Raw genomic sequence first — 43,614 nt, 5'->3', positions numbered from 1 at the left:
GCCTTGCCCGCGGTCTTCGCCTTCAATAAAGCGCTTCATTTGGCACCCCAGTGATGAGATACTGGCTCAACGTTTACCGAACCCGGTTCGTTTACAAGGTCACAAGGTTTTTACACAGCCTGGGCCCAAAGCGGACATTGCCTCTGCCGGAGTCAGTTCTTTAGGAATCGGGTTTCGGGCTGTCTGGCCTAACCGATCCGTCATCGAAATCCATTGTGTCTGGATCAGGGTCGGATGCCAGCGGTGTTCCCATAAACTTCAGCCACGCGAAACCTACTAGCCCGGCCGTGAGGGACGCTAGCAGGATTGCCATCTTTGAGGAAGTGATCACGCCGGCTTCTCCGGTATAAGCCAGGTTGGTGATAAAAATCGACATCGTGAAGCCGATGCCGCCAAGCAGGCCTGCGCCCAGCACATGACGCCACGCGAGGTCGAGCGGCAGGCGGCAGATGCCGAGCGAGACGGCGGCGAAGCTGAAGAGCAGGATGCCGATTGGCTTGCCGACGATCAGTCCAAGCAGGATGCCGAGGCTGTTGGCCGACAAGAGTTCTTCAGCCCAGCCTGCGCCGACGACAATCCCCGTATTTGCCAAGGCGAACACGGGCAGAATAAGGAAGGCGACTGGCGTGTGCAACGCATTCTCCAGGCGATGCGAGGGAGACTCGGCATCATCTTGCTTAGCCGAGTAAGGAATGGCAAAGGCTAGCAGCACCCCAGCGACAGTCGCGTGTACGCCGGACTTGAGCATCAAGAACCACATCAGCGCGCCACCCAGCAGGTATGGCACGAGCGCCATGATGCGTAGCACGCGGTTCATCAGGATCAGGATCGCAAAGACACCAAGTGCGGCCAGCAGGTAGAGGAAGGAAAACTCTGCCGTGTAGAACACGGCGATAACGATAATCGCGCCAAGATCGTCCATAACGGCGAGCGCGGTCAGAAAAATCTTGAGGGAAGCCGGTACCCCGCTGCCGAGCAGGCTCAGCACTCCTAGTGCGAATGCAATGTCGGTCGCCATCGGGATGCCGATGCCTGCCTGGGTAATTGTCCCACCATTGAACATGAAGTGGATGAGCGCCGGAATGGTGAGGCCACCTACAGCGGCCATGATCGGCAGCATGGCATTCCTGATGTCGGACAGTTCGCCGTTATACAGTTCGCGTTCAAGCTCCAGGCCGATGAGCAGAAAGAAAATCGCCATCAGCGCATCGTTCACCCAGTGCTCGATGCTCAGGCCCCCAACATACTGGTGCCAGAATCCAAGATAGCCCTTCCCCCACGGGGAATTGGCGATGATCAGCGAAGCCAGTGTGCAGAGGATCAGGAGGACTGCCCCCGCCTTGCCGGAATGGGCAAACTGCTTGAACGTGGCCGATAGTCGCTTTTCAACACGCATTTTTCTTCTCCGCCTTTGTTTGTGTGGTTTTACGGCTTGGCTGGCGATATTAGCCTACTGGAAGTAGTCAACGCACACTCTTGGATGTCTGCTTTTGGCCGACTCCTGCCTGTCGCAGACAAAGGACAGCATTGGCGAAGCCGTCAGCGGGTTTCACCTGGTTTCTGGAACAAGTCTTTAACCATGCCATTGAACTGAGAATTCCCACGTCGCCGGCGACGAAATACTCTGCTGCTTCCACCAACATTCGTAGCTGGATTAGCCCTCCAACTCGCCGTTCGAGGTCAGCTCTGAGTCTCTGGTCATGCCCTGGCAGAAAGACGCCCTTAACAGGCCTATCCCCGCAACCGCATGCACAATCCATACAATCTCCAATCCTCAGCTTTTGTTTCGAGGCCCTGACGCGACCGGGTCTGGCCGAAGGGCACCCCGAGCAGTAAAGCTCAGTGTACGGCTTCCATTGCTTTGCGGGCAAGAAAAAGCTGTGATACTGGATAAGTGCCATTGGGTGACCAGAATAGGGCTCCTCAACCACGGAGGTTCCATGAATTCGATCACTAGCAAACCGACGACTGATGCGCCTTGGAACAAAGGGCGCCTTGTAGGCCAGAAGCTTCCTTTGAAGTTGCGCGAAATTTGGGCAATTCGGATACGTTTGCAGCTATCCGCACAGGTGCGAGACCTCGCCCTGTTTAACCTCGCGATCGACAGTAAGCTCCGCGGCTGCGACCTTGTGAGCCTTCGCGTCAAGGATATCGCGCAAGGACGAAGTATCTTCCACCGCGCGATTATCATGCAGCGTAAGACCAGCAGGCCCGTTCAGTTCGAAATTACAGAGCAGACCCGGCAGTCGGTGCTTGCCTGGATCGACCGCCGCAAACTCGCAGGAACTCAGTACTTGTTCCCGAGCCGTGTTGCCGACTCTCCGCACCTGTCGACACGTCAGTACGCTCGCATAGTCACGCGCTGGGTTCAGTCGATCGGACTCGATGCTACAGCATATGGGACTCACTCGATGCGGCGAACTAAAGCAACGCTCATCTACCGGCGAACAAAAAATCTGCGGGCTGTACAGTTGCTCCTTGGACATACGAAGCTCGAGAGCACCGTGCGGTACCTCGGAATCGAAGTGGACGACGCCCTTGAGATTGCGGAGCAAACGGAAGCCTGAATGGCTCGTTGCCGCTGCGTCTAGCGTTATGGTCGACTGTCGGGCACACCGGCCGCAGTCGACCCAAAGCAGACGCAACCTCACGTCGGCACAAGGACAGATAGCTTTGGCCAGACTAGGCCAGGTGGTTCAATATGGAGCGGGACTTGCTGGTGGAGCGTACGTAGTCACGACTGGCCCAGACTTAGGCCGAAGCCAAAAAGCGCGGCCGATTGATCGAGACTACCGCACGTGCATAGGCGCAGATCTTGAAGCTTGATGCTCTGGCCAGTCACTCACGAGAATCATGGCTCAGTTGACATCGGCAAAGTGCCCGTCCATAACATCATATAGGCCGCCACGAGTGAGGGAACAGGCTCTGAAGCTCTACTAGCATGCAGAGCCTGGGCAAGACTTATACCTTGCGACGGCGGCTTGCTGCGATACCGGCCACGCCAATACCCAGTAAGGCAACCGAAAGCGGTTCCGGAACTTCAGAACTCGAACCTTCACCCACGTTGACATTGGCTTTTAAGTTCGCGCTGACAAACTGGAAAGAACCGCTAGTGGTCGAAATCCGCAGCGACAAAAGGCCGGTATCGCTGAAGTTAGTCAAAGACGTCGTATTTGTAATCGAGAATGGATAGTTTTCGCCGTCGTTGGGGATATTGATGATGCCGCCGCTGCTGCCGAGCAAATCACTTCCGATCTTGATCGTGAAATTCTCGTTGTTGGGGTTGTTCTTGTTGTCTGCACCGGTATCCTTGAACCGGCTTTGTTGCGCAAATCAGGCTCGACCAGCGTAGCACCCGCAGGTCTGGTAGCCTGAGCGGATGAAACCAGCTCCACAGAAGTACCGCACGACCAATTGGAAGACGTACAACGAAGCCCTCAAGTCACGCGGTTCGCTGCTGATCTGGCTTGATCCGAAGATGAACTGGCACGGCCAGCCGAGCGGCAAGCGCGGGCGCAGCCAGACGTTCAGCGACGAGGCGATCCAGTTCTGCCTGAGCATCAAGTGCCTCTTCAATTTACCACTACGGCAGGCCATGGGCATGGCGCAAAGCCTGCTGCGCTTGGCTGGACTTCATTGGCCGGTGCCGGACTACAGCACGGTAAGTCGACGGCAAAAAACACTACAGGTGGCCATTGGCGCCACGCCGACTACGACAGGCTTGCATTTGCTGGTGGACAGCACGGGCATCAAGATGTTGGGCGAAGGCGAATGGAAGACGAAAAAGCATGGCGCGGACTATCGCCGCCAGTGGCGCAAGGTGCACCTCGGGATCGACGCGTCCACGCTCGAGATCCGGGCGATGGAAGTAACCGACAACAGTATCGGCGACGCGCCTGTCCTGCCAGCGCTGCTGGATCAAATTCCAGCCGACGAGTCCATCGCCAGCGTTAGTGGCGATGGGGCTTACGACACGAAGGACTGTCACGAGGCGATCGCCTTGCGCGCCGCCCATGCCATCATCCCAACCCGCAAGAACGCCAAGCCCTGGAAGGCGAACCGCTGCGGTGCCGATGCACGCAACGAGATCTTGCACACGACGCGCAGACTGGGTCGGGCGATCTGGAAAAAGTGGAGCGGCTACCACCGGCGCAGTCTTGTCGAAACCAAAATGCGCTGCTTCAAGCTGTTGGGCGAACGGGTCATGGCACGCGACTTCGATCGTCAGGTGGCCGAATTGCAGATACGCGCTGCCGTGCTCAACCGCTTCACTCGACTGGGTACCCCGGTCACGGTCCCAGTGTTATAAAACTGATTACAAACAGCGTCAGCTCGGCCTTCACTCGATTTGCTCAACAAAGCCGTTCGGCATGCGTACGTCGATGTCCCGCCGCGGGAACTGCTATGACAACGCGCCGATGGAGAGTTTCTGGGGCACGCTGAAGAATGAGCTTGTCCATCATCGTCGCTATGCCACCCGTGCTGAGGCAAAGGCCTCGATTCAGGAATACATTGAAATTTTCTACAACCGACAGCGGCGTCATTCCCGCATCGGCTTTGTTCCGCCAGCGTTGTTCGCCGAATCCTTCAGAAAGCAGCCGCAGGCGGCATAAGACAAGCGTGTCCGCTATTGACAGTACACCTCAAAGCTCTGCTGACGTGACGGTGTCGATTGACGGGCGATACAAGTATGGCGTGAGGGTTAGGTCAAAGTTCACATCGTAAAACGAATTTACATCGATTGTGTTTGACCCGCCTTGATGCGTGAAGGTCGTATCGATGGTCGTGGTGATGGGAGCAGCACATGCAGCGCTAGTGAATACAAACGCGGCCGTAGCGAGTACAGCTTTGACAAATTGTTTCATGTTGGATTTCCTGTTGTGGTTTGAAAATTACACTATCTATTGAGCAATTTTTATGCCAACAACAAGGTTCTATAGTGGAGAGACCGTTGACAGGTAACACCATAAGCGACTAGCATGTGTAAAGATTTCCGACATAGAAATGTTAATTCCTTCCGGATATGTCAAGAGTGATTGCTGGGGCCTCAGCGTCAGCGACGCGTTCATCGTTGGCAGTTTTGCTCCCGACACCACCAGCCGACCTACCTGACCCGTCAGATTGCGCCCGCTAGCAGGTCTATATGCAAGCTAGCTTCAAATCATGACAGACCTGTTGGGAAAAGCTTTAGGTTGGGCAAGATTGATGTCAGACTGTAATGCTATAGTTCCTGTAGCGCTCAAGCACTGCTAACCTAATATGCAAATTACATCATTAAGTGGAGAGTTCGCGAACGCTACCACCGAAACTGCGTTCCTCGAGTACAAGCTAGCCCAGACACGTTCATTGCTGGGATTTACCCTAACTTTCTGTACTCTGTTCTATCTGCTCTTCTTTGTAACCGATGTAGCAGTCCTTGGGCTAGGCCCGGATACGATGACCCTGTTCGGCACCCGCATTGCGGTCGCCGTAACCGCAGGCACCTGTGCCTGGTTCGCTTACCGACACCCGTTGACAGTTCGAGCCACCCGACGCGCCGCGACGATTGCAGAAATAGTCGCGCTCACGTGTTTCATGGTGATTGCAGTGCATCGCCCGGCGGAGTTTCACTGGCACGCGATGTCACTCGCGATTATGTTGATTGTGATTTATCTGTATATACCGAACCGGCTGACTTACGCGCTAATACTTGCAATTTGCTCGACGGCGACGTTCTTGGTTCTGTCCTGGCAAGCCGCCAATATGCTGCCGGCAGACATACTGACAATGAGCCTTTTGCTGATTCTGGCGAATACCTTTGGCGCCGTAGCGGCTCGCCGTTTCAATACCGTATCACGTGAGGAGTTCCGCGCACAGTTAGTGCTTAAGGACGCTGCCGACCGCGACCACCTCACCGGCTGCTTCAACCGACGTTACCTGCATGAACACTTAATGCCAACAGAGCTGGCAAGGGCCCAACGTCTCAGCCAGAACCTGACCGTCGTATTGTGTGATATCGATTATTTCAAACGCATTAATGACACTTATGGCCATGCCGACGGCGACGCTGTACTGCGCGCCTTTGCCGATTTGCTGAAGCAGATGACGCGCGATCAGTTCGACAGCATCGTGCGCTATGGTGGGGAGGAGTTTTTACTGATCTTGCCATCGACCGATCTCGATGGTGGTCAACATCTTTCAGAACGCTTGCGCTCGGCGTTTGCCATGATGCAGATCCGGTCGTCGGAAAATGGTAATGTAGTGCGTGCCACTGCTAGCTTCGGTATCTCCACAGCACATTTTGGCCAGATGGCCACTAGCTATACCCTGCACGATCTCATCTCGAGTGCTGACAAGATGATGTACGAAGCTAAGCGTAACGGGCGTAATCGGGTGGAGGCATTTCAGCTATGTTGAGAAGCCACGTATGCATGACTAATAGTTGCGGCAACTGTTGACAGAGGAACTCGCATTCCGAACTGTCCAGGACTTCAAAAAAGTGTCAGGCCACACCATAGACGTCCGCTTTTGGCCGAAGGCAGACTCAAGCAGCCCCCCCATCCATGCCCACGGTCGCAGTCTAGGTGCAGTTGCTTGATCTATATCATGGTCGAAACACACGAGTTCTCTACAATGTACTGATGACTAATCAGCTCGAACCCGCCCTTCATCGCAACGCTAAGTTGCTTGTTGCGGCTGTCCAGTTAAGGAAGACGCATGGGTTGCTGTACGCCATGCGGTTTCTTGAGGATTGCGGCTTTGCTAATGTGGTCATTTGGGAGGTCCTCAATCTTATCCCGCCAACCACAACCACAGAACCTTCACAGTGGTGAGGCAGGTGCGGAATCGCGTTGCTCTACCGGTGGAAGCGCGATCAATACTTGCTGTTAAATGCGGAAGTCATCCATCGATTTTCCGCTAGCGAGTCCTTCTGCAATCCACTTCGGCTGGCGCCCACGACCAGTCCAGGTCTGGCTATTGTCACCGGGGTTTTGATAGCGCGCCTGAACCTTCTGCCCCTTGCTGCTCTTCGATTTTTTGCTATTTGCAGCAAGCAGCTCCTCAACCGAGACCCCTGCCTCCTGAGCGATCGCTAGGATTTGCTCCCGTGCTTTCTGCAAGTCCTGGTGCTGACGATTCTTGATTTCCTTCTCGACGTCATGCTGCAGGCCCTTCAGTTCGCTAAGGTTGTAGCCCGACAGATCGATATTTGCCATTGATGATATCCCTTCAATTTAGTTGAACGTGTGCGCAATGCGTCGATTCTACTACGCGTCATGAGCTAGCTCGACTGCGATTGAAATGTCTTCAGCCAGCTGACGTACCAAAATTAGGCCTCTTTCACTGAGGAGGTCGACATGAACACAATTACTGATACCGGTAGCCGGCGCATTCCATGGAACAAAGGACGTCTGGTCGGTCAGAAGTTCCCCTTGAAGCTGAAAGAAATCTGGGCAATAAGGATCCGACTGCAGATCGCTGAGCGCTTGAGAGATCTAGCACTCTTCAATCTGGCGATTGATAGCAAGCTGCGTGGTTGCGACCTCGTTAGTCTGAAAGTGAAGGACATTTCTCAAGGTACCAGCATATTCCACCGTGCGATTGTCATGCAACGGAAGACTCACCGGCCTGTTCAGTTCGAAATTACGGAGCAGACTCGTCAGTCAGTTCAAGGCTGGATTGCAGCAGGTGAGCTAACATCGAACCAGTATCTCTTCCCGAGTAAGACAAAGAACTCGCGTCATCTCTCGACTCGTCAGTATGCACGCATCGTTGCCAGATGGGTACGATCCATCGGCTTGGATCCAGCGGCGTATGGAACCCATACAATGCGGCGGACGAAGGCGACATTGATCTACCGTCGTACGAAAAATCTTCGTGCTGTACAGCTGCTTCTCGGCCATACTAAGCTTGAGAGCACAGTGCGCTATCTCGGCATTGAGGTCGACGACGCACTCGAGATCGCTGAGCAGACCGAAGTCTGACGTACGAAACAGGATCTGTCGCTCACAAACGCGTGTAAGTGGCCTTGTCACCAAGGCCGCTTACTGCCAGAAGCAGACGTGATGGCATTGCCATAGCGCGAGTCGCGCGAAAGGTTTGGACGGCGACTTTGGTCCGTTGGACACACTTTAGGTGGCTATACCGTTTAAGCAGATTGCGCACTTGACACGAGCGGAGAGTAGTCATGCACTAGGCCTTCCCGTCTCTTGCCTGCTCACACATCTGTTGGCGGTACGTCGAGAAATTTTGTAAGGCGTTCTAGCTCTAAGATCTTCGGAAAGTCGTGCGAGCTATGCGCCCGGAGGTACTGGTGCATGCTGACATTCCGCACATGGACGTCATGTTCATCGGCGAGCCCTGACCCGATCTCGTCGTCGATGAAGGCCAAGGGCGCCGTCGAACTCGGCATCTGCGGAGTGGCGGCGGCGCTTGTTGACGCGGTCTACAACGCCTCCAGGGTGCGGGTACGCGATTATCCGGTAACGCTCGACAAGCTCCTGCGCCACATGCCGACGGCGGTGTGAATCGCGCCGGGGTGCCTGCCGCGGCGTCCCTTCCTATTGCAGAACATCGCCCCACGGCGCCGCAGCGCGCGTAGCCTACCCATTCCTGCGTCAATGCCAGCCCGTTCGTAAGCCATACTAGCGATCGCTGGCGGCCAAGCAGACTGATCTAGCTTCGCTCGACAAGGTCGATGAGCCGTAAATAGCGCGGGTCCGACATTAAATCAGGTTTGGTTTCAGCAATCACCGCCAATACCTTTGGCAATTCATACGGCGGACGAGTCAGAACCTGAGGAATGACTCTGTTCATTAGGTCTAATGTCACTTCAGGGAATTGAGCCGTAAGTGATTTCTCATCGCTGATCTCACGGGTGAATCTGTAGAATGGATGGTCATCTGCCTCTATCGGTACCAAGAACTTCTTAACTGCTTCATAGACAAGGGGGAAGCTGTCGCCGGTATCATCAAGAAGTGCGACCCATGCCTTTACCGAGGCAGAGGTCGTGAACTGACGTTCTCTCGGCCAGTCATCGTTGATCAATGGGATGACGTGCTTGACCCAGCCATTCTCTTTTTTCTGCCCGACCAAGCCCAACCAAAAGATGAACTGATTCCGCGTTTCGTCCGACATGGCTCGCAACGCAGAACGCATTTCAACTTGCGAAAGACCTTGCTCCTGATCATGCACCGTAATGCGCATATGACCGAGCCATTGAGCGGCTACCTTGGAAACTTCACGCTCCCAAGAAAAACGTTCGATCCAAGGATAAATACGAAGCAAAAGTGGTTTGACGGCAGCCGCCAAGGGTGTCAAAGGCGCCCTACCGCTATACAAAAAGCCGTTCCACGCCGGTTCGGACTTCGGATGATCGAACGCCAGCATTGGAAGAAGCCGCTCAGTTGTCCACGTTGGATCAACGTACATAAGCCAGTTCAACTTATTGCACGCTACTGAAACGGCATGATCCGAACCCTCGCCTGGCGCTGAGAAAAGTCGTTCGATGCGCGACTTGATAGGAGCAGGAATCAACGACCCTGCTTCCTGCCTTTCCCCAGGCACTGCGCGGAAGAGAGCATCGGCACACATGCCAATCGGTCCGTTGATCGCGTGATTATATGTACGCCGCGAGCGCTGAACGACTTTGCCACCTTGCCATACCTCGTCAAGACCACTCCTCGCTGCATCGACTCCAGCGGTCAAGAAGCCATCGACAATGTGATCAACGACTTTCCAACCAAGATCACGATCGGTAATCCCCCCATTTTTAGAGCACGCTAAAAGTAGAGGCTAAGCGGCCAGTGCCAATTTCTGTTTTGGCGTGATACCGCCGAGTGCCATGTTGGGCCGGTCGTGATTGTAGGTCCACAACCAGTTGGTAGCAAATTCCTGGATCTCTTCGAGCGTCTCGAACAGGTGATGCGCAAGCCAATCGTAACGCACGGTCCTGTTGTATCGCTCGACGTAGGCGTTCTGTTGCGGTTGTCCTGGCTGGATGAAATCGATGCGGATGCCGCGTTTTGCAGCCCACGCCAAAGTCACCGCGCTGATGTATTCAGGGCCGTTGTCGCAGCGGATGGCTTCCGGTTTGCCGCGCCATTCGATGATCCGGTCGAGCGAGCGTATCACGCGCTCGGACGGCAGCGAGAAATCGACTTCGATCCCCAAGCCCTCGCGGTTGAAATCATCGATGACGTTGAACAAACGGATGCTCCGCCCGTCGGCGAGCTGGTCGTGCATGAAGTCCATCGACCAGCTCTGATTGATCGCGAGCGGCACCGCCAGCGGCAGCGGCTTTTCACGTACCAGACGATGACGCGGCTTGATCCGCAGATTCAGCTCGAGCTCGCGGTAAATCCTGTAGACGCGCTTGTGGTTCCATCTGAAGCCCTTGACGTTGCGCAGATACAGGAAGCACAGCCCGAAGCCCCAGTTGCGCTGGTTGTTCGTCAGTCGCACCAGCCAGTCCGCGATGAGGACGTTTTCCGCATCCAGCTTGGCCTTGTAGCGGTAGCAGGTCTGGCTGATGCCAAACGCTTTGCACGCCAGCTTGACCGTGGCTGCCCGCTCCGTTACGGCCCATTGCGCCATCTCCCGCCGCTGAGATGGCGATACCATTTTTTTGTGAGCGCCTCCGCGACGATCTCTGCCTTGAGGCGCTCCTCGACGTACATCTTCTTGAGCCGCCGGTTTTCCTCTTCCAACTCCTTCATGCGTGCCATCAACGAGGCGTCCATTCCGCCGAATTTGGAGCGCCACTTGTAGAACGTGGCGTTGCTGATGCCGTGCTCGCGGCACAGCTCTGGCACCGGGCTACCGGCTTCGGCTTGCTTGAGGATGGCGATAATCTGGCTGTCGGTAAAGCGGGACGTCTTCATGTAGAGCTTTCTGTGTCTTAAGTAGAAAATTCTACTTCTGAACGCGCTCTTTTTGTGGGGGGATTACCCTGCAACAGCTCTACAACCTGGCCGACGACGCGCTGGAGTACCAGTTGCTGGATCGCCGCAGCTTCCTGCGTTTCTTGGATTTGACCGAGAGCAGCAGCATCCCCGACGCCAAGACAATCTGGCTATTCCGTGATCGTCTGGCCCAGGCTGGCGTAGGCAATCAGGTATTCGAGCAGGTCCAGCAACAGCTCCTGTCGCAGGGCTACCTGGCGCGTTGCGGACAGATCGTCGACGCATCGCTCGTGCAAGCCCCGGTCCAGCGCAACAAGCGGGAAGAAGCCGAGACGGTCAAGGAGGGCATGATGCCGCTGAGCTGGAAACCGCATAAGCGCGCTCAGAAGGATGTCGATGCGAAGTGGACCAAAAAGCATGGCAAGAACCACTTCGGCTACAAATTGCATGCTAGCGTCGACAAGCGTTGCAAGCTGATCCGCAAGATCGCCATCACACATGCTGCCGTGGCTGACACCACCGTCTTCGAGGAGTTGCTCGACCTGAGCAACACGAGTCGGGATGTCTATGCCGATCGGGGATATCCCAGCATTGAACGCGAAGTCAGCTTGAAGCATGCCGGCTGGCGGGTGCATATTCAGCCGCGCGGTCATGCGACCAAGGGCATTTCCGAGACGCAGAAACGGCGCAACCGCGCGATCGCCACACCTCGCGCCCGTGTCGAACATGTGTTTGGCGCCTTGGCCCAGATGGGCGGCAAACTGGTGCGCTGTCTGGGAATCGTGCGCACCACGTTCGTCTTGCAACTGAAGGCCGCCAGTTACAACCTCAAGCGTCTCGTCTTCTTGAAGGAACGCGGCCTGGCGCCGTTCTAAACAGCAGTTCGGCAGCCTTCGGCTGCCAAACCTGCCCGGCCCAAGGTGCTGGACACTTCGCAAATAACGCTGTTGGGGCTCTGCTGAAAGGCAGAATCACGTTTCGCGTTGCGTCGCTCACGTCGAAAGCGGGTTATTCGAGGTGGCCTTAAATTATCGTACGATTTCGGTGCCTTTCAAGTGCCAAGAGTGGATCCCGCACAAGGGATCGCAGCTGCGACGGCCCGCTGTAAGGCATGGGGCTATACCGGCGCTGAAGCTTTTGGCGGCGGTACACGTTCTTGCACCAATGCCTCAATGGGCAGCTGCAATGCCTTCCGCGTGACGGTCGAGTATCAGTGTACGGGCAATCCGCCTCCGCACAGCTGAGCGATCGTGCACTCCGAAGCCCCCGAAGTGGGGCTTTTTTCACTTTCTACGTCCAAAACATCGACCTGGCGTCCTGATCGGGCCCGGTCAGCCCGGTCCTCCGTTGACCGTTCGCTTCCCTATGTATGCGGACTTCAACTTCCATCTCTTGGCGAGACGCAGGGTATCGAATAGTGTGCTAAAACTCAGATTGTCCTTGCATCTAGATCGATACGAAACAAATGTCAGAAAAAATTTCCAAGTCACAACCGTACGAGAAGTTCTCCAACTCGTCTACAGCAGAAGTCAACCCACAAGTATTGCGAGATTTGAGACTCAGCAAAGGCGAAACGCAGGAGAAATTCTGGCGACGCTTCGGTGTGAGTCAAGCAACAGGTAGCCGTTATGAACTAGGCGTGTTTTTACCGAAATCACTGGCAATCCTGATGGGCTTATATGTCGACGGAAGGATTACTGATGAGCTGCTGGATAGCTACGCCGCCTGATGGTCGTCGACGTTGAGAACGAACGTCTGCCACCGAAGGTCGCTATCCATATGCTGCAGTAGCAACGACTGACGCACTGCTGTCTTGCAGCCATTGGATTAATTGCTCAAGTGCCATCGGGCGATGGTAAAGATAGCCTTGCATGTATGCACCGCCATGGGCCGTCAAATACTGAGCCTGCTCTATAGATTCGATGCCTTCGGCCACAACACGTAGTCCAAGGTGTCCGGCCATGGCCAGGATAGACTGGACGATTGCGGTGCCACTGACATCATGTGGCGTATCGTGCATGAAGCGCTTATCGATCTTTAACTCGTACAAAGGCATTTTCGTCAGATAGGCCAAGTTCGAATACCCAGTGCCGAAATCATCGACCGAAAAACGAATGCCCAGCGCGGCCAGTTTATGCATTCGCTTGATTGCTTGTTCAATATCTTCAATCAAGAGGCCTTCGGTAACCTCAAAGATCAGTTGCTGCGGCGGCGCTCCTGTATCGGCGAGGATTTGGCAGACTTGATCGACAAAGTCCGGCTGGCGGAACTGTAGTGGGCTAACATTAATCGACAGCGGCATGGGATTCCCTGTACGATCCAGGGCAAGCCATGCTTTACAAGCCTCCCGTAGCGCCCAGTTTCCTAACGGTACGATCAAGCCGCTTGATTCCGCTACGGGAATGAAAATGTCTGGGCGTACCATCGTGCCGTCCGCCCGAGGCCAGCGCATGAGCAGTTCGGCGCCCGCCGGAACGCCGAGGCGGTCGACCTGCAACTGCAGATGCATGGTAAGTTCACCATTATTCATTGCCTGCGCTAAATCTCGTTCCATTGTCAGCTTGTACTGGGTTTCCGAGAGCATTGCACTCTCGAATAGGACAACGCCATTACGGCCGTTTGCCTTGGCACGGTACATCGCCGTGTCCGCTTCGCGCAGAAGGTCGTGCGAACTTGCCCTGGCGTCCAGGCATAAGGCAACCCCAATGCTGACGCCGATATTGTAAGGCTGGCCAGCGAGATCAAGCGGCGCAGCTAGGGCGGTGCGGATAGTGTGAGCGACATCGAGTGCCACATACGAGGCGACTGAAGGGTTTGCGTCGAGTCCTCCGAGTAAGACGACGAATTCGTCTCCGCCGATGCGCGCTACGGTATCGCTGTTGCGCACTGTTTGGTTCAGGCGGGTTGCCACATGCCCCAGAAGCGCGTCGCCAACGGCGTGACCTCGAGCATCATTAACGTTCTTAAAATTATCGAGATCAAGGTACAAAATAGCATTGAGTCCGCGATTGGCTGGCGTTTCCTCGAGAGCCGCGGCAAGACGCTCCATGAGTAGCCGGCGATTAGGCAACCCTGTCAACACATCATAAAAAGCCAAGCGGTGGATGGCGTCGGCTGCAGTTCGGCGTTCGGTGATATCGCGTCCGACCAGCACCCAGTGAGTAGCTACTTCGCTTGATTGTGTGAACGGCATTAGCTCAAGTTCCAACCAGAATGCCGAACCGGACTTGGTATAGCTTACCAATTCAACGTTGCAAGGTTTGTTTGAACCCATCGCCTCTAAGATACATGTGATCACAGCCTGATCAGTATCCGGCCCTTGTAGCATTCGCAAGCTTTGTCCGAGAACCTCTTCTCGTGCGTAGCCGGTCCGGCGCAAAAATGCCTTGTTGACAAACGTTATTGGTTGAGCCGAATTGCGATGGGCGACCGCTTTGGCAATCACAACCATATCGTTCAGGCGCGATACAGCTGCCGAGGTAAGCTGCAATTCCGCCAGCGAAAGTGAAAGACCCTTCAAAAGATTACTGCAGATCAAGGTTAGCATTACACCAATTGTTGTGTAATTTAATGCAGCGACGAGCGCAGCTTTTACCGGATCGTGTTCCCAGCCAGGAACGCTCAAGCTGATATGGCCAGTCGCGCCGAGGCCCAAGAGAGAAACTGCGCACAGAATTAAGGCAACAATGGCTGGGCGAAGGCTCAGCAGGATCGAGGCAATGAGAGGCGGGCCAAGTAGGTAGCTAAGGCTGGCCGCGCCGATGGAGAGCATGAGCGCAACCGACAGAACATAGACCACTGCCAGGAAGTGGAATACCCTGACCGTATAAGGTAGACCTTTAAGACGCCAGATCGCGAAGATCCAGCCAAGCGCAATTGCGTCGGCGAGTGCAACTGGCCACATTCCGCGCTGAAGCAAAAATGGGACGATCGCGATTGTGGAAACTGTCCCAACTACTAAGACGATAGGCAGAAGCGACGAAAAGATGCGCTCTCGCCACCCAGCGATATCCTTAATGCTGACCATAATAAGATAGGCCGAACTACAGACGTCGCGGCCGAAGAGTGATTGAATTAAAGAATCATAGATTGGCTTGTAGCAACTGTCATGTGATTTCGATTTAATCGTCTATGAACCCCTCCAATTTCCCTCCAGTGTTTCTAACTCACGACATAGTTAGCAGTCTGTTACTAAGGAAAAATTGAACGACGAGGATGGCTGACGGATTTTAACGGCTTTGTTGAGCAAATCGAACGAAGGCCGAGCTAACGCAATTTGTAGTTCGTTTTATAATACCGGGACCGTAATTGGGGTACCCAGCCGAGTGAAGCGGTTCAGCACAGCGGCTCGTATCTGTAGCTCGGCGACTTGACGGTCGAAGTCACGTGCCATGACACGTTCACCCAGCAGCTTGAAACAACGCATCTTGGTTTCGACAAGGCTGCGCCGGTGATAGCCGCTCCACTTTTTCCAGATCGCCCGTCCCAGCCTGCGCGTCGCGTACAAGATGTCATTGCGTGCCTCTGCACCGCAGCGGTTGGTCTTCCAGGGCTTGGCGTTCTTGCGGGTCGGGATGATGGCATTGGCTGCGCGCAGGGCGATGGCTTCGTGGCAGTCCTTCGTGTCGTAAGCGCCATCGCCACTGACGCTGGTAATTCGCTCATCGTCGGGAATCTGGCCCAGTAACGCTGGCAGGACAGGTGCGTCACCGACACTGTTGTCGGTGACTTCCATGGCCCGGATCTCGAGTGTGGACGCGTCGATCCCGAGATGCACCTTGCGCCATTGGCGGCGATAGTCTGCGCCGTGCTTTTTCGTCTTCCACTCGCCTTCACCCAGCATCTTGATGCCCGTGCTGTCCACCAGCAGATGCAAGCCCGTCGTGGTCGGCACAGCGCCGATCGCTACCTGCAGCGTCTTTTGCCTACGGCTGACCGTACTGTAGTCCGGCACCGGCCAGTCGACTCCAGCCAGGTGCAGCAGGCTTTGCGTCATGCCCATGGCCTGGCGCAGCGGCAAATTGAAGAGGCACTTGATGCTCAGGCAGAACTGGATCGCCTGCTCGCTGAACATCTGGCTGCGCCCGCGCTTGCCGCTTGGCTGGCCATGCCAGGCCATGTTCGGATCGAGCCAGATGAGCAGCGAGCCGCGTGCCTTCAGTGCTTCGTTGTATGTTTTCCAGTTCGTGGTGCGGTACTTCTGGGGAGCCGGTTTCATGCGCTCAGGCTACCAGACGTCCCGGCTCTACGCTAGCCGGGGTCGATTTTTGCAACAAAGCCACATCGAGATGTTCTACAATCCGAAGCGCCGGCATGGCTTCAACGAAAAACTGTCGCCAATCGATTTTGAGAAGCGATATTTTGAACGGCTCGCGAGTGTCTAGAGAACCGTAGTCGATTCAATTCATCAAATACATCAAATACAGCTAATGTTGCTAATTAACATCATTAAGTTGTTTTACATGCTACGCTGTGGAATGAGCAAATTTTCCACCTTAGTTTTTGCAACTGATTTATGATGCAAATTCAATCTCTTCTTGGGGGCATGATGTCGATGATGCGTGAGTTCAAAGAGTTTGCAATGAAAGGGAACGTAGTTGACTTGGCCGTTGGCGTGATCATCGGCGGCGCGTTTGGACGAATTGTCGATTCGTTGGTTCAAGACATCATCATGCCGCCTTTAGGGAGACTCCTGGGCGGTTTAGATTTTGCCAACTACTACCTTCCGCTCAATGGTCAGCCTTTGGGCTTGGCGCTAAGTGAGGCAAAGAAGGGCGGCGCAGTAATTGCCTACGGAAATTTTCTGACTGTCGCCATCAACTTTCTGATCTTGGCGTTCATTATTTTTCTCATGATTCGAGCGATGAACCGCATGACGCGACGTCAGCCACCACCACCGCCTGCTACAGCTGAAGATATCGTTTTGCTGCGCGAAATCAGGGATTCCCTGCGTCGGTAGTTCAAGGGGCTCTGGTGCAAATTATGGATGAGGGCGCGCGAACTTGCCGGTTTGCTGGCTGGGTTCACGCAGCCAGAACAGCTGCCCAGATTTCGGACGGAGTTTGTCCCTGAGTCGTCAGAGCATGTACGTCAAACTGGCCTTTGCGAATGCGATGCATGAGCTCGACCCCACGGAACATGAATAATATCGACATTTTATCGTCCAGGCAACCCTCCATGTTTGTCCTCACGATAGGCTTGCCGGATCTCCATCAACAGTTGATCGGACTGAAAGCACACGCAGCCTGGCATTCCCTCGAAGTTGATGTCGCCACGAGTTGTTTTGAGGCAGATGCTTCTTGGCGTGTCCGCAAGCCCGATGCTTGTTTTGTGCGCATGCGCGGCGATGACATCCGACACATAGAACAATTCATCTGCAACCTGCGCGCATGCTGGGATGCCACTGCCATCTATGTCGTACTGGATGAGCACGACGGGGAAGTTGAACCGCTCGAACAATTGTTCATGGCCGCTGGCGCGACCGATTGCATCCGCTCCTGCGAGCTCGGGCGGCCGATGCAGGAGCATTGCCTGCGCCGGGCGGTACGCGATCGGGAGCGGATGCGAGCGCACCTCGAGCGCGACCATTTCTTCGAACTGATGGAACAGGACATGGGAGTCGGCTTGTGGCAATGGGATCCCCGTAACGATTTCTACCGCTGGTCGGACCAGGAGTACCGTCTATTCGACCTGGAAGGCGTGGCACCGGAGGATGTGAGCTATACGCGCTGGCGCGACGCGATCCACCCCGACGATCAGGAGCGGGTGGAGGCGGAAATCGGCCGCGCCATCGTCGGGGTCTCCGCATACAACAGCGTATTCCGGATGGGCACACCGGGGGCGGATGGACTGCCTCGCTGGCTTGCGGGCGTCGCACGGCTTAGGCGGGATCGTTCCGGCGCACCGTCCTGCCTGTACGGTGTGAACTGGGATGTGTCGGCGTGCCGTAATGTCCAGTCGGAGGCCATGCGAAGGCTGGGCTGTACCGATTGCCTGTCTCACCTGATGCCGAACATCTTCCAGCAGTATTTCAAGCTTGCCGCGGACTGCCTGTTTCACGTGAAGGAGGATGCCGGTGGTGTCCTGCGGTACACGGCGATTAACCCTGCCGGCTGCGCACATGCAGGGAAGACGGTGCAAGAGATTGTCGGGAAGACCCCGGTCGAGGTACTGGGCGCGGAAGTAGGTGGCATTATTGATACCGGGCTGCGCCAAGCGTTGCATTCCGGAAAACCCTTTTCCTACAAGCACTCTTTCGATATGGGCGGGGCGAGCGTCACATTCGATGCCGTCTACATTCCAATCGCCGACGAGTGGGGCCGACATTCAGGCGTACTTGGTTGCGCCCGCGACATCACGGCCTACGAGTGCTTGCAGACTACACTGTTTCAGGCGCAAAAAATGGAGGTGCTCGGCCAGTTCTCAAGCGGTGTCGCGCACGATTTCAACAATATCCTGCAGAACGTCAGCAATCTGATCGAGCTGTTCGGGTATGCCCGGGAGCCGGACCAGACGACATCGCTGCTCAAGCGGGGCCGGGCAGTCATCGCCTGCGGGCAGGCACTGACGTCAAGGCTGCTGGCGTTTGCCAGAAAGACCGAACCTTTGGCCAAGGTGCTCGACCCTAACGTCCTCATAGAGAACGTGCGCGAGATTTTACAGCTTTCGGTCGGCGGCGGTATCGAGATCCGGACCGCGCTGCAAGCCGGCGTCTGGCCAGTCAAGGCGGACCCGGGCCAGCTGGACCTCATGCTGATCAACCTTGCCGTGAACGCGCGCGATGCGATGGGCGGCACCGGTACACTGACGATCGCAACTCAAAATGTCGCCCTGTGCGACGACGCCGGCGGCATCCTGCCCGCTGGCGACTACGTGTGCATATCGGTGTCGGATACCGGTAGCGGCATGTCGGCGGACGTCCTTGCGCGAGCGGCGCAGCCCTTTTTCACGACTAAGCCCGTGGGCCAAGGAACTGGACTTGGCCTCAGCATGGTGCGCACGTATCTGCGCGACATGGCCGGGGACTGCAAGATCGTCTCCGTGCCCGGGCAGGGGACTTGCGTGTCGATGTACCTGCCACGGGCCGGATAAGGCGGTATCGAAGCTGGAAACGCGGCCGTCCTGGTTGGCTTTCAGGCTATGTGCAGGAATCAAGACATCGCCGGCAGCAGCGCTTGCATGCCTGCGCGGCTCTGGTGCAAATTATGGACAAAGGCACGCCAACCTGCCGGTGCGCCGGCTGAGTTCACGCAGCCAGAACAGCTGCCCAGATTTCGAACGAAGTTTGCCCCTGAGTTCGGCTTTGTTGCACAAATGCGGCCCCGTCAGCGTGGTACGGCAAGGTCTGGTAGCCTGACCGCATGAAACCGGCTCCTCAGAAGTACCGTACGACCAATTGGAAAACGTACAACGAAGCGCTCAAGGCTCGCGGCTCGCTGCTCATCTGGCTTGATCCGGACATGCGCTGGCACGGCCGGCCGAACGGCAAGCGCGGTCGGAACCAGGCGTTCAGCGATCAGGCGATCCAATTCTGCCTGAGCATGAAGTGCCTGTTCAACCTGCCGCTACGTCAGGCGATGGGGATGACGCAAAGCCTGCTGCGCTTGGCCGGGCTCGATTGGCCGGTTCCAGACTACAGCACGGTCAGTCGGCGGCAAAAGACGCTGCAGGTAGCCATTGGCGCCGTGCCGACCACGACGGGTTTGCACCTGCTGGTGGATAGTACGGGCATCAAGATGCTGGGCGAAGGCGAATGGAAGACGAAGAAGCATGGCGCCGAGTATCGGCGCCAGTGGCGCAAGGTGCATCTTGGGATCGACGCGTCCACGCTCGAAATTCGGGCGATGGAAGTGACCGACAACAGCATTGGCGACGCACCCGTCTTGCCAGCCCTGCTTGAACAAATTCCCGCCGACGAGAAGATTGCCAGCGTCAGTGGCGATGGCGCCTACGACACCAAAGACTGCCACGAGGCCATCGCCTTGCGCGCTGCTCACGCCGTCATCCCGACCCGCAAGAACGCTAAGCCCTGGAAAGCGAATCGCTGCGGTGCCGATGCCCGTAACGACATCCTGTACGCGACGCGCAAGCTGGGCCGGGCGATCTGGAAGAAATGGAGCGGCTACCATCGACGAAGTCTTGTCGAGACCAAGATGCGATGCTTCAAGCTGCTGGGTGAGCGCGTGATGGCACGCGACTTTGACCGTCAAGTGGCCGAGTTACAGGTGCGAGCAGCTGTCCTAAATCGCTTCACTCGGCTGGGCACTCCGATCACGGTCCCAGTGTTGTAAGACTGACTAGAAAATGCGTCAGCTCGGCCCGCGCCCGATTTATTCAACAAAGCCGATACAAACTAGGACTCTGCTCAAATCTCGCCCTAGAGTATGCCGGACCAGTCTTGTCAACACTCCCCCAGGTATTTGACGCTTATGTCTGGAGTTTTGATGTAGGCGCAATCAAACCTAACCCGGCAATCTATGCGCATGCCTGCCAGCAACTGTACTGCTCGCCCCGCAATGTTTTAATGGTTGGCGATACTGTCGCAGCCGATGTCGAGGGACCGCGCTCGTTCGGAATGCAAGCATTGTTGCTGGACCGCAAGCAACGCTCGAGTTCACAAAACTCACTCTCTTCGTTATTGGAGCTATGCGAAATGGTCGAATACCTACTGTAAGCGAATGCTCGATTGTGATCTACAAGCAACGCTCAGTGTGTACTGCCTAGATCTATCAGACGCAACCTCGGTAACATCTGCGTTCAACCATCTAGTATTCCCATGCAAGATCAAGTCATGAATGGCGTCTTGCACTTCTTGGCTAAAACGCATCGAGCATGTGACGGGCGAGATGACCCTGCATATGCTAGCTGTAACTTCAAAGGGCTGGTTAACGTTGCGTGGCGTGAAGGGAGTGCTTGTAGCAACCAGGGCAAAGTCCATTTGTGCCACAGAGCAGCTTGCTTAAAGTATTTTCCCTGTAGGTCTTGCCTCGGACTATACAACGCTTTGGCCGGGACTCCAGCATCGGAAGCGACAATCGCATTTAGAGGACTGCGGTACCTCGACCTCACTAATGATCGAGTAAATTTTTTGACCGGTGCTTTATAATTGCTAAGCCTTACCTACGGCAACAAAATCTTAGACAATGTTGCTGGCCAATACCTACAGCAACGTGCTATACAAAAGCTAGCACAGCCATATCGACTACGATCCGAATCGTAAGGTGAGATGGAGCGGGCAACGGGGATCGAACCCGTCTAACCAGCTTGGGAAGCTGGGACATTACCACTATGCTATGCCCGCCTTGACAACACAGTACTATTTTACCCTAACAATAAACAATATGTAAGAATTTTATTCATCAATACTTACATCAGCGTCAACTGAACTCTAGGTCAAGTCCAACTAGCCAGCCTGAGAATCATATAATGCGCCTTGAGTGCATACAAATGATCTGAAAATTCAGTTCGGACGGCGAAATTTTCAACTTGAATCTTTGATTGAGATAACGTTTTTTCCAATCTTAGTCGTCGGCATGGTATTTGCATGACGCTCACCGCGTGAGCGAACTCTAGCGATCTCGTCGAGCTTATCTTGAACGCCTTTCTCATGAGACTCCATTCTTCGAGCCATAGCGCCCATTTCAGATAAAGCAAGTTTCAACTTCTGCTCGAGATCCTGATTTTGTTCACGAAGCCCTTGATTGATAGTACGCAGATCTCTTCGACTCGATCGATCCTCGTCGCTTCCTGAGATCAACGCGTAGACTTTAGGATAACGGCAATTGGCATGCCCTATTTGAGTTCTTGAGAGTCCAATCCATTCTCCGTCGAGCAAGTTACCAGCTTCCAACGCAACGGCACTCACTGTAAGGCGCAGTTTCCCTAATTTTGCTTTTTTGATTAACGCCGGGCAAACTGGATTGCCATCCTTAATCCTATTAATGGCCTCAAAGAAACGCTTCTCCATGCCTTCGAAAGAGGCCGGCAAATCTTTACGCTTTCCCATGTTAATTAAATACCTCGTCTTCCAATGATATTAACGGCACATCTACACCCCATCCTCGCAAATAGCTCAAGGACTGCTCAGCTCGGTTTTTAGCGACGGTAAACTGCGATTCGACGCCAGCTATTTTTGCTTTCTGCCAAGCTGTGATATTATCGCTGTAGCGCTTCATCCAATAATCAATAGTGTCTGGTCCCGCGATAAAAAGGTAACATCCGGTGCATGTGCCAGGTCGACGGTGACCGTAATTAGGTGTTTTATTGGCCCAATGCACTGTCTGCCCCTTTTTATGGCATTCTGCCTCAGTCGGCGCAAGCCCAGGAAGACAACTGCCATAACCATGGAAAAAAATTTTCAGATTCCGATTGGCACACCATGATCTTGTTGCCTCATATGCGCTTTGCCCATTTGCATCTTCAATGATTTTTTCCATATCTGGCTTATAGCTATCCATTATCTTTGCTAAGCGCCCTATGTGTTTAGGTCCATGACCACGAAGTTGCTTCAGTAGCAGATCCGCTGTCATGTTTAGATTTTCGTTAGCGATGTCTTTCAACAGACTGATATCTGTTCCAACATAGGCCTTCTCCGTCATGGCCAAAGATAAATGTTTAAATTGTCGTGCAATCGCTGGAATCATTTTAGGGTTGACCTGGAACAAGAATCTAGCATAAGTTTTTCGCCACTGATGAGTGACAATACACTTGCCTTTAGTCGCTTTATAAACTCTAAAAGCTGGGTCATCGCCGAAATTTTCCCAGTTCACCATTCGGAAAAAAAATGTTTGCTGTCGTCTACTCAAGGCTTGAGCCGTCATTGGAACAATTTCGTCTTCCGAATTAGGAAATCCTGGGCACTTCCAATCGATAAATAGCAAGTCGGACGTATTTTCGTCCGCGAGCTTTCTCCATGGGTCAAGAAGTTCTTGTACTGCCACGATCGCTTGTACCGCAACTGGTAAGATTTTACTATCACGTGGCGTTGCACCTATAAGCCATTCGGTCTCTTCGGGATTTGCTCTCATTTTAGAGGTCATGCCGGTAATATAATAAAGATTTAACATCCCCGACCGCGAAGGCCTAACAGTGATACATTCTGGAAGACCTTTTGGACGTAAGCCCGCTTTTAAGCTTAAAAGCTCACTGACTCGCATTCCTGATTCGCCTTGAATTGTGGCAGAAGCTGCACCAATAAAATCATCGATGAGCCTTCTTACTCCAACTAGACGCCCACTTGATCTTAAGGGATTCGCATGCCACTTTTTGAGGCTGCGATACCTCGAATTAAAATCAAAATCTTGCACGAACTTGTCTGGAGTAGTTTTCGCTATCTTACAATAGCGCAAAGCTGCGACGTATTCAGAAATCTCTGTCAGGTCGTAGACCGAGCTATCCATGTAATTCTGCGCCACATTCAATATCTCGATGGCCACTTCGTCCGGCAACGGAGGTATAGCTGTATGAAGTGCCGTCGCTAAGTCTTCCGATATTTTGTTTATTGAAGTTCCGCCAAATGGTTTACCAGTTTTAATAGCCCCCAGTCCAGCATCTTTCAACGCTGAACGTTGACTCCAGATTTTTGACCATGGCATTAGTAGATGCATAACCCATGCTGAACTCACGCCTCCGGACTGCTCGCACCACATGTCGTCGACGTCGCATTCCGGAAAATCATGGATTTCCAACCTATTAGCAATTCTCTTTTGAACGGCCTCGCGATAACGCTCCGAGGCACGTTGATCTAGTTCATCCAAATGCATGTAATTGTTTTCAACCATCCACACGGCGAGCATATTAATGCCACGTCCGAATGGAGTTAACGACGCTGGAGCGAGCGCTGCAGAATTTCGCGGATCAATGAAACAACTCCACACTAAAATTCGAAGCTCTTCTAACAGCACGGCATACTCGGGGTCGCAAAGATTGGTCCCGTCAGTCATCGGTACGTCCCAAACTATCCTGCAATATTTTTTCTTTGTTCCTGGGGTCAGATTATCAAAAATCCAAAGCGAATCGCTCCACATACTGTGGCTAGACACTCGAAATTTTTCATTCTTACTCGGGTAATAGCACTGTGATTGGCTACGCTGCTGAAGAATTGTTTGCGTTGTAAAGCAGATATCTAAAGAAAGGGGCAGAGGAAGCATCTTTATTCCAAAGGAGGCAGAGGGTTTAACCTATACTCTCTAGCTTTAATATAAACATCATTTGAGAATTCCGGAAGCCATAGTTCGAGAATTGCGTTCTTAATTGGCAACCATCTTTCCAGCCATGCTTGTGGGGCTAAGTCGCCTGATGCTTCGTCGATTGCAGCAAGCAAATTATATGCTTGAGCACAAGCATAAGGACTGCTCAAGTCAAGCGAGCCATGAGGGCAAATCGGACATTGCCCATACTCATCACACAGTTTGTCTTTCTGACCAATCGGAGAATCAAAAGGGTCGACGCATTGCCACCCTGGCGTTGCCGAACCCAGGTCTGACTTCGGCGGCTTCTTCCGCGGATCGATTTTGCCCTTAGATATACGCCACCGCTCATTAAGCAAACGAACCTCACCGAGCACCTCATCTCCACGTGCCATTTGATTTCCCGTGGTATAGCTTTTGTAGGTTACATCCGGGTCAGTATGATTTCCCGCAGCCTGCTTTGCCCGGATGTCTCCCGAAAATAATACGTCTGTGATGTCCAATCCAGTCACTCTGAATTTCTTGAACGAATGATGAGTAAGGTTGTTTTCTCGAAAGAACGAGGCGTATGCGAGATCAAAACTGGTGTCACTACCGCAGGTACCTTCATATCCATCAAATCCTCTTGGAACGTCACCGCTCCTCGAACAGGCGCTAAAAAATATGGCAAGCCTGTTTCGGAATCTAGGTTCAACCAGTGGCCGGATGCCGCGCGTCCAATCAATTAGAAATTTATAGATGCTCGCCGGGTTATCGATATCGTCCGTCGCTGGCCGAACCTGCACTTGACGCCGACCTTTAGCACGTTTTTTTCGAGGTCTCGATATTATGTAACTGCCAGCGTCCTGGTCTTCTTCCTCAAAATGTTCTGCTACATCATGAGTTTGCGAAGGAACGGCTACCAGTTCTATCTGACCGACTTCGTTAGTTCGAATCAGATAGTCATCGATATTGCTAGCGAGAATTGTTTCCAAATTAGATTCGAAATGAATCGCTAGTATGTTTAAGAAAGGGATCAGGTCTCGAGCCGTTGGATAGAAACATCGAGATACTCTTCTCAGCCCTCCATGATATCGCGAGATCGCCTTAGCTAACGAAGGATCTGATCGGTCATCCGCCAGTTGTTGCAATGAGAAAAGACCACTCGGGTAACGATGACGAAGCGTCGCTAGCACTAACCCTATATTTCGATAGATATTTGGAACTTTCCCATAACTCAGGCCATGATTTTGCACTGCAAGTTCCTCACGCTCGCGCCTTGTATCGACGAATACTATTTTATTATTCGACGAAGCGCACATTTGTTCGCGCATACTCCTTACATCAGTAGAAATAGCTTCCATTTCCTTGATGCATGTTTGATAAATGCGTGCAAAGTCTTCGTGTGGAATTGGCGACGCTTTTTTACCTGCTACCGGCGCTTGTCCGGACCAAATATTAGTTCGCACCTCAAGATCTTCTGGAATATCCTTCCCCCACGGTGTGTTTCTGAGGCCGTCAATAAGCATGCGCAACGTAGTCATTGCCCCGTCTCTCGTTGACACGGCCAATGAACTCCTGCCATTGGGGGCACGTTCTAGCCAGCGAATGTATGCGTTGATCAGAATAGTACTGATATCGCTCGCGCAGGTAATCATCATTTTCTCAGCATCAAGAAATGAATAGAAATAGCGATATACATCTCCGAGTTTTTTTCTAAGTGTTGAAGTTTCCCAAAGCCTGGGCTTTCCAGCATTTAGAAGCGCATTTGCAAACGGATTTGCTAATGCTGGAAATTTGAGCAGACGAGAGGCATCAATTACGGCGACACCGTGACGCGCCGCGGTATCCGGCCAGTACAGCAGAAGTTCGCCTTTAACTACATCATGTTCGACCCGAGCTTTTTTATTTACACGCTTTTCGACGATTGACGTAATATTATCTTTTGATGCAGCCTGTAGCCGCATTCGGGCAAAGGCGCTTTGAGTAAATTTCTTAGGCATTGTGAACGCCGCCAAGCTTTCTTGTTGCCTGCATGACCTTTTTACCGATTCTCGCTTTTTCTATGGCGCAAACATGTAAATAAAGATCTGTCGTAGTACTAAGCTGCGCATGTCCTAGTAAAATCTGAATTTCTTTCCAAGGCTCTGCATCTTTTTCAGCAATTAAAGCGAAATATTTCCAAACAGCAAATGTATGCCGAAGGTCGTGGAACGAGTGAGACGAAACCATCTGGTTATAAGACTGCATCGTTTCTGGGTCTAGATTCTCGACTCGTGTGAGTAGACCAGCAGCGCGACATGCCGAGCTGAATGCATAGGACAAAGTCTGTGGACGAATCGCCTTGCCTGCATTGTGGCCAGCATTATTGTGGTTCACAAATAAAGTCTTGGGTTCCCTAAATACTAGTCCTTTTGTTTTCGCATAGGCTCTGCCTGCGTTAACTGCGGCTTTACGCTCTCCCTCAACATACGCAATAAGCTCTGGCACTAAATATGCTGGAACTAAAATTGTTCTTGGCTTTAATCGCTTTGTTTTCGTCACCACAAGAGGAATATAGCCGCTATCTCGGCCATCTTGAGACAGACGGCGCCAATGACTGTCAAGGTTAAAGACGTCATTGGGAGTAAGTTTCGAAACTTCGTCGACCCTAAGCCCAGTACTACAGCTTAACTCTGATGCCAAGCGATCGCGCGATTTAGTTAATTCCCCTGCGCGCGCTTCGCTGGGCATAGGTCCTAATTCTCGCTTCACATGTTGCCACTCAATTTCGGTAAGAGCTCGAATTACGCCACTGGGCCCGACTTCCTCGCGATAAGCAGATACATAACTATCATCTTGCTGTCCGTTATGAGTATGCCGTAGGACATCAGAATTGGCTGGCCGAGTTCGCCCTTTCCTTACTTTAGTTTTCAAAAAATCGCCGAAATAGATACCCCGGCCGATAGCGAACTTATAAAAAGCTTCAACCGTAATTTGCCTTCTTCGGATCGTACTATCTTGGAGGGGGCGGTGAGTGACATTGCTAATCAGATCATGAAGTTGATCTCGATATTCGACGTAGTCATTCTCGTTAGCTAAATCCCAAGCTTTTCCAAACGTATTTGGTCCCGTCTCGACGTTTTGTAAGAAATCAAACCAACAACGCAAGTCATAGGCTTCCGCTGCAGTTGTATTAGCTGCCTTAGCATTCCACTTACGCTTCCCTTTGTGGTCCAAATGTTTCGCTGCGAGATAGTGCAGAGCAGGTTCGATGAGCTGCTGAGATGCGGCGTCGACGAGCATAGGGAAGCCGTTAGGCAAGGCCCATGCTCGCATGGGATGGTCCGTCGGCAACTCTACAGCGGTGACAACAGTGATCATTACGTTTGCTCATCATGAAAATTCGATGAACAATCTTAAGGCAGAAGGGCGTGATGTAGCAATGATAACGTACCGTTACTGAACGATTTTTGGTCTTGCACATCACGCAAAAGCGAAATGTGAATGGGCGCGTTCGTTACATCGCGATTGAAAGTCTTGAGAGGGAGATGTTAAGGAAGAAGGTAAATCGAGCGGGGCTTCAGTGAACAGATTTCATCTTATATAAATTGAGCTACACCCGCGTTGCCTGCATTCTACGCGCGTTTGCGGTGCTTTGACAAATTCCCAATGCAACGCGAAAACGCCTCCCTGCCCGGCATTCGCGCTGCATCAACATGACGGCCTCTATTCGGGCTGCTCGACCTTGTAGCCCTTGGCTGCCAGCATGGCCACCAGGCCTTTCGGGTCGAGGATCTCCCGCATCGACAACACGGCGAAGGTGGACACGTTCTTCTCCAGCGCGTTCTCCGCCGCGGCCAGCCACATCGCCTGCAGGCGCGGCTCGGCCGACTGGAAAGTCGGGTTGTCGCGCACCGCGGCGCTGTTGCGGATCACGTCGCGGCAGCTCTTTTCGTTGTCCGCGAAGTCGAGCTTGCGGATGCCCTCGATGTCGCCCCTGGCCCAGGCGTTGGCGCGCAGGCGCATCGCGTCGATGTCGGTTTCCAGGCGAGCGATCGTCGAGGCCAGGCAGGCGGCATCGTCGAGCTGCGACTTCTTGAAGTCCTTGACGATCTGCCGTGGGTTATCCACCGGCAGCACGAGGGTGGACTTGGTCACCTTCAGCTTCCTGTCGTCGACAAGCTTTTCGACCTGCTTGCGCACATCGGTGCTGGTGGTGAGGCCGGCCTCCTTCATGGCGGCCGTAAACAGTGCATTGGATACGAAGATCGGCCGCTCGCGCTCGTCGTTCTCCGGCAGGTACCTAGCCTTCATCGGCAGCCAGCGCGCATAGACGTCTGCCGGCAACACGTCGCGCAGGGTTCCGCCATCGGGAATCTTGTTCACGCCAATGAGCGAAGGCAGCATCAGGGCGCCCTTGAGGTAGCCCACCTCGACCTTCCCGAAGGGCGGCGCCAGATATTCCTGCGAACGCGCGATGACCGCTTCGACTTCGTGCGAGCGCCACTGCATCTTGACCGGCAGCGGCGAATAGGTGCCGAAGATCCACAGCACGTGCTCGCCCTTCGTCACCTTCCACATGCCCGGGCCCGGCTTCTGGCCGACGACCAGGATCTGTTCCGGCGCCGCCGGCGCGGCGTCGGCCAAAGCCTCTGCCGAAGCCGCTGCCGGCGCGGGCGCCGGCTCGGCCGCCTGGCCCCAGGATGGAGCCGCCAGGAAAAACTGGCACAGCGAGGAAAGACACAGGGCCGGGAAGATTGCACGTTTGAGCATCAGGACATCCTTGTTATTGATTGTCCGTCAAGCTTAACCCGTCAATACAAACCGCCCCTTAACGACTGCTTAATCCCCGCTGCAGGCAAGACTTTCATGCAGCCTGCATACCCAGGCGCGCCGGCGTCGGCGCCAGGTCGGCCAGGCGGGCAACCGGCTCCACGCGGGCGTCGCTGTCGATCCGGAACTCGCCCACCAGCGCCACCAGGGTGGCCGCCTGCTGCTGCAGGCTTTCCGCCGCCGCCGCCGCTTCCTCGACCAGGGCCGCATTCTGCTGGGTCACGCCGTCCATCTGCACGATGGCCTGGTTGACCTGGCCGATGCCGGTGCTCTGCTCGCTGCTGGCCGCGCTGATCTCGGCCACGATGTCGCTCACGCGGCGCACGCTGGCCACCACGTCCTCCATCGTCTTGCCGGCTTCCTCGACCAGCATGGTGCCGGTGCTGACCTTGTCGACCGAGTCGCCGATCAGGGCCTTGATCTCCCTGGCGGCGGCGGCGCTGCGCTGGGCGAGGTTGCGCACCTCGGTCGCCACCACCGCGAAGCCGCGGCCCTGCTCGCCGGCGCGCGCCGCCTCCACCGCGGCGTTCAGGGCCAGGATGTTGGTCTGGAAGGCGATGCCGTCGATGACGCCGATGATGTCGACCACCTTCTTCGAGGACTCGCTGATCGCAGCCATGGTGTCAACGACCTGGGCCACCACGTCGCCGCCACGCGAGGCGATGTCGCTGGCCGATCCGGCCAGCTGGTTGGCCTGGCGCGCATTGTCCGCGTTCTGCTTGACGGTGCCGTTCAGTTCTTCCATCGAGGCCGCGGTTTCCTCCAGTGCGCCGGCCTGCTGCTCGGTGCGTACCGACAGGTCGGCATTGCCCTGGCGGATTTCATTCGACGCGACGGCCACGGCCTCGGAGCTGGTGCGCACGCGTGCCAGCACGTCCTGGATCTTGGCCACGAAGGTATTGAAACCACGGGCGATTTCGGCCAGCTCGTCGTTGCCGCGCACGGCCAGGCGCGCGCTCAGGTCGGCGTTGCCGCCCGCCAGGTCGGTCATGGCGTGGCCCAGCACGCGCAGCGGACGGGTCAGGCGGCGCTGCACCGCCACCATCACGAACACGGCGACCACGGCGCACAGCAGCGAGACCAGCGCCGCATAGCCGGCCAGTTCGCGCGCCGGCGCGACCGCCACGCTGTGCGGGAAGGTCAGCGAGATGGCCCACGGCGCGATGTCCGGGGAGATGCGCAGCGGCTGCAGCAGATGAACGGTGCCCTGGGCGTCGATGTACTCATAGGGCTTGCCCTGCCTGACCGCTTCCAGCGCCGCGGCCGGCAGGTCGTCGGCCTTCTTGCCGTTGCGGGTGTGATCCTTGTTGCTGGCGTACAGGCCGCCGTTCGAGACCAGCGCCAGCGCGCCCTGCTCCATGACCTGCATCTCGGCCAGCATGGCGCCGAGGGTGGTGAGCTGGAAGTCGCCGCTGACAATGCCCTTGAACTGGCCGTTCACCATGATGGGGGCGATCACCGATGCCATCAGCACGTCCTTGCCGTTGACCGGGTACGGAAACGGCTCGGTGAAATGGGCGCGGCCGGTGGCCTTCGGTATGTCGTACCAGTCGTTGCCGCTTGCGGCAAACACCATTGGCTCGACATTGATCTTGCCGTCCGGGGTGCGTGTCCAGTACGGCATGTAGCGGCCGCTGGCGTCATACAGCGGTTGCTGGCCGGCGAACTCGGCGTCCCGGCCGTCCAGCCCATCCGGCTCGTAGACAGCCGAGGTGCCGATGAAGTCCTGCGCGCCCACCAGCGTGGCGCGCACCAGTTCGTCGACCTGCTCGCGCGTCATCGCCTTGTCGGCGCTCTGCGTTGCCTCCAGCACCGTGGCCACGCTTTCGACCGTGGACAGGTTGGCGGCGATGCGGCCCTTGAGCAGCGCCGATGCCTCCTGCGCCACCGTGCGCGCCTGGCGCATGGCCGCTTCCTCGGCACTGGCGCTGTTCTTGACGGCGATGAAGGCCGAAGTCACGCCCATGCTGGCCACCACCAGCACGGTGGCGGTGACGCAGATCTTGGCGCTCAGGGACAGGGAAAAACGCCGCGCGCCGCGCGCGGCTGGTTGATCGTTCATGGTCGTCTCTCTCGTTATCAGAAGCTGCGGGCCACGCTCACCGCGAACGTGCCCTTGGCGGGGTTGGAATAGGCGATGGCGCCGTCGGCGCGCGGCACGCCCGTGGTGTAGCGGTCGTAGGCGTCGGTAGCGCCCCAGGCGCGCGTGTAAGCGGCGGCGATGCTCCAGCCACTGTCAAAACCCTTGGTCGCGCCCGCCTTGGCGTCGCGCCAGCCCCACATGGCATTGCCGGGGCCGGCCACGCGGCCGTCACCGGCGTGCAGGTTGAGCGTCACCCCGCCGCCCAGGTCGTGGTTGACGCCGATGTCGAGGTAACCGGTGCCGCGGGCGTTGGCAATGCCGAAGAAATCGCGCGACACGGTGCGGTAGTACTTCGCGTAGAAGGACTTGAAGCCCAGGCCGGGCACCAGTTCGGTGTAGTCGTACCGGGTGCCGCTGGCCTCGATGCGGGCGCCCGGATAGCGGTAATGCATGATGCTCAGGCTGACATCCAGCGGCCCGAGCGTGCCGGCGTAGCCGCCGTACAGGTCCCATTCGACACGGCCGCCTTCGATGAAGCGGTCGCTGACGGTGGAGGCCCAGGTGCCGAAGGACCAGCCGCTCGGGTGAGCGTAGTCGAGGCCTGCCTGCAGCGCGGGACGCCCCCAGCTCTGGCGCATGCCGCGTGACACGTACTGCGAGCCCAGCGTGACCGTGGCGGTGAAAGCAGGCGTGGCGCCGGCGGTATCGTCACCGCCAGCCTGGACGGCGGACATGGCCGCCACCAGTGGAAAGGCCGGCAGGAGCCGGAAAAACAGGGAAGTCATGGTTGTCTCGCAGGTATCCGGCGGAGACACGCATGCGGCTCCGCTCGCTCAGCAATTAATGCCGTACGGAAATTCTACGAGACAATTGTGAATATTCTCGAAAATGTGACGAGTTCGATAACGAGATTTTTTACCTTTCTGCGTCACTGGCGCAACACTCGGCAATTCCGGCAATTTCATTCGGGTTCCGGCACGTCGGGCCGCTCGATCAGCTCCTGCGCCAGCTTCAATCCTTTGACCATGAGCGAGAACGCCTCCTGCTTGGCCGCTTCGTCGGGCACGCGCAGCACGTACGAAGGGTGGTAGATCGTCACTACCCAGGCGCCGTCGTGGCGGATCGGCTTGCCCAAGGTGTCCTTGAGTGTGACGGTGGCCCGGCGCAGCACCGACTTGAGCGCGGTGGCGCCCATCGCCACGATGACCTTCGGTTTCACGGCCGCCAGCTCTTTTTCGAGCCAGTAATGGCAGGCCTCGATCTCGCGCTGGACCGGGGTCTTGTGCAGGCGGCGCTTGCCACGCGGCTCCCACTTGAAGTGCTTTACCGCGTTAGTGAGGTAGACGGACTGGCGGTCGACTTCGGCCTGGGCGAAGACGCGGTCGAGCAACTTGCCGGCCGGGCCGACGAAAGGCTTGCCGGCCAGGTCTTCCTGGTCGCCCGGCTGCTCGCCCACGACCATGATGGGAGCCCGCTTCGGTCCTTCGCCGCCGACGCCCTGAGTGGCGAACTGCCACAGCTCGCAGCGCCGACATTCGTCGATCTTCGAGGGTTGCTCGCGGTCCGGCTGGGCGGCCTCGGGCGTGATCGGGATCGTGGCGCCGCTCCTGCGGCCCACTGTTTGTACCTGTCCGATCTTGCGCGCGCCGAGTTCGGCCTGGCTCACCATGGAAGGCACGATCGCGCCTTCGGGCAGGTTCTTCCAGAAGCGCGACGGGATGTGGCTCTGCATCAGCTGGGCATTGACGCGCGCCGGGTTGAAGATGCTGCGGTAGTAGGTGAGCCAGAGCGCTTCGCCAGCGTCATCCAGGTCGGCCGCGCTCGACATCAGCGGGCCGGTGTGATGCAGGCTGGCGCCGTCCCACAGCACGCTGGCCTCGGGCGTGGCAATCATCCAGCTGGTCTTGCCCATGCGGGCAACGAAGTGTTCGGCCACCTGCGGCAGCACGTCGTGGCGCGGCTCGAACCAGGCGACGAAACGCGGGGCGCCTGCCTCGACCGGGCGCTCGCGGAATCGGATGTAGGCATGCATGTCGTGCTCCTCGCGGCGCACCGCCTTCACCATGCCGTGCAGGCGCGCGCCGTCCGGGTCGGCGGGTGACTGCACGTCGTGCTCGCCCTGCGTCCAGCGCCACACCACGCGGTAGAGAAAAGCCCAGCGATCCGGGTCGCGGTAGCAGGCGGCGGTCTGCAGCATCTCCATCAGCGAGCGCGGCAAGCGTGGTGCCGGCGGTCTTGCCGAATGCGTTGTTTGCAACGGATTGCCTGCATTATGGTCTGGCCCGGCAGGAGCCGGCGCACCCGAGAACAGGTCCTCTCCCCCTGGCCTGCCCCAGCTCACCGCCTCGGGCGGCACGCCGGCCTGCAACAGCGCGCGCGCGGCGTCGCGCCATTCGGCGAAACTCGTCACCGCCAGTGGCTGGCCGTTGACGACAGCATCGGTGGTGGCGTCGGGGTTCATGCCGCCTGCAGCTCCGGCCACAGGTTCATCTGCTCGGGGGCGTCGGCCAGGTGGCGCCGCAGGAGGTGGGAGCTGGCCGCTCCTTGCGCCGGCTTGTAGTCGGCCGTGACGATGAAGGGCGCGAGCTTCTTCATGCTGCAGCGCAGGCGCGACAGGTCTTCCCAGCGGATGCGGCGGATGCGGCGCAGGTCGACGATGCGTTTGGCGTTGCGGATGCCGATGCCGGGCACGCGCGCGATCATCGTCTCGTCGGCGCGGTTCAGGTCGAGCGGGAAATGCTCGCGGTTGTCCAGGGCCCAGGCCAGCTTGGGGTCGACGTCGAGCGCCAGGTTGCCGGACTGCGGCATCAGTTCGCCCGCCGTGAAGCCGTAGCCGCGCAACAAGAAGTCGGCCTGGTACAGGCGGTGCTCGCGCAGCAGCGGCGGCGGCGCCAGCGGCACGCTCTTCGGGCTGTGCGGAATCGGGCTGAAGGCCGAGTAGTACACGCGCTTGAGTTTGTAGCTGCCGTACAGCGTCTCGGCCGTGTTCAGGATGGTATGGTCGTCGCTGGCGTCGGCGCCGACGATCATCTGCGTGCTCTGCCCGGCCGGGGCGAACGACGGCGCCTTCGGCTCTTCAAGCTTTTCGTCGAGCTTGCGCCGGATCGAGCCCATTGCCAGCTTGATCGTGTGGACGTTCTTTTCCGGCGCCAGGCGGGTCACGCTGTCGTGGGTAGGCAGCTCGATGTTGACGGACAGGCGGTCGGCCCAGCGTCCGGCCTCGGCGATGAGAAGCGGGTCGGCGTCGGGGATGGTCTTGAGGTGGATGTAGCCGCGGAACTGATGCACTTCGCGCAGCTGGCGCGCCACCGCCACCAGCTGCTCCATCGTGTAGTCTGCCGACTGGATGATGCCCGAGCTCAGGAACAGGCCGTCGATGTAGTTGCGGATATAAAAATCATGCGTGAGCTTGACCACTTCCTCGACCGAGAAGCGGGCGCGCGGCACGTTGGACGTGCGGCGGTTGATGCAGTACTGGCAGTCGTAGATGCAGAAGTTGGTGAGCAGGATTTTTAGAAGCGACACGCAGCGGCCGTCCGGCGTATAGCTGTGGCAGATGCCCATGCCGGTGGTGGCGCCGAGGCCGTCCTGGCCTTCGGAACCGCGTTTCGGCGCGCCGCTGCTGGCGCAGGAGGCGTCGTATTTCGCGGCGTCGGCCAGGATTTCCAGTTTGTCGTTGAGTTCCATCGCACGCATTGAACTGTATGGGCATACAGTATACTATCGCACGCGTATGCACAGGGCGGATGGGGTCAAGTGTGCGGGCTTGTTGGCGGTTCAAAGTTGGGACAGGTGGTGCAAGAAGGCGGGTCAGTTTGCACGCTTAAATTGGGTTCCCGCCTGCGCGGGAATGACGTGCTTTGGCAGCGTACCTAATGTTAGGGCCTCTTCAACTCCACTAGCCTTAAAACCGTCATCCCGGCGAAGGCCGGGATCCAATTCCCCAGCGCAGAAACGAACGTAAAAAAAGTCCGGTTAGAAACCGGGCTTTCCTTTACAGTAAGATCAGACGCAGAAAATCAACGAATCGGCTTCCCGTCCGCATCCACCACGGTCACCTCGCCCCAACCCAGCGAGCGCACGCCCGCCTCGATCTTGCGCAGGTCGCCGATCACCATCCACACGACTTCGTCCGGCTTGATGAACTTGCCGGAGGCCGCACCCAGCTGCTGCGGGGTGAGCGCGCGCACGCCCGCCGCGTACTTGCTCCAGTAGTCGTCCGCCAGCCCCAGGTTCACGGTGGACAGCCCGGCCGACTCCAGCGCGTCCAGGGTGGCGAAGCGGCCCGGCAGGCGCGCCGTCATGTTGCGCATGATGCTCTCGTACTCGGTCCCCACCAGCGGACGTTCACCCGCCACGCCGCGCAGCTCCTTCTGCACTTCCTTCATCGCCTCGATCGTCTTGTCGGTCTGCACCGGGGCGACGACGACGAAGGGGCGCTGGCCGCGGACTTCCGACAGGCGGGCGCTGGTGCCGTAGCTCCAGTGCTTGTCCAGGCGCAGGTTGCGGTTCAGGCGCGAAGTCGCCATGCCGCCGAAGTTCGTCATCACCGGCTCCATCGCCAGGTCTTCCGGCTGGCCGTAGGCCTGCGACACGTGGGTGGCGACGATGGTCGACTGCGGCGCGTCCGGCTTGTCCACCAGGATCAGGCGCTTGCCCCGGGTCGGCGGCACGACCGCCATCTTCTTGGCGGGCGCCGTGCCCTGCTGCCACTTGCCGAAGCTCGCTTCCAGTGCCGGCAGCAGCTTGTCCATGGTGGTGTCGCCGGCGACGACGATGGTGGCGCTGCCGGGCTTGAACCAGGTGGCGTGCCATGCCGTCAGGTCGTCGCGGGTGAGCGCCTGCACGCTGCCCTCGAAACCGGATGCCGGCTTGCCGTAGGCATGCTCCGGGCCGTACAGCAAGGACGGCACCAGGCGCAGCGCCAGGCTGTTCGGCTGCGCCTTTTCCTGGCCGATCTGCGCGACCCGGCGGCTCTTCGAGAGCGCGAACTGGTCTTGCGGGAAGCTCGGCGCCAGCGCGGCCTCGGCCATCAGGCCGAGGGACGGCGCCAGGTTGGCGCTGGTCGCCTGCAGGCGCACCAACGACATGTCCTGGGTGGTGCCGGCGGACAGGCGTGCGCCCAGGTTTTCCAGCGCGTCCGACAGTGCGAATGCGTCGCGCGTCTTCGTGCCCTTGTCGAGCAGGTCGAGCGCAAGCGAGGCGGCGCCGGCCTTGGCGCTGCTGTCCGAGGCGGCGCCGGCGTCCACCGCCAGCGCCACGTTGACGATCGGGGCCGAGTGGCGTTCGAGCAGCACGACCTTCAGTCCGTTCTTCAGCTGCGCACGCTGCAGCGCCGGGAAGCTTACGTCCGGGGCCTCGCCCAGCGCCGGCAGCTTCTTGCGGTCGAGGGTCGATTTCACGGCCGCCAGCTTCGGCGCCGGCTTGACCGTCATCGTGTAGTGGTTGGCACGCAGCCAGCGGTTGGCGGCGTCCTTGACCTGGGCCGGGGTGCTGGTGGCATAGACTTCGAGGCGGTCGAGGTAGGCGTCCGGCTTGCCGCCGTAGGTCATGCTCTCGGCCAGCACGTCGGAGCGGCCGCCGAAGCCGCCCAGGCGCTCCAGGCTGCGCGAAAAATCGGCCAGTTCGCGCGTCTTCACGCGCTGCAGCTCGGCGCCGGTCGGGCCCTTGTCCAGCAGCTCGGCCATCACACGGTCCATCTCGCGTTCGACTTCCAGGGGATCGGCGCCCGGCTTGACGGTGACGATCAGGTTGAAGGTGCCGCCCAGCTCGGCGTCGTTGACGTAGGCGCCGACGTTGGTGGCCAGCCCCTTTTCGTAGACCAGGCGCTTGTCCAGGCGCGCGCTCTTCGAGCCGGCCAGCACGCCGGCCAGCAGGTTCAGGCGCTGGGTGTCGGCGTCCTTCCACGTCGAGGTATGCCAGCTGCGGTAGATGCGCACCTGCGGCACGTGGTCGTCCATCTCGTCGCGGATATTGCGGTCCAGCTGCGGGATCCATTTTTCCGTACGCGGCAGCGGCGGGCCCGGCGGGATCGCACCGAAGTATTTGTTGACCAGCTCGTAGGCGCGTTCCGGCGTGATGTCGCCGGCCAGCGAGATCACGGCGTTGTTCGGGCCGTAATAGGTGCGGTACCACTCTTTGATGTCGTCCAGCGAGGCAGCCTGCAGGTCTTCCATGTAGCCGATCGTCGACCACGAGTACGGGTGCGAATACGGGTACATCTTGCTTGATATTTCCATGCGCACGCGGCCATACGGCTGGTTCTCGCCCTGGCGCTTCTCGTTCTGCACCACGCCGCGCTCGCGCTCGAGCATCTCCTTCGAGATGTAGTTGCCGAGGAAGCCCATGCGGTCCGATTCGAGGAACAGCGTGCGCTCGAGCGCCGACACCGGCACGTCTTCGAAGAAGTTGGTGCGGTCGGTGTTGGTGGTGCCGTTGCGGTTGTTCGCGCCGAGGTCGTCCATCGCCTCGCGGAAGCCGTGCGGGTAGTTCTCGGAGCCGTTGAAGAAGAAGTGCTCGAACAGGTGCGCGAAACCGGTCTTGCCGCGCTTCTCGTTGCGCGAGCCGACGTGGTACCACATGTTCACGCCGACCACCGGCACGCTGTGGTCGGTGTGGACCAGCAGGGTCAGGCCGTTGGGCAGCACGAATTTCTTATGGTCGATGCTGTAGGCCTTGCGGTCGAACTTGAAGGGCGCGGCGGCGGTCGGTGCCGCGGCGTGGGCAGGCAGCGCTGCTGCGGCTGCGAGACCGAGCAGTAATGGGAGGGCGAGTTTTTTCATGGGTGTCTCGTGGACTGGGTAGTTGTATGTATGCGTCCCGTCCGAGCACGCGCCGGTCGGACGCGTGGGCGGCATAGCCGCCCACCCTACAATAAGCCTTCTGTTTGCGCCAGAGGTAGTAGATGCATATGTAGAGCGGGTTTGTAGGGTGGGCGAGTTTCTCGCCCATGCGTTCAACTCCCGCGTGAGCGGTCGGAACGTGCTAGACAGCCCCTTGTACCTGCGCCAGCAACTGCGGCTCCATGCGCCCCGCGATCTTCTTCAGGTAGCTGGACGCCGCATCCACGCCCGCCGCGCCGGCCCGCTGCAGCCACCCGTAGGCCTCGACCAGGTCGCGCTGCACGCCCTGCCCCGCCGAATACATCACACCCAGGTTGAACTGCGCGCGCGCGTGGCCCTGGCGCGCCGCGCACAGGTACCAGAAGTGCGCCGCTTCGTAGTCGCGTTCGATGCCCTTGCCGCAGTCGTGGCGCAGGCCCAGTTCGAACTGCGCCAGTGCGTGCCCCTGGTCGGCGGCCTTGTGGAACCAGCCGGTCGCTTCCACCGGATCGCGGTCGTCGAAACGGTCGAGCAAGGTGCCGACCATGTACTGCGCCGGCGCGTAACCCTGGTGCGCGGCGCGGCGGTACCACTCCAGCGCCTGCGCCTCGTCCCGCTTCACGCCGGCACCGCTTTCATAACGCAGGCCGAGGTCGAACTGCGCGCGCAGGTGGCCCTGCTCGGCCGCCTTGCGGTACCAGTGCACCGCCTGTTCGGGGTCGGCCGGCACGCCGTTGCCGGCATCGATCAGCTGGGCGAGGTGGTACTGGGCCGAGGGCATGCCCTGCTCGGCCGCCTGGCGGTACCAGTGCGCGGCCTGGCTCGGGTCGCGTTCGACGCCCTGGCCGTGTTCGTAGCGCACGCCGAGGTTGTCCTGGGCGCCGGCATGGCCCTGCTCCGCCGCGCGGCGGTACCAGGTGAGCGCCAGCGCTTCGTTGCGCGGCACGCCGTGGCCACTGTCGTAGATCAAGGCCAGGTTGAACTGCGAGCTGGCGTGTCCCTGTTCGGCGGCGCGGCCATACCACAGGATCGCGCGCTCGCTGTCCTGCGGCACGTCCTGGCCCTTGTCGTAGCGCAGGCCGAGGTTGAACTGGGCCGGCGCATGGCCCTGCTCGGCAGCCTTGCGGAACCAATCGACGGCCGCCGCGCCATCGCTCCTCAGCGCCAGGCTGAACTGCGAGCGCGCATAGCCCTGCTCGGCGGCGCGGCGATACCAGGCGGTGGCGGTGTCGATGTCCTGCGCCACGCCCTTGCCGGTCTCGTACATCATGCCGAGGTTGTGCTGCGCGCCCGGTTCGCCCTGGTCGGCGGCCGCGCCGAACCAGTGCAAGGCCTGCGCCACGTCGTTCGGCACGCCCTGCCCTTTCGCATACAGCCAGCCCAGGTTGTACTGCGCCGGTGCATAACCCTGCTCGGCGGCGCGGCGGTACCAGTAGGCGGCCTGGCCATGGTCCTGCGCCACCCCCTGGCCCTTCTGGTACATCACGCCCAGGTTGTACTGGGCCAGCTCCAGGCCGGAAGCGGCCGCCATGCGGTACCAGGCCACCGCCATCTCGTCGTTCTGGGCCACGCCCTGGCCGCTGGCGTACATGAAGCCCAGGCTGTGCTGGGCGCTCGGCACGCCATGCTCGGCCAGGCCTTTTACGCGCAGGTATTCGGCAGTGTGGCGGCCTTCCGCATCGTTGGGCTGTGCCGGAATGTCGAGCATGGCGGTGCTCAGGCCTGGACTTTGCGCAGGCCGAGCAGCGTCGGTTGGGTACGCAGCGACTTGATGAATTCGCCCAGCGGGATCGGGCGGTAATACAGGTAGCCCTGCATGGTCATGCAGCCGTTCGCGCGCAGGTAGCGCGCCTGCTCTTCGGTCTCCACGCCCTCCGCGATCAGGTTCAGCCCCAGGCCGCGCGCGATCGAGATGATCGCCAGGATCACCGGATAGTGCCCGCCCTCCTCGTGGATCTCCTTCACGAAGGACTGGTCGATCTTGACGGTGTGGATCGGGAAGCGGTGCAGGTAGGACAGCGACGAGTAGCCGGTGCCGAAGTCGTCGATCGCCACCGACACGCCCAGCTGGCACAGCTTGTTCAGCTGTTCGATCGCGTACTGCGGATTGCGGATGCAGATGTTCTCGGTGATCTCGACCTCGATCTGGCCCGGGGCGATCCCGTAGCGCACCAGGGCGCCGCGCATCTTCTCGAAAAAGTCGCCGCGGTCGAGGTACTGCGGCGACAGGTTCAGCGACAGGCGCACATGGTCGTTGCCGCACGCGTTCCACTGCAGCATGTCGCGGCACAGCGCGCCGATCATCCAGTCCGAGATCGGCAGCATCAGGCCGTTTTCTTCGGCGAAGGGCAGGAACTCGCCGGCCGACAGCAGGCCGCGGGTCGGGTGGTTCCAGCGCATCAGGGCCTCGGCGCCGACGATGCGGCCGGTGAGCGCGTCGATCTGCGGCTGGTAGTACATCTCCAGCTCGTTCTGCTCGAGCGCGCGCCGCAGCGCCTGCTCCAGCGCGATCTTCTGGTGCGAGATGTCGAGCATCGACGTGTGGTAGAAGCTGTGGCCGTTCTTGCCCTGGGCCTTGACCTGGTACATGGCGATGTCGGCGTGGCGCAGCAGCTCGTCGATCGATTCGCCGTCGGTCGGGTAGATGGCAATGCCGATCGAGGCCGAGATGTGCACTTCGTGGCCGTCCAGGTCGAAGGGTGCCTGCAGCGTCTCGAGGAATTTGTCGGCGACCATGCGGGCGTCGTCGCGGTCGCGCAGCTCCGGCAGCACGATGGTGAATTCGTCGCCGCCCTGGCGCGCCAGCGTGTCGCCCTTGCGCAGGCAGCCCTTCAGGCGGGTGGCGGCCTGCTGCAGCAGCTCGTCGCCTTTCACGTGGCCGAGGGTGTCGTTGACCAGCTTGAAGCGGTCCAGGTCGATGAACATCACTGCCAGTTCGGTCTGCTTGCGCTTGGCCTGGATCACGGCCAGCCCCAGGCGGTCCTTGAACAGGATGCGGTTCGGCAGGTCCGTCAGGATGTCGTGATAGGCCTGGTAGGAGATGACTTCTTCGGCGCGCTTGCGGTCGGTGATGTCGCGCGCCACGCCGTAGGTGCCGAAGAACTCGAGCTTCTTGACTTCCTGGTCGGGCACGTGCATGCCGATCGCGTTGAGCGAGATCGTCATCAGGGTGTTGTTGAAGGTGCGGTCGTTGCCGTTGCCGTTGCCGTTCCTGCATTTCAGGCGCAGTTCGACGTTGCGCGAGGCGCGCTCGTCGACGCGGCGTTCGTTGAACACGTAGCGCGCGCGCTCCAGGTCCTCCTCATGTACCAACACGGAATAGTGCTTGCCGAGCAATTCATCCCGGGGGTAGCCGAGCAGCTGGTAGGCGCGGTCGTTCACAAAAGTGAAGCGGCCTTCGTGGTTCAGCGTATAGATGATGTCCGGCGACGAGTCCACCAGGTAGCGGTACATCTTCTCGGAATTTTCCAGCTGGGTGGCCATGCGCTGGTTTTCCAGTGCCAGGCGGCGTCCCTTGAGCGCGTTGGCCACCGTGGCCAGCAGCTCTTCCCTGGCGTAGGGCTTGCGCAGGTAGTCGTAGGCGCCGCGCTTGAGCGCGCCGATGGCCGCGTCGATCCCCACTTCGCCGCTCATCACGATGACGTCGGCGTCGATGCCTTTCTCGTTGATGAAGTCCATGATCTCGTGGCCGCCGATGTCGGGCAGGCGCAGATCGAGCAGGACCAGGTCGAAGCGCAGGCGCGACAGGTGGGCCAGCGCCTCGCTGCCGGAGCTTGCCGTGCTCAGGGAGTAGCCGCGGCCGTTCAGCAGTTCGTACAGCGACGAGAGCAGGCGCGGCTCATCATCGACCAGCAGCAGGCGCGGCTGGCTGTCGGTCTCCAGCGTCGCGGAAAACGGAGCCGGCTCGCCGGAAAACATGGCGGTGTGCGCGTTCATCATGACCTTTATACGGGACCAAGCGCGGGACCAAGCGCGGCGGCGCCCAGGGCCGGGCCGAGGGCGCGGGCCGGCAGCGCCACGGCGGTGCCGGCGGCGCCGGACCACGCCGGCAGGAGGATTTCGAATGCGGTGCCGGAGCGGCCACTGCGGCAGGCGATGTGGCCGCCCAGCTTCTTCACCAGGCTGTGCACGATCGACAGGCCAAGGCCGTGGTGGGCCCCGTCCTTGGTGCTCTTCACCGGCGAGAACAGGTGCGCCAGCACTTCGCGCGACAGGCCGGGGCCGTTGTCGCTGACCACCAGTTCCAGGTACAGCTGGCGCTCGCGGTTCACATGGCCGCGGTTGACGATCTCGACCCGGCCGCCGGTATTGCCGAGCGCCTCGATGGCGTTCTTCACCAGGTTCACCAGGATCTGCTTGAGCACGTCGGCGTCGCCCTCGATACGCGTCGCTTCGTCGTGCATCGTGACCGCGATGTCGACCGTGCTGGGGACGAAGCCGGTGCTGCGGAACAGGCGCTGCACCTCGTCCACCACCTTGGCGACATCGGTCGGGCGCGGGCCGGCGTCACTCGGCTTGAGGTCCGCCAGGCTGCTGACCAGCTGGCCGACGCGGTCGATCTCTTCGTTCAGGATCGACATCTCGGTGCTCACCGGTTCCTGGCGCGCCAGCTTACTGTCGAGGACGCTCAGGTAGTTCTTGATGATCGACAGCGGGTTGTTCACTTCGTGCACCACGCGGCGCGAGGCCTCGCGGTACTCGTCGGCGACGTGGGCGAGCTGGCGGCGCGCATGGCCGCGCTCGGACAGCATGGTTTCCAGCGCCGTGGCAGCCTGCGCGCCGAAGGATTGCATGAAACGCTCGCGCCGCTGGCAATAGGGGATCTGCCAGGCCGCGACGCCACCGATCAGCACACCGAGGCAGCGCGCGCCGGCGACCAGCGGCACGCACACCAGGCTGTCGGTGCCGAGCATGCGCAGCAGCTGTTCTTCGGCCAGGCCGAAGCTGCCGCTGTCGTTCCCGGCATCCTTGCGGATAAAAGCCGGACGGCGTTCCAGCGCGCTCTTGGCGATGGCGCCGCCCTTGGCCAGCGGCACGGCGAATTCGGCGATGCGCTGGCTGCCCTGGGTCGGCGCGCCCACCAGCGCGTGGCCGGTCGGGTTCTCGAGCAGGACCACGGCATTGCCGAAGTCGAACAGGATGCGCGCCGAGCGCGTCATCGCTTCGAGCAGGCCGCTTTCGCCCTGCTGGCGCGCAAAGCTCTGGCCCACTTCCGAGACCAGCACCATGTTGCGCACTTCTTCCGACAGGCGCTGCTGCACCGGGTCCAGGCTCGGTGCGGCATAGGCCGGCGGCGCCGGGATGTCGTCGGCGCCGGCAAGGTCGATGCCGAGGTGGGCGGCGGCCTTCTCGACCTGGCGCGCGGCGCCCATGAGCAGCTGCGCCGCCTGCTCGCCGTCGATGCCGCACAAGGCGGCCGCTTCGCGTACGGCCGCCTCGTCGTCCGGATGGCTGGACAGCACGTGCGCCAGGCGCACGATGCGGATCAATGGATGGGCCGATTCCAGGCGCTCGCTCGGTTCGTGGTGGTACAGCACCGCGTCGGCCAGGAAGGAGTCGAGCTGCCAGCGCTCGATCAGCCAGGCGCCGGCTTCCGCATGCGTGATCTGCAAGGTGCGCTGCTCGACGGCGCACAGGTCTTCGTCGTCGCGCGCTGTGAAGTTGTACGCGTACTCCTTCGGCGCGGTGGCCAGCAGCGCCAGGCGGCCGACGTTGTGCAGCAGGCCGGCCAGGTAGGCTTCTTCCAGGTGCGGGTACTCGACCAGGCGCGCGATCTCGCGCGCGATCACGGCCCCGCCCAGTGAATTCTTCCAGAACGCGCGCAGGTCGGTGCTGCCGGAATGCGG

32 protein-coding genes, 1 tRNA gene and 3 pseudogenes (1 of these 36 cut by a window edge) are annotated in these 43,614 nt (G+C 58.3%); 13 read left to right on the top strand and 23 right to left on the bottom strand.

All coding sequences use genetic code 11. The features are described from left to right. Positions 1-160: 160 nt before the first annotated feature. Positions 161-1,396, bottom strand: a complete 1,236-nt coding sequence (nhaA, locus tag ACFFJK_RS20165) for a Na+/H+ antiporter NhaA (RefSeq protein WP_005664141.1) — start codon at positions 1,394-1,396, stop codon at positions 161-163. Between the two features lie 544 nt (positions 1,397-1,940). Here nhaA and ACFFJK_RS20160 point away from each other — a divergent pair. Beyond that, complete coding sequence (locus ACFFJK_RS20160; protein ID WP_379681462.1) at positions 1,941-2,567, top strand: tyrosine-type recombinase/integrase; 627 nt, start codon at positions 1,941-1,943, stop codon at positions 2,565-2,567. 394 nt (positions 2,568-2,961) lie between these two features. Here ACFFJK_RS20160 and ACFFJK_RS20155 read toward each other — a convergent pair whose 3' ends face one another. Next, on the bottom strand, positions 2,962-3,243 hold the full coding sequence (locus ACFFJK_RS20155; RefSeq protein WP_379681461.1) for a PEP-CTERM sorting domain-containing protein: 282 nt from the start codon (positions 3,241-3,243) through the stop codon (positions 2,962-2,964). A gap of 136 nt (positions 3,244-3,379) precedes the next feature. Here ACFFJK_RS20155 and ACFFJK_RS20150 point away from each other — a divergent pair, with 136 nt between their 5' ends. Then, entirely contained in the window at positions 3,380-4,309 is a 930-nt protein-coding gene (locus tag ACFFJK_RS20150; RefSeq protein ID WP_258848426.1) for an IS5-like element ISJsp2 family transposase, read from the top strand. Between the two features lie 55 nt (positions 4,310-4,364). After that, positions 4,365-4,613 (top strand): annotated as a pseudogene (locus ACFFJK_RS20145) (integrase core domain-containing protein); the annotation flags it as partial. Between the two features lie 30 nt (positions 4,614-4,643). Here ACFFJK_RS20145 and ACFFJK_RS20140 read toward each other — a convergent pair. Further along, positions 4,644-4,865 carry a hypothetical protein gene (locus ACFFJK_RS20140; protein ID WP_379681460.1) on the bottom strand — a complete coding sequence of 74 codons (222 nt, stop codon included), beginning with the start codon at positions 4,863-4,865 and terminating at the stop codon, positions 4,644-4,646. Between the two features lie 394 nt (positions 4,866-5,259). Between ACFFJK_RS20140 and ACFFJK_RS20135 the strand changes: the two genes are divergently transcribed. Next, complete coding sequence (locus tag ACFFJK_RS20135; RefSeq protein ID WP_379681459.1) at positions 5,260-6,396, top strand: GGDEF domain-containing protein; 1,137 nt, start codon at positions 5,260-5,262, stop codon at positions 6,394-6,396. Between the two features lie 470 nt (positions 6,397-6,866). Here the strand turns inward: ACFFJK_RS20135 and ACFFJK_RS20130 are convergent, their stop codons facing one another. After that, the gene (locus ACFFJK_RS20130; RefSeq protein WP_379681458.1) at positions 6,867-7,196 is read right to left on the bottom strand and encodes an H-NS histone family protein; all 330 of its coding nucleotides are present in this window, start codon (positions 7,194-7,196) and stop codon (positions 6,867-6,869) included. A 141-nt stretch (positions 7,197-7,337) separates the two neighbouring features. Between ACFFJK_RS20130 and ACFFJK_RS20125 the strand changes: the two genes are divergently transcribed. Beyond that, positions 7,338-7,964 (top strand): tyrosine-type recombinase/integrase, encoded by a 627-nt coding sequence (locus ACFFJK_RS20125; RefSeq protein WP_379681457.1) that lies wholly within the window; start codon positions 7,338-7,340, stop codon positions 7,962-7,964. A 320-nt stretch (positions 7,965-8,284) separates the two neighbouring features. Beyond that, positions 8,285-8,507: pseudogene (locus ACFFJK_RS20120) on the top strand (hypothetical protein); the annotation flags it as partial. Between the two features lie 148 nt (positions 8,508-8,655). Here the strand turns inward: ACFFJK_RS20120 and ACFFJK_RS20115 are convergent. Then, positions 8,656-9,687: a hypothetical protein gene (locus tag ACFFJK_RS20115; RefSeq protein WP_379681456.1), complete on the bottom strand. Its 1,032-nt coding sequence runs from the start codon at positions 9,685-9,687 to the stop codon at positions 8,656-8,658. An 87-nt stretch (positions 9,688-9,774) separates the two neighbouring features. Next, positions 9,775-10,862 (bottom strand): IS3 family transposase gene (locus ACFFJK_RS20110; protein ID WP_379681455.1). Its coding sequence is split into 2 segments (ribosomal slippage): positions 9,775-10,610 and positions 10,610-10,862, totalling 1,089 coding nucleotides; the frame shifts between segments, so codons are not numbered across the junction. A 62-nt stretch (positions 10,863-10,924) separates the two neighbouring features. Between ACFFJK_RS20110 and ACFFJK_RS20105 the strand changes: the two genes are divergently transcribed. The 3 genes from ACFFJK_RS20105 to ACFFJK_RS20095 all read left to right on the top strand — a co-directional run bounded on the left by ACFFJK_RS20105 (position 10,925) and on the right by ACFFJK_RS20095 (position 12,612). Further along, positions 10,925-11,758: an IS5 family transposase gene (locus ACFFJK_RS20105; RefSeq protein WP_379681470.1), complete on the top strand. Its 834-nt coding sequence runs from the start codon at positions 10,925-10,927 to the stop codon at positions 11,756-11,758. A 108-nt stretch (positions 11,759-11,866) separates the two neighbouring features. Next, on the top strand, positions 11,867-12,127 hold the full coding sequence (gene yecR / locus ACFFJK_RS20100) for a YecR family lipoprotein (protein WP_379681454.1): 261 nt from the start codon (positions 11,867-11,869) through the stop codon (positions 12,125-12,127). 221 nt (positions 12,128-12,348) lie between these two features. Next, positions 12,349-12,612: a helix-turn-helix domain-containing protein gene (locus ACFFJK_RS20095; RefSeq protein WP_379681453.1), complete on the top strand. Its 264-nt coding sequence runs from the start codon at positions 12,349-12,351 to the stop codon at positions 12,610-12,612. 42 nt (positions 12,613-12,654) lie between these two features. On the opposite strand, the gene ACFFJK_RS20090 is transcribed toward ACFFJK_RS20095, so the two are convergent. Together ACFFJK_RS20090 and ACFFJK_RS20085 are read right to left on the bottom strand one after the other, a co-directional pair. Continuing rightward, positions 12,655-14,910 (bottom strand): putative bifunctional diguanylate cyclase/phosphodiesterase, encoded by a 2,256-nt coding sequence (locus ACFFJK_RS20090; protein WP_379681452.1) that lies wholly within the window; start codon positions 14,908-14,910, stop codon positions 12,655-12,657. 261 nt (positions 14,911-15,171) lie between these two features. After that, positions 15,172-16,101 (bottom strand): IS5 family transposase, encoded by a 930-nt coding sequence (locus ACFFJK_RS20085; protein WP_379681451.1) that lies wholly within the window; start codon positions 16,099-16,101, stop codon positions 15,172-15,174. Between the two features lie 330 nt (positions 16,102-16,431). Between ACFFJK_RS20085 and mscL the strand changes: the two genes are divergently transcribed. After that, the gene (gene mscL / locus ACFFJK_RS20080; RefSeq protein WP_379681469.1) at positions 16,432-16,842 is read left to right on the top strand and encodes a large conductance mechanosensitive channel protein MscL; all 411 of its coding nucleotides are present in this window, start codon (positions 16,432-16,434) and stop codon (positions 16,840-16,842) included. 64 nt (positions 16,843-16,906) lie between these two features. On the opposite strand, the pseudogene ACFFJK_RS22940 reads toward mscL, so the two are convergent. Continuing rightward, positions 16,907-17,017 (bottom strand): annotated as a pseudogene (locus ACFFJK_RS22940) (IS6 family transposase); the annotation flags it as partial. A 4-nt stretch (positions 17,018-17,021) separates the two neighbouring features. On the opposite strand from ACFFJK_RS22940, the gene ACFFJK_RS20075 reads away from it, so the two are divergent. The 3 genes from ACFFJK_RS20075 to ACFFJK_RS20065 all read left to right on the top strand — a co-directional run bounded on the left by ACFFJK_RS20075 (position 17,022) and on the right by ACFFJK_RS20065 (position 20,556). Continuing rightward, positions 17,022-18,974, top strand: coding sequence for a two-component system sensor histidine kinase NtrB (locus tag ACFFJK_RS20075; RefSeq protein ID WP_379681450.1), 1,953 nt, complete (start codon positions 17,022-17,024; stop codon positions 18,972-18,974). Between the two features lie 269 nt (positions 18,975-19,243). Further along, entirely contained in the window at positions 19,244-20,173 is a 930-nt protein-coding gene (locus ACFFJK_RS20070) for an IS5 family transposase (protein WP_379681449.1), read from the top strand. A 2-nt stretch (positions 20,174-20,175) separates the two neighbouring features. Next, positions 20,176-20,556 (top strand): HAD family hydrolase, encoded by a 381-nt coding sequence (locus tag ACFFJK_RS20065; protein ID WP_379681468.1) that lies wholly within the window; start codon positions 20,176-20,178, stop codon positions 20,554-20,556. 553 nt (positions 20,557-21,109) lie between these two features. Here the strand turns inward: ACFFJK_RS20065 and ACFFJK_RS20060 are convergent. The 14 genes from ACFFJK_RS20060 to ACFFJK_RS19995 form a co-directional block, all read right to left on the bottom strand. Further along, positions 21,110-21,183 (bottom strand) — tRNA-Gly (locus tag ACFFJK_RS20060). Positions 21,184-21,363: 180 nt separating this feature from the next. Then, positions 21,364-21,888 (bottom strand): hypothetical protein, encoded by a 525-nt coding sequence (locus tag ACFFJK_RS20055; protein WP_281910911.1) that lies wholly within the window; start codon positions 21,886-21,888, stop codon positions 21,364-21,366. 1 nt (position 21,889) lies between these two features. Beyond that, positions 21,890-24,031: a hypothetical protein gene (locus ACFFJK_RS20050; protein ID WP_379681448.1), complete on the bottom strand. Its 2,142-nt coding sequence runs from the start codon at positions 24,029-24,031 to the stop codon at positions 21,890-21,892. A gap of 2 nt (positions 24,032-24,033) precedes the next feature. Beyond that, positions 24,034-26,052: a hypothetical protein gene (locus ACFFJK_RS20045; RefSeq protein WP_281910916.1), complete on the bottom strand. Its 2,019-nt coding sequence runs from the start codon at positions 26,050-26,052 to the stop codon at positions 24,034-24,036. After that, entirely contained in the window at positions 26,045-27,412 is a 1,368-nt protein-coding gene (locus tag ACFFJK_RS20040; protein ID WP_379681447.1) for a tyrosine-type recombinase/integrase, read from the bottom strand. The genes ACFFJK_RS20045 and ACFFJK_RS20040 overlap by 8 nt, the downstream gene beginning before the upstream one ends. Positions 27,413-27,757: 345 nt before the next feature. Then, a complete protein-coding gene (locus ACFFJK_RS20035; protein ID WP_379681446.1) occupies positions 27,758-28,804 on the bottom strand; it encodes a TraB/GumN family protein in 1,047 nt (348 codons plus the stop codon). A gap of 94 nt (positions 28,805-28,898) precedes the next feature. Then, on the bottom strand, positions 28,899-30,926 hold the full coding sequence (locus ACFFJK_RS20030; protein WP_379681445.1) for a methyl-accepting chemotaxis protein: 2,028 nt from the start codon (positions 30,924-30,926) through the stop codon (positions 28,899-28,901). Between the two features lie 17 nt (positions 30,927-30,943). Further along, positions 30,944-31,732, bottom strand: a complete 789-nt coding sequence (locus ACFFJK_RS20025) for a TorF family putative porin (RefSeq protein ID WP_379681444.1) — start codon at positions 31,730-31,732, stop codon at positions 30,944-30,946. Between the two features lie 176 nt (positions 31,733-31,908). Next, a complete protein-coding gene (locus ACFFJK_RS20020) occupies positions 31,909-33,408 on the bottom strand; it encodes a UdgX family uracil-DNA binding protein (protein ID WP_379681443.1) in 1,500 nt (499 codons plus the stop codon). After that, positions 33,405-34,634 carry a putative DNA modification/repair radical SAM protein gene (locus ACFFJK_RS20015; RefSeq protein ID WP_379681442.1) on the bottom strand — a complete coding sequence of 410 codons (1,230 nt, stop codon included), beginning with the start codon at positions 34,632-34,634 and terminating at the stop codon, positions 33,405-33,407. The genes ACFFJK_RS20020 and ACFFJK_RS20015 overlap by 4 nt, the downstream gene beginning before the upstream one ends. A 332-nt stretch (positions 34,635-34,966) precedes the next feature. Further along, entirely contained in the window at positions 34,967-37,729 is a 2,763-nt protein-coding gene (locus ACFFJK_RS20010; RefSeq protein WP_379681441.1) for a M16 family metallopeptidase, read from the bottom strand. A 202-nt stretch (positions 37,730-37,931) separates the two neighbouring features. After that, positions 37,932-39,476 (bottom strand): tetratricopeptide repeat protein, encoded by a 1,545-nt coding sequence (locus tag ACFFJK_RS20005; RefSeq protein ID WP_379681440.1) that lies wholly within the window; start codon positions 39,474-39,476, stop codon positions 37,932-37,934. A gap of 8 nt (positions 39,477-39,484) precedes the next feature. Next, positions 39,485-41,704 carry an EAL domain-containing response regulator gene (locus ACFFJK_RS20000; RefSeq protein ID WP_379681467.1) on the bottom strand — a complete coding sequence of 740 codons (2,220 nt, stop codon included), beginning with the start codon at positions 41,702-41,704 and terminating at the stop codon, positions 39,485-39,487. 8 nt (positions 41,705-41,712) lie between these two features. Next, on the bottom strand, positions 41,713-43,614 hold the 3' portion of the coding sequence (locus ACFFJK_RS19995; RefSeq protein WP_379681439.1) for an HDOD domain-containing protein. It continues 246 nt past the right edge of the window; the window shows 1,902 of its 2,148 coding nt (coding positions 247-2,148); the start codon falls outside the window, past its right edge; the stop codon is at positions 41,713-41,715.

This window comes from Massilia consociata (assembly GCF_042432755.1).
GTDB classification, from domain to species: Bacteria; Pseudomonadota; Gammaproteobacteria; order Burkholderiales; family Burkholderiaceae_D; genus Telluria; species Telluria consociata.
The sequence above is the reverse complement of the archived record's forward strand: the minus strand, read 5'-3'. Positions and strand labels throughout refer to the sequence as shown.

Excerpts from the sequence above, each read along its gene's own strand:
- ACFFJK_RS20010 (WP_379681441.1), bottom strand. The coding sequence starts at position 37,729 with ATGAAAAAACTCGCCCTCCCATTACTGCTCGGTCTCGCAGCCGCAGCA.
- ACFFJK_RS20160 (WP_379681462.1), top strand. The coding sequence starts at position 1,941 with ATGAATTCGATCACTAGCAAACCGACGACTGATGCGCCTTGGAACAAA.
- ACFFJK_RS20025 (WP_379681444.1), bottom strand. The coding sequence starts at position 31,732 with ATGACTTCCCTGTTTTTCCGGCTCCTGCCGGCCTTTCCACTGGTGGCG.
- ACFFJK_RS20000 (WP_379681467.1), bottom strand. The coding sequence starts at position 41,704 with ATGAACGCGCACACCGCCATGTTTTCCGGCGAGCCGGCTCCGTTTTCC.
- ACFFJK_RS20020 (WP_379681443.1), bottom strand. The coding sequence starts at position 33,408 with ATGAACCCCGACGCCACCACCGATGCTGTCGTCAACGGCCAGCCACTG.
- ACFFJK_RS20040 (WP_379681447.1), bottom strand. The coding sequence starts at position 27,412 with ATGATCACTGTTGTCACCGCTGTAGAGTTGCCGACGGACCATCCCATG.
- ACFFJK_RS20055 (WP_281910911.1), bottom strand. The coding sequence starts at position 21,888 with ATGGGAAAGCGTAAAGATTTGCCGGCCTCTTTCGAAGGCATGGAGAAG.
- ACFFJK_RS20035 (WP_379681446.1), bottom strand. The coding sequence starts at position 28,804 with ATGCTCAAACGTGCAATCTTCCCGGCCCTGTGTCTTTCCTCGCTGTGC.
- ACFFJK_RS20045 (WP_281910916.1), bottom strand. The coding sequence starts at position 26,052 with ATGCCTAAGAAATTTACTCAAAGCGCCTTTGCCCGAATGCGGCTACAG.
- ACFFJK_RS20030 (WP_379681445.1), bottom strand. The coding sequence starts at position 30,926 with ATGAACGATCAACCAGCCGCGCGCGGCGCGCGGCGTTTTTCCCTGTCC.
- ACFFJK_RS20090 (WP_379681452.1), bottom strand. The coding sequence starts at position 14,910 with ATGGTCAGCATTAAGGATATCGCTGGGTGGCGAGAGCGCATCTTTTCG.
- ACFFJK_RS20150 (WP_258848426.1), top strand. The coding sequence starts at position 3,380 with ATGAAACCAGCTCCACAGAAGTACCGCACGACCAATTGGAAGACGTAC.
- ACFFJK_RS20085 (WP_379681451.1), bottom strand. The coding sequence starts at position 16,101 with ATGAAACCGGCTCCCCAGAAGTACCGCACCACGAACTGGAAAACATAC.
- ACFFJK_RS20050 (WP_379681448.1), bottom strand. The coding sequence starts at position 24,031 with ATGCTTCCTCTGCCCCTTTCTTTAGATATCTGCTTTACAACGCAAACA.
- ACFFJK_RS20015 (WP_379681442.1), bottom strand. The coding sequence starts at position 34,634 with ATGGAACTCAACGACAAACTGGAAATCCTGGCCGACGCCGCGAAATAC.
- nhaA (WP_005664141.1), bottom strand. The coding sequence starts at position 1,396 with ATGCGTGTTGAAAAGCGACTATCGGCCACGTTCAAGCAGTTTGCCCAT.
- ACFFJK_RS20140 (WP_379681460.1), bottom strand. The coding sequence starts at position 4,865 with ATGAAACAATTTGTCAAAGCTGTACTCGCTACGGCCGCGTTTGTATTC.
- ACFFJK_RS20135 (WP_379681459.1), top strand. The coding sequence starts at position 5,260 with ATGCAAATTACATCATTAAGTGGAGAGTTCGCGAACGCTACCACCGAA.
- ACFFJK_RS20005 (WP_379681440.1), bottom strand. The coding sequence starts at position 39,476 with ATGCTCGACATTCCGGCACAGCCCAACGATGCGGAAGGCCGCCACACT.
- ACFFJK_RS20125 (WP_379681457.1), top strand. The coding sequence starts at position 7,338 with ATGAACACAATTACTGATACCGGTAGCCGGCGCATTCCATGGAACAAA.
- ACFFJK_RS20070 (WP_379681449.1), top strand. The coding sequence starts at position 19,244 with ATGAAACCGGCTCCTCAGAAGTACCGTACGACCAATTGGAAAACGTAC.
- mscL (WP_379681469.1), top strand. The coding sequence starts at position 16,432 with ATGTCGATGATGCGTGAGTTCAAAGAGTTTGCAATGAAAGGGAACGTA.
- ACFFJK_RS20095 (WP_379681453.1), top strand. The coding sequence starts at position 12,349 with ATGTCAGAAAAAATTTCCAAGTCACAACCGTACGAGAAGTTCTCCAAC.
- ACFFJK_RS20075 (WP_379681450.1), top strand. The coding sequence starts at position 17,022 with ATGAATAATATCGACATTTTATCGTCCAGGCAACCCTCCATGTTTGTC.
- ACFFJK_RS20130 (WP_379681458.1), bottom strand. The coding sequence starts at position 7,196 with ATGGCAAATATCGATCTGTCGGGCTACAACCTTAGCGAACTGAAGGGC.